The 53609-nt window shown below is 49.6% G+C and carries 68 protein-coding genes, 1 rRNA gene and 2 other annotated features; all 69 genes read right to left on the bottom strand.

Annotated elements, in window-relative coordinates:
* Window positions 1-379 precede the first annotated feature (379 nt).
* Window positions 380-1000 (bottom strand): KinB-signaling pathway activation protein, encoded by a 621-nt coding sequence (locus tag KNP83_RS14525; RefSeq protein WP_251139411.1) that lies wholly within the window; start codon window positions 998-1000, stop codon window positions 380-382.
* A gap of 34 nt (window positions 1001-1034) precedes the next feature.
* On the bottom strand, window positions 1035-2066 hold the full coding sequence (locus KNP83_RS14520; protein ID WP_021066632.1) for an Mrp/NBP35 family ATP-binding protein: 1032 nt from the start codon (window positions 2064-2066) through the stop codon (window positions 1035-1037).
* A 142-nt stretch (window positions 2067-2208) separates the two neighbouring features.
* Complete coding sequence (gene rpsI, locus KNP83_RS14515; RefSeq protein ID WP_021066631.1) at window positions 2209-2601, bottom strand: 30S ribosomal protein S9; 393 nt, start codon at window positions 2599-2601, stop codon at window positions 2209-2211.
* A 25-nt stretch (window positions 2602-2626) separates the two neighbouring features.
* The gene (gene rplM / locus KNP83_RS14510) at window positions 2627-3064 is read right to left on the bottom strand and encodes a 50S ribosomal protein L13 (protein WP_021066630.1); all 438 of its coding nucleotides are present in this window, start codon (window positions 3062-3064) and stop codon (window positions 2627-2629) included.
* A 154-nt stretch (window positions 3065-3218) separates the two neighbouring features.
* Window positions 3219-3962: a tRNA pseudouridine(38-40) synthase TruA gene (gene truA / locus KNP83_RS14505; protein ID WP_214763064.1), complete on the bottom strand. Its 744-nt coding sequence runs from the start codon at window positions 3960-3962 to the stop codon at window positions 3219-3221.
* Complete coding sequence (locus tag KNP83_RS14500; protein WP_214763063.1) at window positions 3959-4750, bottom strand: energy-coupling factor transporter transmembrane component T family protein; 792 nt, start codon at window positions 4748-4750, stop codon at window positions 3959-3961. The genes truA and KNP83_RS14500 overlap by 4 nt, the downstream gene beginning before the upstream one ends.
* Window positions 4747-5625, bottom strand: coding sequence for an energy-coupling factor transporter ATPase (locus KNP83_RS14495; RefSeq protein ID WP_214763062.1), 879 nt, complete (start codon window positions 5623-5625; stop codon window positions 4747-4749). The genes KNP83_RS14500 and KNP83_RS14495 overlap by 4 nt, the downstream gene beginning before the upstream one ends.
* The gene (locus tag KNP83_RS14490) at window positions 5601-6437 is read right to left on the bottom strand and encodes an energy-coupling factor transporter ATPase (RefSeq protein ID WP_214763061.1); all 837 of its coding nucleotides are present in this window, start codon (window positions 6435-6437) and stop codon (window positions 5601-5603) included. The genes KNP83_RS14495 and KNP83_RS14490 overlap by 25 nt, the downstream gene beginning before the upstream one ends.
* Before the next feature lie 69 nt (window positions 6438-6506).
* A complete protein-coding gene (gene rplQ / locus KNP83_RS14485) occupies window positions 6507-6860 on the bottom strand; it encodes a 50S ribosomal protein L17 (protein ID WP_012727650.1) in 354 nt (117 codons plus the stop codon).
* A 24-nt stretch (window positions 6861-6884) separates the two neighbouring features.
* Window positions 6885-7829, bottom strand: coding sequence for a DNA-directed RNA polymerase subunit alpha (locus KNP83_RS14480; protein WP_021066625.1), 945 nt, complete (start codon window positions 7827-7829; stop codon window positions 6885-6887).
* A 92-nt stretch (window positions 7830-7921) separates the two neighbouring features.
* Window positions 7922-8317: a 30S ribosomal protein S11 gene (gene rpsK / locus KNP83_RS14475; protein WP_021066624.1), complete on the bottom strand. Its 396-nt coding sequence runs from the start codon at window positions 8315-8317 to the stop codon at window positions 7922-7924.
* A 16-nt stretch (window positions 8318-8333) separates the two neighbouring features.
* Window positions 8334-8699, bottom strand: coding sequence for a 30S ribosomal protein S13 (gene rpsM / locus KNP83_RS14470; RefSeq protein ID WP_214763060.1), 366 nt, complete (start codon window positions 8697-8699; stop codon window positions 8334-8336).
* Between the two features lie 19 nt (window positions 8700-8718).
* On the bottom strand, window positions 8719-8832 hold the full coding sequence (gene rpmJ, locus KNP83_RS14465) for a 50S ribosomal protein L36 (RefSeq protein WP_003156543.1): 114 nt from the start codon (window positions 8830-8832) through the stop codon (window positions 8719-8721).
* 30 nt (window positions 8833-8862) lie between these two features.
* Window positions 8863-9081 (bottom strand): translation initiation factor IF-1, encoded by a 219-nt coding sequence (gene infA, locus KNP83_RS14460; RefSeq protein WP_021066622.1) that lies wholly within the window; start codon window positions 9079-9081, stop codon window positions 8863-8865.
* Window positions 9082-9186: 105 nt separating this feature from the next.
* Complete coding sequence (gene map, locus KNP83_RS14455) at window positions 9187-9945, bottom strand: type I methionyl aminopeptidase (protein WP_214763059.1); 759 nt, start codon at window positions 9943-9945, stop codon at window positions 9187-9189.
* Window positions 9942-10592, bottom strand: coding sequence for an adenylate kinase (locus KNP83_RS14450; RefSeq protein ID WP_029594431.1), 651 nt, complete (start codon window positions 10590-10592; stop codon window positions 9942-9944). Before KNP83_RS14450 ends, map begins: the two co-directional genes overlap by 4 nt.
* Window positions 10593-10670: 78 nt before the next feature.
* Window positions 10671-11960: a preprotein translocase subunit SecY gene (gene secY, locus KNP83_RS14445; RefSeq protein WP_021066619.1), complete on the bottom strand. Its 1290-nt coding sequence runs from the start codon at window positions 11958-11960 to the stop codon at window positions 10671-10673.
* Window positions 11960-12400 carry a 50S ribosomal protein L15 gene (rplO, locus tag KNP83_RS14440; protein WP_021066618.1) on the bottom strand — a complete coding sequence of 147 codons (441 nt, stop codon included), beginning with the start codon at window positions 12398-12400 and terminating at the stop codon, window positions 11960-11962. The genes secY and rplO overlap by 1 nt, the downstream gene beginning before the upstream one ends.
* Window positions 12401-12431: 31 nt before the next feature.
* On the bottom strand, window positions 12432-12617 hold the full coding sequence (gene rpmD, locus KNP83_RS14435; RefSeq protein WP_214709841.1) for a 50S ribosomal protein L30: 186 nt from the start codon (window positions 12615-12617) through the stop codon (window positions 12432-12434).
* 15 nt (window positions 12618-12632) lie between these two features.
* A complete protein-coding gene (gene rpsE / locus KNP83_RS14430; protein ID WP_034817136.1) occupies window positions 12633-13133 on the bottom strand; it encodes a 30S ribosomal protein S5 in 501 nt (166 codons plus the stop codon).
* Between the two features lie 20 nt (window positions 13134-13153).
* Window positions 13154-13516 carry a 50S ribosomal protein L18 gene (gene rplR / locus KNP83_RS14425; RefSeq protein WP_012727661.1) on the bottom strand — a complete coding sequence of 121 codons (363 nt, stop codon included), beginning with the start codon at window positions 13514-13516 and terminating at the stop codon, window positions 13154-13156.
* Between the two features lie 34 nt (window positions 13517-13550).
* Window positions 13551-14090: a 50S ribosomal protein L6 gene (gene rplF / locus KNP83_RS14420; RefSeq protein ID WP_021066615.1), complete on the bottom strand. Its 540-nt coding sequence runs from the start codon at window positions 14088-14090 to the stop codon at window positions 13551-13553.
* Window positions 14091-14123: 33 nt separating this feature from the next.
* Entirely contained in the window at window positions 14124-14522 is a 399-nt protein-coding gene (gene rpsH / locus KNP83_RS14415; RefSeq protein ID WP_021066614.1) for a 30S ribosomal protein S8, read from the bottom strand.
* A 31-nt stretch (window positions 14523-14553) separates the two neighbouring features.
* Window positions 14554-14823 (bottom strand): 30S ribosomal protein S14, encoded by a 270-nt coding sequence (rpsN, locus tag KNP83_RS14410; protein WP_021066613.1) that lies wholly within the window; start codon window positions 14821-14823, stop codon window positions 14554-14556.
* A 20-nt stretch (window positions 14824-14843) separates the two neighbouring features.
* Window positions 14844-15383 carry a 50S ribosomal protein L5 gene (gene rplE / locus KNP83_RS14405; protein ID WP_016508927.1) on the bottom strand — a complete coding sequence of 180 codons (540 nt, stop codon included), beginning with the start codon at window positions 15381-15383 and terminating at the stop codon, window positions 14844-14846.
* A gap of 32 nt (window positions 15384-15415) precedes the next feature.
* Window positions 15416-15724: a 50S ribosomal protein L24 gene (gene rplX, locus KNP83_RS14400; protein WP_021066612.1), complete on the bottom strand. Its 309-nt coding sequence runs from the start codon at window positions 15722-15724 to the stop codon at window positions 15416-15418.
* Between the two features lie 37 nt (window positions 15725-15761).
* Entirely contained in the window at window positions 15762-16130 is a 369-nt protein-coding gene (gene rplN, locus KNP83_RS14395) for a 50S ribosomal protein L14 (protein WP_012727667.1), read from the bottom strand.
* A 43-nt stretch (window positions 16131-16173) separates the two neighbouring features.
* On the bottom strand, window positions 16174-16434 hold the full coding sequence (gene rpsQ, locus KNP83_RS14390) for a 30S ribosomal protein S17 (protein WP_021066611.1): 261 nt from the start codon (window positions 16432-16434) through the stop codon (window positions 16174-16176).
* Between the two features lie 33 nt (window positions 16435-16467).
* Entirely contained in the window at window positions 16468-16671 is a 204-nt protein-coding gene (gene rpmC, locus KNP83_RS14385; RefSeq protein ID WP_012727669.1) for a 50S ribosomal protein L29, read from the bottom strand.
* A complete protein-coding gene (gene rplP / locus KNP83_RS14380; RefSeq protein WP_016508922.1) occupies window positions 16658-17095 on the bottom strand; it encodes a 50S ribosomal protein L16 in 438 nt (145 codons plus the stop codon). The genes rpmC and rplP overlap by 14 nt, the downstream gene beginning before the upstream one ends.
* 32 nt (window positions 17096-17127) lie before the next feature.
* Window positions 17128-17787: a 30S ribosomal protein S3 gene (gene rpsC / locus KNP83_RS14375; protein WP_021066610.1), complete on the bottom strand. Its 660-nt coding sequence runs from the start codon at window positions 17785-17787 to the stop codon at window positions 17128-17130.
* 13 nt (window positions 17788-17800) lie between these two features.
* Window positions 17801-18133, bottom strand: a complete 333-nt coding sequence (gene rplV / locus KNP83_RS14370) for a 50S ribosomal protein L22 (protein WP_021066609.1) — start codon at window positions 18131-18133, stop codon at window positions 17801-17803.
* A gap of 20 nt (window positions 18134-18153) precedes the next feature.
* On the bottom strand, window positions 18154-18429 hold the full coding sequence (rpsS, locus tag KNP83_RS14365) for a 30S ribosomal protein S19 (RefSeq protein ID WP_012727673.1): 276 nt from the start codon (window positions 18427-18429) through the stop codon (window positions 18154-18156).
* Window positions 18430-18495: 66 nt separating this feature from the next.
* Entirely contained in the window at window positions 18496-19326 is an 831-nt protein-coding gene (gene rplB / locus KNP83_RS14360; RefSeq protein ID WP_214763058.1) for a 50S ribosomal protein L2, read from the bottom strand.
* Window positions 19327-19360: 34 nt separating this feature from the next.
* On the bottom strand, window positions 19361-19642 hold the full coding sequence (gene rplW / locus KNP83_RS14355) for a 50S ribosomal protein L23 (protein ID WP_034781704.1): 282 nt from the start codon (window positions 19640-19642) through the stop codon (window positions 19361-19363).
* Window positions 19642-20265 (bottom strand): 50S ribosomal protein L4, encoded by a 624-nt coding sequence (gene rplD, locus KNP83_RS14350; RefSeq protein ID WP_214763057.1) that lies wholly within the window; start codon window positions 20263-20265, stop codon window positions 19642-19644. The genes rplW and rplD overlap by 1 nt, the downstream gene beginning before the upstream one ends.
* Window positions 20266-20293: 28 nt before the next feature.
* Complete coding sequence (gene rplC / locus KNP83_RS14345; RefSeq protein ID WP_214763056.1) at window positions 20294-20920, bottom strand: 50S ribosomal protein L3; 627 nt, start codon at window positions 20918-20920, stop codon at window positions 20294-20296.
* Between the two features lie 61 nt (window positions 20921-20981).
* Window positions 20982-21290 (bottom strand): 30S ribosomal protein S10, encoded by a 309-nt coding sequence (gene rpsJ / locus KNP83_RS14340; RefSeq protein WP_021066604.1) that lies wholly within the window; start codon window positions 21288-21290, stop codon window positions 20982-20984.
* Window positions 21291-21668: 378 nt separating this feature from the next.
* Complete coding sequence (locus KNP83_RS14335) at window positions 21669-22178, bottom strand: hypothetical protein (RefSeq protein ID WP_214763055.1); 510 nt, start codon at window positions 22176-22178, stop codon at window positions 21669-21671.
* Between the two features lie 110 nt (window positions 22179-22288).
* Window positions 22289-23476 (bottom strand): elongation factor Tu, encoded by a 1188-nt coding sequence (gene tuf, locus KNP83_RS14330; RefSeq protein WP_214763054.1) that lies wholly within the window; start codon window positions 23474-23476, stop codon window positions 22289-22291.
* Window positions 23477-23590: 114 nt separating this feature from the next.
* Window positions 23591-25669, bottom strand: coding sequence for an elongation factor G (fusA, locus tag KNP83_RS14325; RefSeq protein WP_214763053.1), 2079 nt, complete (start codon window positions 25667-25669; stop codon window positions 23591-23593).
* 116 nt (window positions 25670-25785) lie between these two features.
* Window positions 25786-26253, bottom strand: coding sequence for a 30S ribosomal protein S7 (rpsG, locus tag KNP83_RS14320; RefSeq protein WP_021066600.1), 468 nt, complete (start codon window positions 26251-26253; stop codon window positions 25786-25788).
* Between the two features lie 48 nt (window positions 26254-26301).
* Complete coding sequence (gene rpsL / locus KNP83_RS14315; RefSeq protein ID WP_214763052.1) at window positions 26302-26724, bottom strand: 30S ribosomal protein S12; 423 nt, start codon at window positions 26722-26724, stop codon at window positions 26302-26304.
* A gap of 288 nt (window positions 26725-27012) precedes the next feature.
* Window positions 27013-30612: a DNA-directed RNA polymerase subunit beta' gene (gene rpoC, locus KNP83_RS14310; RefSeq protein ID WP_214763051.1), complete on the bottom strand. Its 3600-nt coding sequence runs from the start codon at window positions 30610-30612 to the stop codon at window positions 27013-27015.
* Window positions 30613-30634: 22 nt separating this feature from the next.
* Window positions 30635-34183, bottom strand: a complete 3549-nt coding sequence (rpoB, locus tag KNP83_RS14305) for a DNA-directed RNA polymerase subunit beta (RefSeq protein ID WP_029594427.1) — start codon at window positions 34181-34183, stop codon at window positions 30635-30637.
* Between the two features lie 193 nt (window positions 34184-34376).
* Window positions 34377-34973, bottom strand: a complete 597-nt coding sequence (locus tag KNP83_RS14300; protein WP_214763050.1) for a class I SAM-dependent methyltransferase — start codon at window positions 34971-34973, stop codon at window positions 34377-34379.
* 86 nt (window positions 34974-35059) lie between these two features.
* Window positions 35060-35425 (bottom strand): 50S ribosomal protein L7/L12, encoded by a 366-nt coding sequence (rplL, locus tag KNP83_RS14295; protein ID WP_024372175.1) that lies wholly within the window; start codon window positions 35423-35425, stop codon window positions 35060-35062.
* A 59-nt stretch (window positions 35426-35484) separates the two neighbouring features.
* A complete protein-coding gene (gene rplJ, locus KNP83_RS14290; protein WP_214763049.1) occupies window positions 35485-35991 on the bottom strand; it encodes a 50S ribosomal protein L10 in 507 nt (168 codons plus the stop codon).
* 45 nt (window positions 35992-36036) lie between these two features.
* Window positions 36037-36190: a sequence feature (ribosomal protein L10 leader region), on the bottom strand.
* Between the two features lie 59 nt (window positions 36191-36249).
* A complete protein-coding gene (gene rplA / locus KNP83_RS14285) occupies window positions 36250-36936 on the bottom strand; it encodes a 50S ribosomal protein L1 (RefSeq protein WP_034781720.1) in 687 nt (228 codons plus the stop codon).
* Window positions 36937-37034: 98 nt separating this feature from the next.
* Window positions 37035-37460, bottom strand: coding sequence for a 50S ribosomal protein L11 (gene rplK, locus KNP83_RS14280; RefSeq protein WP_021066593.1), 426 nt, complete (start codon window positions 37458-37460; stop codon window positions 37035-37037).
* Window positions 37461-37607: 147 nt separating this feature from the next.
* Window positions 37608-38159 carry a transcription termination/antitermination protein NusG gene (nusG, locus tag KNP83_RS14275; protein WP_034781725.1) on the bottom strand — a complete coding sequence of 184 codons (552 nt, stop codon included), beginning with the start codon at window positions 38157-38159 and terminating at the stop codon, window positions 37608-37610.
* Between the two features lie 17 nt (window positions 38160-38176).
* Window positions 38177-38347 (bottom strand): preprotein translocase subunit SecE, encoded by a 171-nt coding sequence (secE, locus tag KNP83_RS14270; RefSeq protein WP_012727692.1) that lies wholly within the window; start codon window positions 38345-38347, stop codon window positions 38177-38179.
* 34 nt (window positions 38348-38381) lie between these two features.
* A complete protein-coding gene (gene rpmG / locus KNP83_RS14265) occupies window positions 38382-38528 on the bottom strand; it encodes a 50S ribosomal protein L33 (protein WP_214763048.1) in 147 nt (48 codons plus the stop codon).
* A 127-nt stretch (window positions 38529-38655) separates the two neighbouring features.
* On the bottom strand, window positions 38656-39297 hold the full coding sequence (gene sigH, locus KNP83_RS14260; RefSeq protein WP_021066589.1) for an RNA polymerase sporulation sigma factor SigH: 642 nt from the start codon (window positions 39295-39297) through the stop codon (window positions 38656-38658).
* Between the two features lie 220 nt (window positions 39298-39517).
* Entirely contained in the window at window positions 39518-40045 is a 528-nt protein-coding gene (locus KNP83_RS14255) for an NYN domain-containing protein (RefSeq protein ID WP_214720357.1), read from the bottom strand.
* Window positions 40042-40791 (bottom strand): 23S rRNA (guanosine(2251)-2'-O)-methyltransferase RlmB, encoded by a 750-nt coding sequence (gene rlmB / locus KNP83_RS14250; protein WP_029594424.1) that lies wholly within the window; start codon window positions 40789-40791, stop codon window positions 40042-40044. The genes KNP83_RS14255 and rlmB overlap by 4 nt, the downstream gene beginning before the upstream one ends.
* A gap of 127 nt (window positions 40792-40918) precedes the next feature.
* Entirely contained in the window at window positions 40919-41326 is a 408-nt protein-coding gene (locus KNP83_RS14245; protein ID WP_214763047.1) for a Mini-ribonuclease 3, read from the bottom strand.
* Window positions 41323-42720 carry a cysteine--tRNA ligase gene (cysS, locus tag KNP83_RS14240; RefSeq protein WP_214763046.1) on the bottom strand — a complete coding sequence of 466 codons (1398 nt, stop codon included), beginning with the start codon at window positions 42718-42720 and terminating at the stop codon, window positions 41323-41325. Before cysS ends, KNP83_RS14245 begins: the two co-directional genes overlap by 4 nt.
* Complete coding sequence (gene cysE / locus KNP83_RS14235) at window positions 42689-43378, bottom strand: serine O-acetyltransferase (RefSeq protein WP_128124041.1); 690 nt, start codon at window positions 43376-43378, stop codon at window positions 42689-42691. The genes cysS and cysE overlap by 32 nt, the downstream gene beginning before the upstream one ends.
* Window positions 43379-43427: 49 nt before the next feature.
* Window positions 43428-43631 (bottom strand) — a binding site (T-box leader).
* Window positions 43628-45085: a glutamate--tRNA ligase gene (gene gltX, locus KNP83_RS14230; protein WP_214763066.1), complete on the bottom strand. Its 1458-nt coding sequence runs from the start codon at window positions 45083-45085 to the stop codon at window positions 43628-43630. Its footprint overlaps the feature before it by 4 nt.
* Window positions 45086-45130: 45 nt before the next feature.
* Window positions 45131-45604, bottom strand: a complete 474-nt coding sequence (gene ispF / locus KNP83_RS14225; RefSeq protein WP_128124043.1) for a 2-C-methyl-D-erythritol 2,4-cyclodiphosphate synthase — start codon at window positions 45602-45604, stop codon at window positions 45131-45133.
* Window positions 45601-46281 (bottom strand): 2-C-methyl-D-erythritol 4-phosphate cytidylyltransferase, encoded by a 681-nt coding sequence (ispD, locus tag KNP83_RS14220; RefSeq protein WP_214763045.1) that lies wholly within the window; start codon window positions 46279-46281, stop codon window positions 45601-45603. Before ispD ends, ispF begins: the two co-directional genes overlap by 4 nt.
* Window positions 46282-46339: 58 nt before the next feature.
* Window positions 46340-47404, bottom strand: coding sequence for a PIN/TRAM domain-containing protein (locus tag KNP83_RS14215; protein ID WP_214763044.1), 1065 nt, complete (start codon window positions 47402-47404; stop codon window positions 46340-46342).
* 115 nt (window positions 47405-47519) lie between these two features.
* Window positions 47520-48896, bottom strand: a complete 1377-nt coding sequence (radA, locus tag KNP83_RS14210; RefSeq protein WP_021066579.1) for a DNA repair protein RadA — start codon at window positions 48894-48896, stop codon at window positions 47520-47522.
* A 54-nt stretch (window positions 48897-48950) separates the two neighbouring features.
* Entirely contained in the window at window positions 48951-51386 is a 2436-nt protein-coding gene (gene clpC / locus KNP83_RS14205) for an ATP-dependent protease ATP-binding subunit ClpC (RefSeq protein WP_214763043.1), read from the bottom strand.
* 24 nt (window positions 51387-51410) lie between these two features.
* Window positions 51411-52454 (bottom strand): protein arginine kinase, encoded by a 1044-nt coding sequence (locus KNP83_RS14200; RefSeq protein WP_214763042.1) that lies wholly within the window; start codon window positions 52452-52454, stop codon window positions 51411-51413.
* On the bottom strand, window positions 52454-52609 hold the full coding sequence (locus KNP83_RS15140; RefSeq protein WP_251139409.1) for a UvrB/UvrC motif-containing protein: 156 nt from the start codon (window positions 52607-52609) through the stop codon (window positions 52454-52456). The genes KNP83_RS14200 and KNP83_RS15140 overlap by 1 nt, the downstream gene beginning before the upstream one ends.
* Window positions 52610-52907: 298 nt before the next feature.
* Window positions 52908-53375: a CtsR family transcriptional regulator gene (locus KNP83_RS14190; RefSeq protein ID WP_214763040.1), complete on the bottom strand. Its 468-nt coding sequence runs from the start codon at window positions 53373-53375 to the stop codon at window positions 52908-52910.
* Between the two features lie 147 nt (window positions 53376-53522).
* A 5S ribosomal RNA gene (gene rrf, locus KNP83_RS14185) occupies window positions 53523-53609 on the bottom strand; the annotation flags it as partial.

Genomic DNA, 53609 nt, shown 5'->3' with positions numbered 1-53609 from the left:
TCGTCCTGAGCCAGGATCAAACTCTCCAAAGAATTTGATATAGCTCTTGAAAATGACGAAGCTTGCGCTTCATTCAAAAATTGTAAAACATTTTTGCCTCATCGTTCAGTTTTCAAAGACCAAATGTTGTCGTGTTAGCGACTTTTTAATAATAGCGATTTGACTATTTAAAGTCAACCGTTTTTTATTATTTTTTAAATTCGCTTTCTGTTGTTCGTGTGTGAACAGCAGCGACGTTTATTAATATATCAGCGCCCCCCTTTTTCGTCAACTGTTTTTCTAAAAAAACTTTATAATTTATTTCACGCTCTTTACCGCACGAGAGAACGTCTCAAACAAACAAGCCCAGACCATGGTCTGGGCTTGTGCTAATTCGCTGTCACGATGATTTAGATGACACACGTTTCTTCGTTTTGACCTTGCCCGCCGTCGACGGTTTAACGTTTTCTGCTTGAGCAGGCGCTTGGAAGCGGTGCAGCATCAAGACTTGATACGCGTTGGCAAACACAAGCGTCGCTAAAGCCGGCCACAAGAGGGCAATTTCATCCGTCGCCTGAAGAGCTGGAATCCATTCGATTAATGTGATGACGATCATCAAGAAGAGCGTCGGGATGAACGCACTCGCGTTCGTCTGTTTCGCCTTACTCGTCGCAATCACCCAAGATACCAGCACCAAGACGACCATCTCCCCGATATAACGCCACATATGATCGTTGCCGAACGCGAGCATGCGAAGATATACCGCATCAAACAATGCGAAGGCAATCAATAGCACTTGCACGCGATTCCATAACCTTGGTCCTCGGAACAAGTCCAAGCCGACCCGGTGGACAATCAAGTACGCAAAGAACCCCATCATGCTAATCCCCGTCCACGTACTCGAGTAGCTAAGCGCCGTGACGATGGCTTCCCAAGATTGACTCACTAAATAGCCTGGATTGGCCAGTAAGTTCATGACAAACCCAAACAACGTCCCGAAGACGAGCGTCGTCCAAAACAACCTTAAAAATCCTTGTACCTTCATTTGTGAACCATTACCCTTCTATCTGTTGAATGACCGCTTGTGCCAATCCATCGTATGTTTTCTCAAACGGATGCCCGTCCCGATAAACCGACGGGGCAAAATCTTCTTCGTTTTCGTATGGCTGACCGAGCGGGATTTGCGCGAGCAACTTGCTCTTCAGTGCCTCAGACAACTTTTCGCCTCCACCGTAACCGAAGACATACTCTTTCTCTCCCGTTACTTTACTTTCGAAGTACGCCATGTTCTCAATGATGCCGAGCACTTTATGGTTCGTCTTAATCGCCATTGCCCCAGCCCGTGCGGCAACGAACGCGGCCGTTGCGTGCGGTGTTGTGACAATCAACTCTTGGCACGCCGGGAGCATTGAATGGATATCGAGGGCGACATCACCTGTTCCTGGCGGTAAATCGAGGAGCAAGTAATCCAAGTCGCCCCACTCGACATCATTGAAGAAGTTATTGAGCATCTTCCCGAGCATCGGTCCACGCCAGATGACCGGCGCGTTATCTTCGACGAAGAAGCCCATCGAGATGACTTTTACACCGAACCGCTCGACCGGAATGATTTTCTCTCCGCGCACGACTGGACGCTCTTCAATGCCAAGCATATCGGGCACACTGAATCCGTAGATATCCGCATCAATCAATCCGACCTTCTTCCCAGCCCGTGCGAGCGCGACGGCCAAGTTGACCGATACCGTCGATTTCCCGACGCCACCTTTTCCTGACGCAATCGCGATAAACGTCGTGCCTGCGTTCTCACGAAGAATCGCTGGTTTCGTCGCTTCTTTCAAGCTCTCGTCATTGAGCGCCTCGAAACGAAGGCCGACCGTCTTGAAGCCTTTCCCTTTCAATAGCGTGACGATCTCTTGTTGAAGTTGGAGCTGTTCCCCGCTCCCGGTCTGACCGAGCGCGACTTTCACACTGACATAATCTTCTTTAATGCGAATATCCTTCACGCCAGCTGTATCTCCAAGCGTACGGTTGATTGTTGGATCGATCAACCCCGCCAATTCTTCACGAACTTGTTCTACTGTAAGCATGTGGTTTCCCCCTAATTTCTGTCTCGCTAACAGTATATCAAAAAAAGCGTTTTCTTGAGGGAACGGAATGCAACAATTTCATGCGCAACAAAAAAACTCTCCGCCCCAATGGACAGAGAGTTTGAACCAAATTGTTCGAAGATTAACGCTTCGAGAATTGTGGTGCGCGACGTGCAGCTTTAAGACCGTATTTTTTACGTTCTTTCATGCGAGCGTCACGAGTCAAGAAGCCTTTTTCTTTGAGGCTTGGACGGAATTCTGGGTCCGCTTGAAGAAGCGCACGTGATACGCCGTGGCGAATCGCTCCAGCTTGTCCTGTGAATCCACCACCGTTAACGTTAACGATTACATCGTATTTACCTTCTGTTTCAGTCAATACGAGTGGTGATTTTGCCATCATGATCAAAGTCTCATGACCGAAGTATTCTGAAATATCACGGCCATTTACAACAACTTTGCCGTCACCTGCAACGAGGTGAACGCGAGCCACCGAGTGTTTGCGGCGGCCTGTTCCGTAGTAACGTACATCTGCCATCGTTTAGTTCCTCCCTGTGTCCCGATTAACCGCGAAGTTCGTAAACTTCTGGTTTTTGTGCTGCGTGGTTGTGCTCAGCTCCAGCGTAAACGTGGAGTTTGTTGAATGATTGACGACCAAGTGATCCTTTTGGAAGCATCCCTTTGATTGCGAGTTCAAGCATACGCTCTGGACGTTTTGCGAGAAGCTCTTTTGCAGTTTGTGATTTCAAACCGCCTGGATGACCTGAATGACGGTAGTAAATCTTGTCGTTCAATTTGTTACCAGTCAAGTGGATTTTCTCAGCGTTGATGATGATGACGTGGTCTCCGCAATCAACGTGTGGTGTGAAAGTCGGCTTGTGCTTACCGCGAAGAAGTGATGCTACTTCACTAGTCAAACGACCAAGTGTTTTGCCTTCTGCGTCGATAAGGAGCCATTTGCGTTCTACTTCAGATGCTTTTGCCATGAATGTCGTGCGCATGTGGAATACCTCCTAAAATGTCTGTTTACTTAGTTTTTGTAGTACTTGGTTGATGCTTTATCATAATCCTAGTTTACGGGGCTAAGATTGTGGTTCATCTCTCAATGTGAAAATGAAATGCCAATGAATATAATACGATTTTATAGGGGGAATGTCAATCTACTTTTTCATAATTCACATTCCATAAATATAGACCGTGCGGTGGGGCCGTAATCCCAGCGCTACGCCGGTCTTTCGAAGCCAACATTCGACTCACATCGGCCGGCTCATATTTCCCTCGTCCTACTTCAAGCAACGTGCCCACCATAATCCGAACTTGGTTATAGAGAAAGCCGGATCCGACGAATCGGAAGTACATCTCATCACCTGCTTCGACGAGCTCCGCTTCATAGATGGTCCGGATACGGTCCTCCACTTCCGCCTTCGTCACCGAGAAGGACGTGAAGTCGTGAGTCCCGACCAACAGACGCAACGCCTGGCGCATCCGCTCATGATCGAGCGTATACGTCACCGTCACGGCATGATGGCGTCGGAACGGGTCAGCGTTGGAACGGAAGAAATAGCGATATTCTTTCCGTTTCGCCCCATACCGTGCATGAAACGACGCATCGGCTTCTTCGGCCGCTCGGACGTGGATATCATCCGGTAACATCGCATTTAATGCTTTGACGAACCGATCGGCCGGCATCGAGAGGTGTGTATCGAAGTGCAAGACCTGTCCTCTCGCGTGGACCCGGGCATCCGTACGACCAGAGGCCACGACTTTCACGGCTCGGCTATGCATCCGTGTCAAGACGGCCTCCACTTCAGCTTGTATCGTATTCCCATTCGGTTGTACCTGATAGCCCGCATAGTTCGTCCCGTCATACGCTACCGTCAGTTTGATTCGCTTCATCATCCAATCCCTCGCAATCCGATTAGAATGAGCGTCACGATGACAAAGACGAGGAGCAACGCCGTATCACGACGGTGCCACGTCATCTCACGCAATCGCGTCCGCCCTTCACCCCCACGGTACCCTCGAGCTTCCATCGCCGTAGCGAGGTCCTCAGCGCGTTTAAACGCAGATACGAATAAAGGGATCATGAGCGGGACGACTGCTTTGAGGCGATCCTTGATCGGACCGCTCTTCAAATCGACTCCTCGTGCCTGTTGTGCCTTCATGATGCGATCGGTCTCGTCAGCCAATGTCGGTAAAAACCGGAGCGAGATAGACAACATAAGCGCAATCTCATGCGCCGGCACTTTAAAACGTTCGAGCGGGCGCAGTCCGGCCTCAATCGAGTCGGTCAGTTCCATTGGTGTCGTCGTCAGCGTCACGAGCGTCGTCAGCATGACGAGATAGAAGAACCGGAGCGAGACGATTAAGCCCATGCGGACACCTTCCGAATAGATTGCGAACGGTCCGAAGGAAATCAACTCGGTTCCCTCGCGATTAAAGAACAACTGCAGCAACAGCGTAAAGATGATGAGGAATAGAATCATCTTCAGTCCGTTCCATAAGTACCGCCACGACAGTTGCGACAATCTCACGGCAAACAACGTGAAGCCGAGCAAGAATACGTTCGTCCATAAGTTATCCGCCAAAAAGACGATGGGAATGAAAGCGAGGATAAACAGCGTCTTGGCTCGCGCATCGAGTGTGTGGAGCCAAGAGTGTCCGGGAATGTACTGTCCGATAATCAAGTCGCTCTCCCCCTTCCTAGCTCGAGCGCAATCCAATCCGCTAATTCGTTCTCGGTTCGAAGCGACGGTGTGGCAACCCCAAACACAGGGGCGAGTTCATTGGCGAAACGAAGCACGTGCGGGATCTCGAGCTGGAGCGCCTCGACGAGTGCCTCGTCTTTGAATAAGTCGAACGGATCGCCATCAAAGGCGACCTCGCCTTGTGCCATGACGACGACACGTTCCGCATAGGCCAACACGTCATCCATATCGTGCGAGACGAGAATGAGCGTCAAATCAAGTTCTTGTTTTAATCGTTTGAATAACGCAAGCATCTCGCGACGACCGAGCGGATCGAGCCCTGCTGTCGGTTCATCCACGACGAGAACGTCCGGACGGCTGGCGAGTACTCCGGCGATGGCGACACGGCGCATCTGTCCGCCTGATAGATCGAACGGCGAACGGCTCCATAGCGCTTCATCGAGCCCGACAAGGCGCAAGGCAACGTGGGCCCGTTCTTTCGCTTCGTCTTCAGACGCCCCGAAGTTACGTGGACCGAACATGACGTCGCGTTCGACCGTCTCTTCAAATAATTGATGTTCCGGATATTGAAAGACGAGCCCAACGCGGCGCCGAAGCGGGAGTAAGCTTTGTTTTTTATCGCGACGCTTCGTAATCGCACGGACTTCGATATCATCGACGACGACACGACCTTTCGTCGGCCGCAACAGGCCGTTCATATGTTGAACGAGCGTTGATTTCCCAGAGCCGGTATGGCCAAGAAACGCAACAAGCGCCCCCGACGGAATCATGACATTCACATCGCGCAGCGCGGTTCGTTCAAACGGAGTATTCAATTGATATTGGTAAGTCACTTCTTCAATGCTAATCGGCATAGATGGTTCACCAACTCCGAATGTTGTAGCATCAGACGATCGAGTGGTATGCCCCGTTCCTTCAGTTCGAGTTGCATCCGGACAATAAACGGTACATCGAGCTGAATGGCTCGTAACGCCTCCGGATTTTGAAACACGTCTTCGGGTGTGCCGGTCATCGCAATCTTGCCTTTCGACAATGCAATGATACGGTCGGCAAACAACACTTCGTCGAGCTCGTGGGTAATGGCGACAACGGTCATCCCTTCTGAGACGAGCTGTTGTACCGTTTCAATCACCTCTTGCCGCCCAATCGGGTCAAGCATCGAGGTAGCTTCATCGAGCACGAGGACATGCGGGCGCATTGCGAGAGCCGAAGCAATCGCAACACGCTGCTTTTGTCCACCGGATAACTGATGCGGTTCACGGTCCGCTAGTTCCGATAATCCAACGCGCGCTAGACTGTCATCAATTCGACGAACCATTTCTTGACGTGGAAGTCCCATGTTTTCGAGAGAGAATGCCACATCATCGCGCACGGTCGCCCCGACAAACTGGTTGTCGGGATTTTGGAAGACGACACCGATCCGTTTCCGAACGTCCCACACGTCTGTGGCGTCCGTTGGATCGAGTGCCTCAACCCGGACTTCTCCTTCCTGAGGAAGCAAAAGCCCATTCCACAACTTTGTCAAAGTCGACTTGCCAGAACCGTTATGGCCAACGATTGCGAGCCATTCCCCTTTGTATACGTCGAGTGACAACCCATTGAGGGCTGGCTCGGTCTGTCCCGGGTAACGAAACACGATATCGCGTACCATAATTTGAGATTCCATCTGACGACTCCTTTCCGATGTGGAAACAGGGCAATACGTCACCGCATGCCCTGTTGACTGCCTAATGAATTAGACGAGTTCGATGATTACGACTTCCGCACCGTCACCGCGGCGTGGGCCGACTTTCATGATGCGTGTGTATCCACCTTGACGTTCAGCGTAGCGTGGTGCCACGTCTTCGAACAATTTTTGGATTGCGTCTTTTTCTCCAGCGTTCTCTTTGCGAACGAATGAAGCTACTTGACGACGGGCATGAAGATCGCCACGTTTCCCAAGAGTGATCAATTTTTCAACGACTGGGCGAAGTTCTTTCGCTTTTTGTTCAGTTGTTTGAATGCGCTCGTTGATAATAAGGTCAGTTGCAAGATCACGTAAAAGTGCCTTACGTTGCGAGCTTGTACGGCCGAGTTTCGAATAAGCCATTACATTTCCCTCCTTCGTTTGAACTTAGTCTTCTTTACGCAAGCCCAAACCGAGTTCGTCCAACTTGAGTTGAACTTCTTCGAGTGATTTACGTCCGAGGTTACGAACTTTCATCATCTCTTCCTCAGATTTGTTTGCGAGTTCTTGAACCGTGTTGATGCCAGCGCGCTTCAAGCAGTTGTACGAACGAACTGAGAGATCGAGTTCTTCAATCGTCATTTCGAGTACTTTTTCTTTTTGGTCTTCTTCTTTCTCGACCATAATTTCTGCATTGAGAGCTTCGTCAGTCAAGCCAACAAAGATGTTCAAGTGTTCTGTCAAAATTTTCGCCCCGAGCGATACCGCTTCTTCCGGACGGATTGAACCATCTGTCCACACGTCTAATAGAAGCTTATCGAAGCTAGCATCTTGACCGACACGTGTTTTATCTACTTCGTAGTTCACGCGTTGAATCGGTGTGTAGATCGAATCGATTGGAATTACGCCAATCGGCATATCATCACGTTTGTTATCTTCTGCCTGGACGTAACCACGGCCACGGCGAGCAGTCAAACGCATGCGAAGCGTCGCATTGTCAGCGAGAGTCGCGATGTGGAGCTCAGGATTCAAGATTTCAACGTCGCTATCATGGGTAATGTCTGCCGCAGTGACAGCACCGGCACTTGAAACATTAATCTCAAGCGTTTTCTCTTCGTCCGAGTACACTTTGAGAGCCAACTTCTTGAGGTTTAATACGATTTGCGTGACGTCTTCGACGACTCCATCAATCGTAGAGAACTCATGAAGTACGCCATCGATTTGAACCGCTGTTACCGCTGCACCAGGGAGCGATGACAAAAGAATCCGACGTAGTGAGTTGCCGAGAGTCGTGCCATATCCACGTTCAAGCGGTTCCACCACGAATTTACCAAACGTAGCATCCTCGCTGATTTCGACCGTTTCGATCTTTGGTTTTTCAATCTCGATCATCTGAACCCCTCCTTGAGTGTATCCTGCCATGCAGCGCGAGCTGCATTGTATATGCTGTTTGTGCTAGGTAAGCCCTTCACACGCACAAGCGATTATACGCGGCGACGTTTTGGAGGGCGGCAACCGTTGTGCGGAACTGGTGTTACGTCACGGATTGCAGTTACTTCAAGACCAGTAGCTTGGAGGGCACGGATAGCCGCTTCACGTCCAGCACCAGGACCTTTAACGTTAACTTCTACTGTACGCATACCGTTGTCCATTGCAACTTTCGCTGCAGTTTCAGCAGCCAATTGTGCTGCGAACGGAGTCGATTTACGTGATCCTTTAAATCCAAGGTTACCAGAAGTAGCCCATGAGATCGCGTTACCTTGCGTGTCAGTAATTGTAATGATTGTGTTGTTGAAAGTAGAACGGATGTGTACCACACCGACTTCAACATGTTTTTTGACTTTACGTTTTGAACGTACATTTTGCTTACGTTTCGCCATTGTTCAATTCCCTCCTTTACTTCTTCTTGTTCGCTACTGTACGGCGTGGGCCTTTACGAGTACGCGAGTTGTTCTTCGTGTTTTGTCCGCGAACAGGGAGACTACGACGGTGACGAACACCGCGATAAGCGCCGATCTCGATCAAACGTTTGATGTTGAGTGAAACTTCACGACGAAGGTCACCTTCAACTTTAATTCCGTCAATTGCTTCACGGATACGGTTGATTTCGTCTTCTGTCAAATCACGTGTGCGTGTTTCTTCAGATACGTTTGCAGTCTTCAAAATTTCTTGTGCTCTTGTTTTACCAATACCAAAGATGTATGTGAGCGAAATAACGATACGTTTTTCGCGTGGAATATCTACACCAGCAATACGTGCCATGTGTGCACCTCCTCTTAGATTAACCTTGTTTTTGTTTGTGTTTCGGGTTTTCGCAAATTACCATTACTTTACCCTTACGACGAATAACTTTACATTTTTCGCAGATCGGTTTTACCGACGGTCTTACTTTCATGATTATACCCTCCTCCTGGAAAAATCGGAGTTACTTGTAACGGTACGTAATCCGCCCGCGAGTCAAGTCGTACGGAGACAACTCGACAGTTACGCGGTCACCTGGAAGGATTCGAATATAGTGCATCCGAATTTTCCCTGAGACGTGCGCGAGCACCGTGTGGCCGTTTTCTAACTCCACTTTAAACATTGCGTTTGGAAGTGGTTCGACAACAGTGCCTTCCACTTCAATGACATCTTGTTTCGCCATCATTTATTCCCCTTTCTATATGAAGATATTTAGGAGCACAGACGATCTATCGCATTGTACTGTGAGAGAAGGATCCGTTACGGATCAGCACGAAGCAATAGAGCCTCATTCACCGGAATCGAGTTTCGTTAAAATCTCGTATCCATCGTCTGTGATGGCGATGGTGTGCTCAAAGTGGGCGCACATGCTACCGTCCACTGTCACAACTGTCCAGTTGTCAGCCAGTGTTCGAACATAGCGTTGACCAGCGTTCACCATTGGTTCAATGGCTAACGTCATTCCAGTCTTCAGGCGCGGCCCTTTCCCCGGTGGACCATAGTGCGGAATTTGCGGTTCTTCATGCAAATTTTGTCCGACACCATGACCGACGTATTCGCGGACGACAGAGAAATCATGAGATTCCACATACGCTTGAATCGCATGCGAAATGTCTGTCAGACGCTGCCCAGCCTTAGCGTGCTCCAATCCTTTATACAGACTTTCTTCAGTTACGTCAAGTAACTGCTGTGTCTCTGCTGAGATTGTTCCCACTGGATACGTCCAAGCGGAATCTCCATGGTATCCGTTATAGTAGGCACCGATGTCGATTGAGATGATATCTCCATCGTTCAATACCCGCTTTCCGGGAATCCCATGAACAAGCTCTTCGTTCACTGAAGCACAAACGCTACCGGTAAACCCGTTGTAGCCTTTGAACGACGGTGTCGCACCTTGGCTGCGAATGTATTCTTCCGCGATCCGGTCGAGTTCAAGCGTCGTAATACCTGGTTTGATATGCTCTTGGAGCACCTGGTGTGTTCGAGCAACAATTTGCCCAGCCTCACGCATAATCGCTATTTCACGAGGCGTCTTCGTGATGATCATTCAGTACCACCGAGTAACGCTTTGACATCGGCGTATACGACATCGATTGGACGATCTCCATCCAATGTACGAAGATACCCTTTTTCAGCGTAAAAGTCAATGAGTGGTTTCGATTGCTCGATGTTGACGTCAAGGCGACGGCGGACCGTTTCCTCTTTATCGTCTTCACGTTGCATGAGAGCCGACCCATCCACATCACAGATGCCTTCCACTTTAGGTGGGTTGAAGATCACGTGATATGTCGCACCACACGTCGGGCAGATCCAACGACCTGTCAAACGCGGGACGAGAATTTCCGCATCCACATCGATATTCACGACATGGTCAATCTGTTTTCCCAAATCTTTAAGCAAACTTTCGAGTGCCTCTGCTTGAGCAACAGTACGCGGGAATCCATCGAGCAGGAAGCCGTTTTTCGTATCATCTTGACTCAAGCGTTCGCGTACGATTCCGATTGTTACCTCATCCGGTACGAGTTCGCCTTTATCCATGAACGATTTTGCTTCTTTGCCGAGTGGCGTTCCGCCTTTGATTGCCGCACGAAACATGTCGCCTGTCGAAATGTGTGGGATTTGGTACTCTTCGACGATTTTAGCCGCTTGAGTCCCTTTCCCTGCACCCGGTAAGCCCATGAGTACTAGATTCATCTCAGTTAGCCTCCAGTTTTGATTTTCACAACACGTCGTAAACACGACAGGAAGGAAGGGTGTACCCTTCCTTCCGCTTTAACGGATAAAGCCTTTGTAGTGTCGTTTTACGAGTTGACTTTCGATTTGTTTCATCGTTTCGAGGGCTACCCCGATCACGATCAACAAGCTCGTTCCTCCGATTTGCACCGAAGTTGGGAGACCGGCAAGCTTAATGAAGATTGTCGGCATGATCGCGACGAGCGATAGGAAAATCGCTCCGAAGAATGTCAAACGATAGAGCAACTTCGTGATGTACTGTTCTGTTTGCGCCCCAGGACGAATCCCAGGAATATAGCCACCTTGCTTCTGCAGGTTTTCTGCCATCTGTTCAGGGTTGACCTGAATGAATGTATAGAAGTAAGCGAACGCGATGATGAGCGCTACGTAGATCGACATTCCGATTGGAGCTGTCGTATCGAAGTAAGTCTGCAACTTCTGCGTCGTTTCCGGAGAAGCAATGAAGCTTGCAACAGTTGGTGGTGTCACCATGAAGGAAATCGCGAAGATAACCGGGATGACACCGGCAGCGTTTAGTTTGATTGGCAAGTGCGTCGACTGACCGCCCACTGGGGTACGGTTCGCCGTGCGTTTTGCGTATTGAATCGGAATTTTGCGAGCAGCCTGTTGAACATAAATGATCCCCATGGTCACCGCAAGGATAACGAGCAATAGCACAACCAAGTAAACGATGTTAATGAATAACGCATCTCCAGCATTTTGGAGCTTCGTTTCATAAATCTGCGTGAAGATTCTTGGGAACCCAGCGACGATACCGGCGAAGATAATGATGGAAATACCATTCCCAACACCTTTCTCCGTCGTCATCTCACCAAGGAACATCAAGAACGCCGTACCGGCAGTCAGTACGATCGCGATCACGAAATAGGTTGCCGTGCCCCACGTCTCGTTGACGAGACCTGGATAGAGGCGGTTAAATCCAAACGACAATGATGTCGCTTGAATAAACCCTAAGATGATCGTCCCATAGCGCGTGACCGTCGCTAGCTTTTTACGTCCAGACTCACCTTGTTTTGCCCATTCGGCAAACTTCGGAACGACGTCCATTTGTAAGAGCTGCACAACGATCGATGCCGTAATATACGGCATGATCCCCATTGCGAACAGGGAGAAGTTCTGTAAAGCATTTCCTCCAAACAAGTTCAAGAAGTCGAGAAGACCTCCTGAGTCAAAACGCAACACATCCGTATTCACCATCGGCACCGGGATATGGGCCCCGATGCGGAAAATGATGATGATTGCGAGTGTGAAGAGAATACGCTGTCGAATATCTTTCACGCGCCACATATTGGAGATCGTCTGAAACATCAGATCACCTCAACTGAACCGCCAGCTGCTTCGATCGCTTCTTTCGCTGCACCCGAGAATTTGTTGGCTTTAACAGTCAATTTTGTTTCAAGCTTGCCGTTAGCAAGTACTTTGATTCCGTCTTTAGCAGAGCTGACAACACCAGTCTCGATTAAGAGTTCTGGAGTAACTTCAGTACCTGCTTCGAAACGGTTAAGCGTGTCTAGGGAAACAACTGCATACTCTTTACGAGTAGGGTTGTTGAAACCGCGTTTTGGAAGACGACGGTAAAGTGGGTTTTGCCCACCTTCAAATCCTGGACGAACGCCACCGCCCGAACGAGCTTTTTGACCTTTATGTCCACGGCCAGAAGTTTTACCGTTACCAGTCGCCATACCGCGACCGACACGGTTGCGTTCGTGACGCGAACCTGGAGTTGGCTTCAATTCATGGAGTTTCATAGTGGCACCTCCTTATTTAATAAAATCTGGATTATTCGTTGATTTCGTTTACAGTCACAAGGTGCGACACCTTTTTGATCATACCACGCATCGCTACGTTGTCAGGGACAACGACAGTCTGATGCATTTTACGAAGACCGAGTGTACGTACTGTTACACGCTGATCCTCAGGACGACCAATGATGCTGCGTGTGAGGGTGATTGCGAGTTTCGCCATGTCTAATTCCCTCCCTTATTTAAGAAGTTCTTCTACGCTTTTACCGCGTAGTTTAGCAACTTCCTCTGCTTTTTTAAGCTCTGTCAAGCCTTGTACCGTCGCACGGACGATGTTGATTGGTGTGTTAGATCCAAGCGATTTCGAAAGGATGTCACCTACACCTGCAAGTTCGAGCACTGCACGAACTGGTCCACCTGCGATAACCCCAGTACCTTCAGAAGCTGGTTTCATGAATACACGACCTGCTCCGAATACTCCTGTGATTTCGTGTGGAATTGTTGTACCGACCATCGGTACTTGAACCATGTTTTTCTTAGCGGCTTCAATAGCCTTGCGGATCGCTTCTGGCACCTCTTGTGCCTTACCTGTACCGAAACCGACGTGACCATTCTTGTCACCTACGACGACGAGAGCGGCGAAACGGAAGCGACGGCCACCTTTCACGACTTTCGCGACGCGGTTTACGGTAACAACGCGTTCTTCGAGTTGTTCCATGTTAACGTCTAACTGGCGCATCGAGTGTCCCCTCCTTTTTGTTAGAATTTAAGACCTGCTTCACGAGCTGCTTCAGCAACAGCTTTGACGCGGCCATGATAGAGGTATCCACCACGGTCGAACACAACAGTGTCGATACCTTTCTCGAGTGCACGTTCAGCTGCAAGTTTACCAACAGCTTTCGCTGCTTCAACGTTGCCGCCGTTTGTAAGATCGAGAGCTTTATCTTTCGAAGATGCTGACACAAGCGTTGTTTGTGCTGCATCATCGATGAGTTGAACGTAGATGTGCTTGCTCGAGCGGAATACGTTCAAACGTGGACGAGCTGCTGTCCCCGTGATCGTACGACGTACACGAGCATGACGTTTCTTACGAACTGCATTTTTGTCTGCTTTTGTGATCATTTATGCCACTCCTTTCCGTTCATTTCGTGACGAATTACTTACCAGTCTTACCTTCTTTACGGCGAATACGTTCATCAGAGTAACGAACACCTTTACCTTTGTAAGGTTCTGGAGCACGGTACGAGCGGATTTGAGCTGCAACGTGACCGACGCGCTCTTTGTTAATCCCTTTAACGATGATTTGCGTGTTTGAAGGAACTTCGATCTCGATACCTTCTTCAGCAACGTACTCGATTGGGTGCGAGTAACCGAGGCTGAGGACGAGTTTGTTACCTTGCTTAGCTGCACGGTAACCAACCCCTGAGATCTCAAGTGTTTTCTGGAATCCGTTAGACACACCTTCCACCATGTTAGCGATAAGGGCACGTGTCGTACCGTGGATCGTACGGTTCTCTTTCGAGTCATCCGGACGAACAACAGTCAATTCGTTTTCTTCAACTTTGATTTCCAAGGCTGGGTTAGCTGAAAGCGAAAGTTCACCTTTAGCACCTTTTACTGTGACCGTGTTGTCTTCTGCAACCGATACAGTAACGCCAGCTGGAATCGTAACTGGTTTTTTACCAATACGTGACATTGATTACACCTCCGTTCTTGTTAGAAAAGTGACTTACCAGATGTAGGCGAGCACTTCGCCGCCGACTTGTTGTTGGCGAGCTTCTTTATCAGTCATAAGACCTTTTGATGTCGAAAGAACTGCGATACCGAGTCCTCCGAGTACTTTTGGTACTTCATCTGCTTTTGCGTATACACGAAGACCTGGTTTCGAAATGCGTTTGAGACCAGTGATAACACGTTCGTTGCTTGCTCCGTACTTAAGGAACAAACGAAGTGTACCTTGCTTAGCGTCCTCGATATATTCAACATCGCGAATGAAACCTTCACGCTTGAGGATCTCTGCAACCTCACGTTTGATATTAGAAGCTGGAAGCTCTAATTTTTCATGGCGAACCATGTTAGCGTTACGGATACGTGTAAGCATATCTGCAATTGGGTCTGTCATTACCATGCGATGTACCTCCTTTCACACTGTTAGTGGATTACCAACTTGCTTTTTTAACACCAGGGATTTGACCTTTGTATGCAAGATCACGGAACTTGATACGGCTGATCCCGAATTTACCCATGTAACCATGTGGACGACCTGTGATGCGGCAACGGTTATGAAGACGCACAGGTGAAGAGTTACGTGGCAATTTGCTGAGTCCGATGTAGTCGCCTTCAGCTTTCAATTGTGCACGTTTCTCAGCGTACTGGGCAACGAGTTTCTCGCGTTTTTGTTCGCGATTCACCATTGACTTTTTAGCCATGTTGTCGACCTCCCTTTAGATTATTTTTGGAATGGCATTCCGAGAAGTGTGAGCAATTCACGAGCTTCTTCGTCTGTGTTCGCTGTTGTAACAACAACGATGTCCATACCGCGTACTTTTGTTACTTTATCGTAATCGATCTCAGGGAAAATAAGTTGCTCTTTCACACCAAGCGTGTAGTTACCGCGTCCGTCGAATGCTTTCTTCGATACACCGCGGAAGTCACGTACACGTGGAAGTGAAACAGTTACCAATTTGTCGAGGAAATCGTACATACGCTCGCCACGAAGAGTAACCTTCGCACCGATTGGCATGCCTTCACGAAGTTTGAAACCAGCGATTGATTTCTTAGCCTTCGTTACGAGTGGTTTTTGACCAGAAAGAATTGATAATTCTTCCACTGCCATGTCAAGCGCCTTCGAGTTCGAAACAGCGTCACCTACACCCATGTTGATGACGATCTTGTCGACCTGTGGGACTTGCATAACTGAGTCATAGTTGAATTTATCCATCATCGCTTTCACGATGTCGCTTTTATACTTCTCTTGCAAACGGTTCATAGTCGAATGGACCTCCTTTCGTCACGTTCTTCTTATTTATCGAGTACTTCGCCCGATTTCGCGACACGAACTTTTTTACCATCGACTACTTTGAAACCAACGCGAGTTGGTTTGCCCGTTTTAGGGTCGAGTGGCATGACGTTCGAGACGTGAATTGGTGCTTCGATTTCAAGGATACCGCCTTGTGGATTCGCTTGTGATGGTTTCGAGTGTTTTTTAATCACGTTGATACCTTCTACGACTACGCGGTTCTTGCTTGGCATAGCTTTGAGGATAACCCCTTGCTTGCCTTTATCTTTACCAGACATTACCTGGACTGTATCGCCTTTTTTAACATGCATCGTTTTGCGCACCTCCTTATAGGATTGAAATTGGAAATTAAAGTACTTCCGGTGCCAACGAAACGATCTTCATGAATTCTTTTTCACGAAGTTCACGTGCAACTGGCCCGAAGATCCGAGTGCCGCGTGGGCTCTTGTCATCTTTGATGATGACTGCTGCGTTCTCATCGAAACGGATGTACGAACCATCTTTACGACGAGCGCCGCGTTTTGTACGAACGACAACTGCTCTGACAACGTCACCTTTTTTAACAACGCCACCTGGTGTTGCTTGTTTTACCGTTGCGACGATAATGTCACCGATGTTGGCAGTCTTACGACCTGAACCACCGAGGACTTTAATTGTCAACAGTTCACGCGCGCCAGAGTTGTCTGCTACTTTCAAGCGAGATTCTTGTTGAATCATGCGAGTGTACCTCCCTCCGGATGTTTATAGATCCGAACTGTTATTAGATGATTACTGACTCTTCTACCACTGTTACGAGACGGAAACGTTTGTCTTTAGAAAGCGGACGTGTTTCCGCGATGCGTACGACATCGCCGATTTTAGCGACATTGTTCTCATCGTGCGCTTTAAATTTCTTCGTGTAGTTTACACGTTTGCCATAAAGCTTATGACGTACTTTTGTTTCAACTGCAACGACGATCGTTTTGTCCATTTTGTCAGACACGACGCGTCCAGTGAGTACTTTACGCTTATTGCGTTCCATGAGTGTTACCTCCTCTTAAAGAATCCGATTAGATTAGCCGTTGTTGATGCCGAGTTCGCGTTCACGAAGAATCGTTTTAGCACGCGCAATCGACTTGCGTACTTCACGGATACGAGCAGGATTCTCAAGCTGACCTGTAGCCAATTGGAAACGAAGGTTAAAGAGTTCTTCCTTCCACTCGCCTACTTTACCGTTGAGCTCTTCAGTTGTTGATTGACGGAGATCAGTTGCTTTCATTCGTATCACCACCATTTTCTTCACGTTTCACGAACTTACATTTAACTGGAAGTTTGTGTGCAGCAAGACGAAGCGCCTCACGTGCTACTTCCTCAGATACACCCGCGATTTCAAACATAACTTTGCCAGGCTTAACTACAGCTACCCAGCCTTCTGGAGCACCTTTACCCGAACCCATTCGGACTTCGAGAGGCTTTTTCGTGTATGGTTTGTGTGGGAAGATCTTGATCCACACTTTACCACCACGTTTCATATAACGTGTCATTGCGATACGTGCTGATTCGATTTGACGGTTTGTGATCCAGCTCGCTTCGAGCGATTGGAGACCGAATTCACCGAAATGTACTGTTGTGCCGCGTTTTGCATTTCCGCGCATTTTACCACGGTGTACACGACGATATTTCACGCGTTTAGGTAACAACATAGTGTGTTGCCTCCTTCCTGAAAGAGTGTTTATTATTCAGCGTTTTTAGCTGTGTTGTTTTTTGTTGGAAGAACTTCACCATGGTACAACCAGACTTTAATTCCGATTTTACCGTAAGTTGTGTCTGCTTCAGCTGTTCCGTAGTCGATGTCGGCACGGAGTGTGTGAAGTGGAACTGTTCCTTCCGAGTACTTCTCTGAACGAGCGATATCAGCGCCACCAAGACGACCAGAAACTTCTGTTTTGATCCCTTTGATGCCAGTGCGCATCGAACGTTGGATTGATTGTTTCATTGCACGACGGAATGACACACGGCCTTCCAATTGACGAGCGATGTTTTCAGCAACAAGTTTAGCGACAGCGTCCGCGTTTTTCACTTCAACAACGTTGATGTGAACACGTTTGCCTTCAGCAAGCTTGATGATGTTTTTACGGAGTGATTCGATTTCCGAACCACCTTTACCGATAACCATACCTGGTTTCGCAGTGTGAAGTGAAATGTTTACGCGATTTGCAGCGCGTTCGATTTCTACTTTAGAAACACTAGCATCCTTCATTTTGTTTTCGATGTATTCACGAATAACGAAGTCTTCATGAAGGAGATCTGCGTAGTCTTTCTCAGCGTACCAACGCGAATCCCAGTCTTTGATAATACCAACGCGAAGACCGTGCGGATTTACCTTTTGACCCACTACATATCCCTCCTTATTTCTCAGTTACCACGATGTGGATGTGGCTTGTGCGTTTGTTAATGCGGCTTGCGCGACCCATCGCACGTGGGCGGAAGCGTTTGAGTGTTGGACCTTCGTTGACGAAGATTTCCGACACCACAAGGTTCTCAATATTCATATCGTAGTTGTGCTCTGCGTTTGCAATCGCTGACTTCAATACTTTCTCAACGATTGGCGACGCTGCCTTGTTCGTGTGAGCAAGGACAGAGAGCGCTTCGCCGACTTGTTTCCCGCGAATTAAGTCTACAACGAGACGTGCTTTGCGAGGAGCAAGACGGACCATATTAGCTGATGCTTTAGCTTGCATGGATTTGACCTCCCCTCAAATTACCGTTTCGTTTTCTTGTCTGATCCGTGACCTTTGTACGTGCGTGTTGGAGCGAATTCACCAAGTTTGTGACCGACCATGTCTTCTGTCACGAATACTGGTACGTGTTTACGACCATCGTGTACACCGAACGTGTGACCCATGAATTCTGGGAAGATTGTCGAGCGACGTGACCAAGTTTTGATGACTTGCTTCTCACCAGATTCGTTAAGTTTGTCAACTTTAGCGAGCAAATGGTGATCTGCGAATGGACCTTTTTTCAAGCTGCGACCCATGATAGAACCTCCCTTTGGAATGATTCGGGAACGGCCCTTTCGAACCGCCCGAGAATCATGTAGTAATTATTTCTTACGGCGACGAAGGATGTACATGTCGCTCGATTTGTTTTTCTTACGTGTTTTAAGACCAAGAGCTGGTTTACCCCAAGGAGTAAGTGGGCCCGAACGACCGATTGGCGCACGACCTTCACCACCACCGTGTGGGTGATCCACCGGGTTCATTACAGAACCACGTACTGTTGGGCGTTTGCCTAACCAACGTGAACGTCCTGCTTTACCGATGTTTACGAGTTCGTGTTCTTCGTTACCAACTGAACCGACTGTCGCGCGGCAAGTGCCGAGGAACAAGCGTGATTCACCTGATTGAAGACGAACGATGACGTACTTGCCGTCACGTCCTTGGATTTGTGCCGATGCACCAGCCGCACGAACAAGCTGACCGCCCTTACCAGGCTTAAGCTCGATATTGTGGATAGTAGTACCGACAGGGATGTTCATAAGTGGAAGAGCGTTCCCCACTTTGATATCCGCTTCTGGGCCAGACATGATTTCCATGCCTACTTTGATGCCCTTAGGAGCGAGGATGTAACGTTTCTCACCATCTGCATAGTTGATGAGGGCGATGTTCGCTGAACGGTTTGGATCGTATTCGATCGTAGCAACGCGTCCGACGATGCCATCTTTGTTACGTTTGAAATCGATGATACGGTATTTACGTTTGTGTCCGCCACCTTGGTGACGTACAGTCAAACGACCTTGGTTGTTACGACCGCCTTTTTTCGAAAGCTTTTCAGTTAACGATTTTTCAGGACGATTCGTTGTGATCTCTGCAAAGTCGAGAGATGTCATGTTACGGCGACCGTTAGTGGTCGGCTTAAACTTTTTAATTGCCATCGAGGATTCCCTCCTTTTCTTCTAAGGTAGTAACTTAACCGAGGAAGTCGATTGTGTTGCCTTCAGCAAGGGTTACGATCGCTTTTTTACGACGAGCTGTGTAACCAGAGTGACGACCGACACGTTTCGCTTTCGGTTTCATGTTCATTGTGTTTACCGAAGCAACTTTCACATTGAAGATTGTTTCGATAGCGTACTTCACTTGCGATTTAGTCGCTTTAACGTCGATCTCGAAAACGTATTTGTTAGCTTCCATGAGGCTAACAGAACGCTCAGTGATGATAGGACGTTTGATGATATCGTATGCTTGAGCCATTATGCAAGCACCTCCTCTACCTTCGCAACCGCATCTTTAGTGAAGATGACTTTGTCGTTAGCAACGAGGTCAAGAACGTTAACGCCTGCTGCCTCGATCACAGTCACTCCTGGGATGTTACGAGCTGCGAGAGCGATAGTCTCATTGTAGTCCGCTGTGACTACAAGAGCCTTACGTTCTACTGACAAGCTGTTCAATACAGCTGTCATGTCTTTTGTTTTTGGTGCATCGAAAGCAAGGCCTTCGAGGACGATCATCTCGTTGTTTTTCACTTTCGACGAGAGCGCCGAGAGAAGTGCTAAACGACGAACTTTCTTAGGAAGCTTGTAAGAGTATGAACGTGGTGTTGGACCGAAGACTGTACCACCACCAACCCATTGTGGTGAGCGGATAGAACCTTGGCGCGCACGACCAGTTCCCTTTTGTTTCCATGGTTTACGGCCGCCACCGCGTACTTCCGAGCGACCTTTCGTATCGTGAGTACCTTGACGGCGTGATGCTTGTTGCATAACGATCGCGTCATAAAGTACTGAGTCGTTTGGCTCGATACCGAAGATGGCTTCTGCCAATTCGATTTCGCCAACTTGTGAACCTGTTTGGTTAAGCAAAGCTACTTTAGGCATTCGTAATTCCTCCTTTCCGTGCAGTTAATTAGTTACCCTTTACGGCTGTTTTGATGATGACGTTCGACTTGCGAGCGCCCGGGATTGCGCCTTTAACGAGTACAAGGCCGCGTTCCACGTCAACTTTGACAACTTCAAGGTTTTGAATCGTTTTACGCTCGCCACCCATTTGACCAGGAAGAAGCTTCCCTTTAAATACGCGGTTAGGAGCTACAGGACCCATCGAACCAGGACGACGGTGGTAGCGCGAACCGTGAGCCATTGGTCCACGTGATTGTCCGTGACGCTTGATCGCACCTTGGAATCCTTTACCTTTCGATGTACCTGTTACGTCTACTAATTCACCTGCAGCGAAAATGTCCGCCTTGATCTCTTGACCGATTTCGTATCCTTCTACTGAAGTACGAATCTCTTTGATGAAGCGCTTAGGTGTCGCACTTGCTTTCGCAGCGTGACCTTTTGATGGTTTGTTTTGACGTGATTCTTTGATGTCGCCGAAACCGAGTTGAACTGCTTCGTAACCGTCTGTTTCAACTGTTTTAAGTTGAAGAACGACGTTTCCTTCGACAGCAACTACTGTTACTGGTACGACTTCGCCTGCTTCGTTGAAGATTTGAGTCATACCAAGTTTTGTTCCTAAGATTCCTTTAGCCATGAGATACACCTCCTGTTTAATAATTATTGTCTCTTCTGGCTAGTATCTACTATATGAAGAATTAAAGTTTGATTTCGATGTCAACACCTGATGGTAATTCGAGACGCATAAGCGCATCAACCGTTTTTGGTGTTGGGTTAACGATGTCGATCAAGCGTTTGTGTGTACGCATTTCGAACTGTTCACGAGCATCTTTGTACTTGTGAACGGCACGAAGGATCGTGTAGATCGATTTGTCAGTTGGAAGCGGGATTGGTCCCGAAACCTTTGCACCCGAACGCTTCGCAGTATCAACGATTTTCTCAGCTGATTGATCGAGTACGCGATGGTCGTATGCTTTTAAACGAATACGGATTTTTTCATTTGCCATGTAAGTTTCCCTCCTTTGTCGCCTATTTTTAAAAATAGACAGTTCTCCGCGGAAATTTCCACACCGGCCATGGCAAAGCTGCCTGGCGTGTCATAACCTCCCGCTTCATCGCAGCGTGCTTGTGTCAGCAGAGGCATCCGATCATTGCAAATCAACGATTGGACCCGTTTTCTGCTGTAAAGTCTCTCACCACTCGCACAAACACTTAATCATTATATCGAATCTACATATGAAATGCAAGATTTGATTTTTAAATCGTGCCGGATGTCTGATGAGTTGTTCAACGTTCACTAATGTAACAAGATTTGAACCCTTTTGCAAGCTCTTTTCCTTCTTTTGTTGAACTATTTCATTCAAGAATCGCCGTGCCAACTCGACCTAGCGTTTCATATACATTCCAAAGCGTTCCGTGACGGCTTCAACAACCGAGGCTGGGGCTCGTTTAAGGCAAGTTTGGACGACTTTTTCATCGAGATCATGCGTCTCAAAATATTCGGCCAGTCGATGAAGCTTGTCTTCCCGACCGATGACCGTATAGAGCACGATCCACTCTTCGAGTCGCATCCAACTGCCGATCGGTTCAATGTAGGGATGCGTATAAATCCCATCCGTGCATTTCATCCGGAAACTGGCCATCACATCGATGTCGCCCCCTTCAAACGTATACTCACTAAAGTACGTCGTCATGTAGTCGGCATGTGGTGCCGTTTCGACTTTGTCGCCGACCCGGCTCAACACTTGATCCAATCGTTCGAATTGATCCGGCTCCACGAATACATCCAAGTCATTCGTCGTCTCGATGAGTCCATGATGCTTCAGTAACGTCGACCCACCGAACCGGCAGGCAATCCCGTTCAAGCGGCATAACGTCTCGACTTGCTTTTCCATCCTCGTCACCCCTTCCCTATAACATATGTCCCATCTTACCACGTCTCGCGATAAAACAAAAAAGCAGCCCGCAAAATGCGGACTGCTTGAAAGGTCAGTGAATCAATCGATTACTCGATGATTTCAGTTACTGAACCAGCGCCTACTGTACGGCCACCCTCACGGATTGAGAAACGTGTTCCGTCTTCGATCGCGATTGTAGAAATCAATTCGATCGTCAACTCGATGTTGTCTCCTGGCATTACCATTTCAGTACCTTCTGGAAGGTGAACGATACCTGTTACGTCAGTTGTACGGAAGTAGAACTGCGGACGGTAGTTCGCGAAGAATGGCGTGTGACGGCCACCCTCGTCTTTAGAAAGAACGTAGATTGAAGCTTTGAACTTCGAGTGCGGCGTGATTGAACCTGGCTTAGCAAGTACTTGTCCACGCTCGATGTCTTCACGTGATACACCACGGAGAAGAGCACCGATGTTGTCGCCAGCTTCAGCGTAGTCGAGAAGCTTACGGAACATCTCTACACCAGTACATACAGTTTTCTTAGTTTCTTCTGTAAGACCAACGATTTCAACTTCGTCGTTGACGCGGAGAACACCACGCTCAACACGACCAGTCGCTACAGTACCGCGACCAGTGATTGAGAATACGTCCTCAACTGGCATCATGAATTCTTTGTCCGTGTCACGAACTGGCTCAGGGATGTACTCATCAACAGCGTTCATGAGTTCCATGATTTTTTCTTCCCACTGAGCTTCGCCGTTAAGCGCGCCAAGTGCAGAACCTTTGATTACAGGGAGGTCGTCGCCTGGGAAGTCGTACTCAGAAAGAAGTTCACGGATTTCCATTTCAACGAGCTCGAGGAGTTCTTCGTCATCAACCATGTCAACTTTGTTCATGAATACGACGATGAAAGGAACACCTACTTGACGTGAAAGAAGGATGTGCTCACGTGTTTGTGGCATTGGGCCATCAGTTGCCGAAACAACGAGGATCGCGCCGTCCATTTGTGCAGCACCAGTGATCATGTTTTTAACATAGTCAGCGTGACCTGGGCAGTCAACGTGTGCATAGTGGCGTTTGTCTGTTTCGTACTCGATGTGAGCTGTTGCGATTGTGATACCGCGCTCACGCTCTTCAGGAGCACCATCGATTGCGTCAAACTTTGTAGCTGTTTTCCCTTGTGCTTTTGAAAGTACAGCTGAGATCGCTGCAGTCAAAGTTGTTTTACCGTGGTCGACGTGGCCGATTGTACCAACGTTAACGTGCGGTTTAGAACGGTCGAATTTTTCTTTACCCATTCTAGATTCCTCCTCTATTAGACAATTAGTTTTTATTTAACTAGGAAGACGTAGGCTACTTTTAACATACGTCCTCCTTAGCTTACAACAATCAATTAAGCGTTACAACCGTTATTAGCCGTTCGCTTTTTTGATGATTTCTTCTGCGATTGACTTCGGTACTTCTTCGTAGTGATCGAAGTGCATCGAGTACGTTCCGCGTCCTTGCGTACGTGAACGAAGCGATGTCGCATATCCAAACATTTCTGAAAGTGGAACCATTGCTTTAACGACTTGAGCGTTACCGCGCGCTTCCATACCTTCTACGCGTCCACGGCGTGACGTGACGTCACCCATGATGTCTCCCAAGTATTCTTCTGGGATGACAACTTCAACACGCATCATTGGCTCAAGGATAACAGCTTTCGCTTGATCCTTAAGTTGTTTAACCGCCATCGAAGCAGCAACTTTAAACGCCATCTCGTTCGAGTCGACATCGTGGTACGATCCGAAGACGAGGGCAGCTTTAACGTCAACTACTGGGTAACCAGCAAGGATACCGTTTTCGAGAGCTTCTTCAATCCCGTTCTGAACAGCTGGGACGTATTCACGTGGTACAACACCACCGACGATTTTGTTCTCGAATGCGAATCCAGCGCCTTCTTCGTTCGGCTCGAATTCTACGACAACGTGACCGTACTGACCGCGTCCACCTGATTGACGCACGAATTTCGAATCGATCTTCGCAGCGCCACGGATTGTCTCACGGTAAGCAACTTGTGGTGCACCAACGTTAGCTTCTACTTTGAATTCGCGACGCATACGGTCAACGAGGATATCAAGGTGAAGCTCACCCATACCAGAGATGATCGTTTGACCAGTCTCTTGGTTTGTTTCAGTGCGGAAAGTTGGATCCTCTTCTGCGAGTTTCGCGAGGGCTTGACCCATCTTGTCTTGGTCAGCTTTCGATTTAGGCTCGATTGCGACCGAGATAACTGGTTCTGGGAATGTCATTGACTCGAGAACGACGTTGTCTTTCTCTGAGCAAAGCGTATCACCAGTCGTAGTATCTTTAAGACCAACGGCAGCGGCGATGTCACCAGCGTATACCATTGGGATTTCTTCACGGCTGTTCGCGTGCATTTGAAGGATACGACCGAGACGCTCACGCTTCCCTTTAGTCGAGTTCTTCACGTACGAACCAGCTTGTGCTGTACCAGAGTACACGCGGAAGAACGTCAATTTACCGACGTAAGGATCCGTCATGACTTTGAACGCAAGTGCCGAGAACGGAGCGTCGTCAGAAGGCTCACGCGTGATTTCTTCCTCTGTGTCGAGGTTAACCCCTTTGATTGACTCAACGTCAACTGGTGACGGGAGGTAATCAACAACAGCGTCCAACATCAATTGAACACCTTTGTTTTTGAAGGCAGAACCAACGAGTACAGGGTAGAATTCTACGCTGAGTGTTGCTTTACGAATACCAGCTTTGAGTTCTTCGATTGAGATCTCTTCGCCTTCGAGGTATTTCATCATCAACTCTTCGTTGTAGTCCGCGACCGCTTCGATCAATTGACCGCGAAGTTCTTCAGCTTGGTCAGCCATGTCAGCTGGGAAGCCATCGATTACTTCGATGTCAGTACCGAGGTCATTCGAGTACATGTACGTCTTCATTTCGACGAGGTCGACGATTCCTTTGAATTCGTCTTCCGCACCGATTGGAAGTTGGATTGGGTGTGCATTTGCTTGAAGACGCTCGTGAAGTGTTTTCACCGAGTACAAGAAGTCCGCACCAATCTTATCCATCTTGTTGACGAATACGACACGTGGAACACCGTAAGTCGTCGCTTGACGCCATACAGTTTCTGTTTGTGGTTCAACACCTGACTGTGCGTCAAGTACTGCAACTGCGCCATCAAGTACACGGAGTGAACGTTCAACTTCAACTGTGAAGTCTACGTGTCCAGGTGTATCGATGATGTTTACACGGTGGCCATTCCACTGTGCAGTTGTCGCAGCAGAAGTGATCGTGATTCCACGCTCTTGCTCCTGCTCCATCCAGTCCATTTGTGAAGCTCCTTCATGAGTTTCACCAATTTTGTGGATACGACCTGTGTAATAAAGAATACGTTCAGTTGTTGTCGTTTTACCGGCATCGATGTGAGCCATGATCCCGATATTACGAGTATTCTTTAGGGAGAATTCTCTTGCCATACTGGGTATTCTCCTTCCGCATGTGTTTTTCGTGTGCTGGCACACGATATGATTATACCCGAAAGCCACTCCATTAAGCCACCGCTTGGTGACGTGGAGTGGTCTTTACGTTTAACTTACCAACGATAGTGAGCAAACGCTTTGTTCGCTTCTGCCATCTTATGCATGTCTTCGCGTTTCTTAACAGATGCACCAGTGTTGTTGGCTGCATCCATGATTTCGTTCGCGATACGTTGCTCCATCGTCTTCTCGTTGCGGAGACGAGCGTAGTTCACGAGGTAACGAAGACCAAGTGTTGTACGGCGCTCTGGACGAACTTCAACAGGAACTTGGTAGTTAGCTCCACCTACACGGCGTGCTTTAACTTCAAGTACAGGCATGATGTTGTTCATTGCTTCTTCGAACACTTCCATAGGCTCTTTGCCTGAGCGTTCAGCGATGAGGCCAAATGCGTTGTAAATGATAGTTTGAGCTGTACCTTTTTTACCGTCTAACATGACACGGTTAATGAGGCGAGTTACCAATTTCGAGTTGTAGATCGGATCTGCGATAACGTCACGACGTTCTGCACGGTTTTTACGCATCCGAGTACCCTCCTTTCAAAATTTCAGTAGTTTTTAGTTTCGCGAGAATTACTTCTTCGCAGCTTTCGGACGTTTCGTACCGTATTTAGAACGGCCTTGCATACGTCCGTCCACACCTGCAGTGTCAAGCGCACCGCGAACGATGTGGTAACGTACCCCTGGTAAGTCTTTTACACGTCCTCCACGGATAAGAACAACGCTGTGCTCTTGAAGGTTGTGGCCAATACCTGGAATGTACGCAGTCACTTCGATTTGGTTAGTCAAACGAACACGAGCATACTTACGTAACGCCGAGTTCGGTTTCTTCGGAGTCATTGTACCAACACGTGTACAAACACCACGTTTTTGTGGCGAGCTCACGTTTGTTTGTGACTTGACGAAACTGTTGTAACCTTTGTTAAGTGCTGGAGAGTCAGATTTAACGACTTTCGATTTACGTCCTTTACGGACTAACTGGTTAATAGTAGGCATCTTTGAAGATCCTCCCTTCCTGAATGTTGCTATTTTCTAGACCCACCGACCCGGGTGGTTCATTTAAGGTCATAACGAAACGCTTTTACGAGGCGTAGGCATTCCATGACCTCGCAAAAACGTGAGTTATACCTTGAAAGTGGCAATAATAGCAGCCAAACCTTTCCGAAGAAAGATCGGGTGACGTCGCAGTAGCTTGCCGACTGCTGGACATCGTTGTCAACGACAACAACCGATTGGCGGCACTAAATCATAGTAGCACCGCCAACGAATGCTGTCAAGACGTTTTTATTCGACTGTCGTGTCTTCGAGGACGGCTTTCGACTCTTCTTCTTTGAGCTCGACATCGCGGTAAACCGGCATCCCAGTACCAGCTGGAACGAGTTTCCCGATGATGACGTTCTCTTTGAGTCCGAGGAGATAGTCGCGCTTGCCTTTGATGGCAGCATCTGTCAACACACGCGTCGTTTCTTGGAACGAAGCGGCCGAGAGGAACGAATCTGTCTCAAGCGACGCTTTCGTGATTCCAAGAAGGACCGGTTTCGCTGTTGCCGGGCTCTTGCCTTCGCGGAGGGCATCTTTACATGCTTCCTTGAAGACGCTGATATCGACGAGCGAACCAGGGAGGAGCGGCGTGTCACCTGACTCGATGACTTTGACGCGGCGAAGCATTTGGCGAACCATGACTTCGACGTGTTTGTCGCCGATCTCTACTCCTTGCATCCGGTATACTTTTTGTACTTCTTGGAGCAGGTAGTTTTGAACGCCAGAGACACCACGGACGGCGAGCAATTCTTTCGGATCGATCGAACCTTCCGTGAAGACTTCTCCGGCTTCTACTGTATCCCCGATTTGAACACGGAGGCGTGCTCCGAACGGAATCGTGTACGTGCGTGTCTCACTGAGTCCTTCGACGGTGAGTTCACGCTTGTCACGCGATTCCGTGAAGTCGATGACCGTACCCGGGATTTCCGAGATGACCGCTTGCCCTTTCGGGTTACGTGCCTCGAATACCTCTTGGATACGCGGAAGACCTTGTGTGATGTCATCTCCGGCTACCCCACCAGTGTGGAAGGTACGCATCGTAAGCTGCGTTCCTGGCTCACCGATCGATTGCGCGGCGATGATTCCGACAGCTTCGCCGACTTCAACGTTCGAGCCAGTCGCCAAGTTGCGGCCGTAACATTTCTTACATACGCCGTGTGACGTGTTACATGTAAAGGCTGTACGGATTTCAACTCGTTCGATGCCAGCGTCGACGATGTCGCGAGCGAGGTCTTCTGTGATCAATTGGTTCTTCTCGACCATGACTTCACCCGTTTCTGGATGGGCCACTGTCTCGAACGCTGTACGGCCGACGAGGCGGTCATACAAGTTTTCGATTTCTTCCGTGCCTTCGCGGAGGGCGGCGACGCGAATACCGCGGTCCGTTCCACAATCTTCTTCACGGATGATGACATCTTGGGCTACGTCTACGAGACGACGCGTCAAGTAACCTGAGTCAGCCGTTTTAAGGGCTGTATCGGCAAGACCTTTACGCGCACCGTGTGTCGAGATGAAGTACTCTTGTACCGTCAGACCTTCACGGAATGAAGATTTGATCGGAAGTTCGATGATGCGACCAGATGGAGCGGCCATCAAACCACGCATCCCTGCGAGCTGCGTGAAGTTGGACGCGTTACCACGGGCACCTGAGTCAGACATCATGAAGATCGGGTTCAAGCGATTGAGGGATTTCATCAATCTTGATTGAATCTCGTCCTTCGCTTCGTTCCAAGAGCGTACTACGCGCTCGTAACGCTCATCTTCAGTGATGAGACCGCGACGGAATGACTTCATGATTTGGTCGACTTGGGTTTGCGCTTCATCAAGGATCTCTTGTTTGTCCGGAAGAACGATGATATCCGCGATACCAACCGTCACACCGGCTTTCGTCGAGTGCTTGAAGCCGAGATCTTTCATTCGGTCAAGCATGCGGCTTGTTTCAGTCGTTTCGAACTTCTGGAACACTTCCGCGATGACTTTTCCAAGGAATCCTTTTTTGAACGGCTCGACGAGTGGACGTGAGGCGATTTCTTCCGCCACGTTGGCACCCTTGTCGATGAAGTACTTGTCAGGCGTTGCTTCCTGCAAGTTTTCCATCGTCGGCTCGTTCAAGTATGGGAACGTGTTCGGCAAAATTTCGTTAAAGATCATCTTACCGACCGTTGTGATCAACAATTTCTCGTTTTGCTCATCTGTGAACGTCGGGTTGTTGAGCGTACGCGCCGGAAGGGCCACACGTGTATGCAAGTGGACATAGCCATTTTGATACGCGATGAGCGCTTCGTTGACGTTCGACAACACTTTCCCTTGTCCGATGGCATCGTCGCGTTCAAGCGAGATGTAGTAGTTACCGAGGACCATATCCTGCGATGGGGTAACGACTGGTTTTCCATCTTTCGGGTTCAAGATGTTCTGTGCAGCGAGCATGAGAAGGCGTGCTTCGGCTTGCGCCTCGGCAGAAAGTGGTACGTGGACCGCCATTTGGTCACCATCGAAGTCGGCGTTATAAGCCGTACAAACGAGTGGGTGAAGGCGAATCGCGCGACCTTCGACGAGAATCGGTTCGAAAGCTTGAATCCCTAGGCGGTGAAGCGTTGGGGCACGGTTCAAGAGAACCGGATGCTCACGAATGACTTCTTCGAGGACGCCCCAGATTTCTGGTTGCATCTTCTCAATCTTACGTTTGGCGTTCTTGATGTTCGACGCGATGCCGCGACCGACAAGTTCTTTCATCACGAACGGTTTGAAGAGTTCAAGGGCCATCTCTTTCGGGAGACCACATTGGTACATCTTCAAGTTTGGACCAACGACGATAACCGAACGTCCTGAATAGTCGACCCGCTTACCGAGAAGGTTTTGACGGAAACGACCTTGTTTCCCTTTCAACATGTGTGAAAGTGATTTAAGGGGACGGTTACCTGGTCCTGTGACCGGACGACCACGACGACCGTTGTCGATGAGGGCGTCAACCGCTTCTTGAAGCATACGCTTCTCGTTTTGCACGATGATGTTCGGCGCGCCGAGATCGAGCAAACGTTTGAGACGGTTGTTCCGGTTGATGACTCGACGATACAAATCGTTCAAGTCAGATGTCGCAAAGCGTCCACCGTCGAGCTGCACCATCGGGCGAAGCTCTGGCGGAATGACAGGAAGTACTTCAAGAATCATCCAATCTGGATCATTGCCTGATGTGAAGAACGCATCGAGCACTTCAAGACGTTTAATCGCACGTGTACGACGTTGGCCTTGAACCGTCTTCAATTCTTCGCGGAGTTCTCCGACTTCCTTCTCGAGTTGAACGTCTTGAAGGAGTGTGCGGATCGCTTCTGCACCCATGTCTGCTCTGAAGTCGCTGCCGTATTTTTCACGGTAGAGACGGTATTCTTTTTCCGAGAGAAGTTGTTTTTTCTCAAGCGGAGTGTCACCTGGCTCCGTCACGACGTACGACGCGAAGTAGATTACTTCTTCGAGCGCACGTGGTGACATATCGAGAACAAGCCCCATTCGGCTTGGAATCCCTTTGAAGTACCAGATGTGCGAAACTGGTGCCGCGAGCTCGATATGGCCCATACGCTCGCGACGCACTTTCGCTTTCGTCACTTCAACGCCACAACGGTCACAAATGACTCCTTTATAACGGATCCGTTTGTATTTCCCGCAGTAACATTCCCAGTCTTTCGTAGGACCGAAGATTCGTTCACAGAACAATCCGTCCTTCTCTGGTTTAAGTGTACGATAGTTGATCGTTTCCGGCTTTTTGACTTCCCCGTAAGACCACGAACGGATCTTCTCAGGTGAAGCCAAGCCGATTTTCATATATTCAAATCGATTAACATCTACCAAGGGGCCGACCTCCCTTTTCGCCTTATTCCTCTTCCGTAACAGTCGGTTGAACGACTTGTTCTAACGCCGATGTTGCGTTCGGGATGTTGTCGTCATCTTCATCTTTCATTTCAACTTCTTCATCATCCGCAGACATCATCTTGACTTCCATACCGAGCGCTTGAAGCTCTTTGATCAAGACGCGGAATGATTCAGGAACGCCCGCTTTCGGAACGCTCTCGCCTTTCACGATGGCCTCGTATGCTTTCACACGACCAACCGTGTCATCCGACTTGATTGTAAGGATCTCTTGGAGCGTGTAGGCTGCGCCGTACGCTTCAAGGGCCCATACTTCCATCTCACCGAAGCGCTGTCCACCGAACTGTGCTTTACCACCGAGCGGTTGTTGCGTGACGAGCGAGTATGGTCCTGTCGAACGAGCGTGAAGTTTGTCATCAACCATGTGCGCGAGTTTGATCATATACATGACACCGACCGAGACGCGGTTATCGAACGCTTCACCAGTACGACCGTCATAGAGACGAGTCTTGGCATCTTTGTCCATACCAGCTTCTTCAATCGTTGCCCATACATCTTCCTCACGCGCACCATCGAATACAGGTGTCGCCACTTTGATGCCGAGCTTTTTAGCCGCCATTCCAAGGTGGAGTTCGAGTACCTGACCGATGTTCATCCGTGATGGTACACCTAGTGGGTTAAGCATGATGTCAATCGGTGTGCCGTCCGGCATGTATGGCATGTCTTCTTCAGGGAGAATGCGCGAGATAACACCTTTGTTACCGTGACGTCCCGCCATCTTATCCCCTTCGTGAATCTTACGTTTTTGAACGATGTAGACACGAACCATTTGGTTCACACCTGGTGAGAGTTCGTCACCGTTTTCACGATCGAACACTTTGACGTCCAAGATGATGCCGTCGCCGCCGTTTGGTACACGGAGTGACGTATCACGGACTTCACGTGCCTTCTCACCGAAGATCGCGTGCAAGAGACGCTCTTCCGCCGTCAATTCCGTCACACCTTTAGGCGTAACTTTACCGACGAGGATATCGCCATCCTTGACTTCCGCACCGATGCGGATGATCCCACGGTCGTCCAAGTTGCGAAGTGCGTCATCACCGACGTTTGGAATATCACGTGTGATTTCCTCAGGTCCGAGTTTCGTGTCGCGTGACTCTGATTCGTACTCTTCGATATGAATCGACGTGTACACATCATCTTTCACGAGGCGTTCACTCATGATGATCGCATCCTCATAGTTGTAACCGTCCCATGTCATGAAGGCGACGACGACGTTACGGCCGAGCGCGAGCTCACCCATATCCATCGACGGACCGTCAGCAAGGATTTCTCCTTTTTCGACACGATCGCCAGCAGCGATGATCGGCTTCTGGTTGTAACATGTCCCTTGGTTCGAACGGACATACTTTTGAAGTTTGTAGCGGTCAAGGTCACCTGATACCTCAGAACCGTTCACGTCAGACGTGCGGCGGACCAAGATTTCACGCGCTGTGACACGCTCGACGACACCTGGGAATTTTGCGATAATCGCGGCCCCAGAGTCTTTCGCTGACACGTACTCCATCCCAGTACCGATAATCGGTGAATCTGGTTGAAGAAGCGGTACAGCTTGACGTTGCATGTTCGCTCCCATGAGGGCACGGTTCGAGTCATCGTTCTCAAGGAACGGGATACATGCTGTTGCGGCAGAAACAACCTGTTTCGGCGAAACGTCCATGTAATCGACTCGGTTCGGCTCAACTGACAAGTTTTGTCCGCGGAAACGGCAAAGGACTTGTTCGTTGGCGAATCCGCCTTCTTCTGTGAGCGGCATGTTCGCCTGGGCGACGACGTAGAGATCTTCTTCATCCGCCGTCATATATTGAATCTCGCTCGTGACGAGACCTGTTTCTGGGTCGACTCGACGGTACGGAGCTTCGATGAAGCCGTACTCGTTTACTTTCGCATAAGACGAAAGCGAGTTGATGAGACCGATGTTTGGTCCCTCTGGCGTTTCAATTGGACACATCCGACCGTAGTGCGAATAGTGAACGTCTCGAACTTCGAAACCGGCACGCTCACGTGTCAAACCACCCGGTCCAAGTGCAGAGAGACGACGCTTGTGCGTGAGCTCTGCGAGCGGGTTTGTTTGGTCCATGAACTGTGACAATTGCGAACTACCGAAGAACTCTTTCAGCGACGCGATAACCGGGCGAATGTTGATTAACGCCTGTGGTGTGATCGCATTTTGATCTTGAATCGACATCCGTTCTTTAACGACACGTTCCATACGAGAAAGCCCGATCCGGAATTGGTTTTGGAGAAGTTCTCCGACTGAACGAAGACGACGGTTTCCTAAGTGGTCGATGTCATCTGTTGTTCCGACTTCGTGTAGTAAGTTAAAGAAGTAGTTGATCGATGCGATGATATCAGCCGGCGTGATGTGCTTCACGCTACGGTCGATATTACCGTTACCGATAATGTTCAAGATACGCTCTCCATCTGGGTCATCTGGTGAGATTACTTTGATCGATTGAAGACCGAACGGTTCACCTTCAGCGACGCCGCCTGTCGGCTCAGCATCCATATAACCGAGGCCATTCTCCAAGTGTGGAAGAACACGGTCAAGGTTGCGACGATCGAGGACAGTTCCAGCTTCGGCGATAACTTCGCCTGTTTCCGGATCAACGAGCGTCTCGGCCAATTTTTGACCGAAGAGACGGTTTTTAAGATGAAGTTTTTTGTTCATCTTATAGCGACCGACGTTTGCAAGGTCGTAACGTTTTGGGTCGAAGAAACGAGAAACGAGAAGTGACTTTGCGTTCTCAACCGTTGGTGGTTCACCAGGGCGGAGACGCTCGTAAATTTCGATTAACGCTTTTTCTGTTGATTCTGTATTATCTTTCTCAAGGGTGTTACGAAGGTACTCGTCATCCCCGAGGAGGTCGATAATCTCTTGATCCGTACCGAAACCGAGGGCACGCAACAACACCGTTACCGGGATTTTGCGGGTACGGTCAATACGAACGTAAACGATATCTTTGGCATCTGTCTCAAGTTCGAGCCATGCACCACGGTTCGGAATGACAGTCGCTCCGAAGCCACGCTTACCGTTTTTATCGAGTTTCGCGTTGTAGTAAACGCTCGGTGAACGAACGAGCTGGGAAACGATAACGCGTTCTGCACCGTTAATGATAAACGTTCCCGATTCTGTCATGAGCGGGAAATCCCCCATGAACACTTCTTGTTCTTTGAGCTCACCTGTCTCTTTGTTTTGCAAACGTACTTTTACGCGCAATGGCGCAGAGTAAGTTACGTCTCGCTCCTTCGATTCATCGATCGAATACTTCGGCTCACTGAGCGAATAGTCGATGAACTCGAGCACGAGGTTTCCGGTGAAGTCAGAGATTGGCGAAATGTCCGTAAACATCTCTTTCAATCCTTCACGCAAGAACCACTCGTAAGAAGCAGTTTGAATTTCAATCAAATTCGGAAGCTCTAATACCTCACTGATACGGGCAAAGCTTCTTCTCTGACGGTGACGACCGTACTGAACAAGTTGACCAGTCAACTGATTCACCTCTCAGACCCCCAATTCTCTATCGAATTTTTCGGGCGTAATAATCGAACATTGTCATTGAATGTCGCCTCTTTTCCGCGTCTAAAAAGCGGCAAACGCGGCAGTTCAAAGCGAATTCCATTCCAATGGCATTTTATAATGTTAGCATATACGTTATAGCGAGTCAACAAGACTTCACCGTTTGTCAAGAGCGAATTGCTCGGAAAATGAAATAGCCCTTTTCTTTCGCAACCGTCTCGACTTGACCGAACACTTCTTCAAGCAACTTCTTGGCAGAAGGCGCTCCTTGTTTCTTTTGAATAACGACGTAGAGCGCTCCACCTACGACCAGGTGCGTATATGCGTCGCGCAAAATCGTGTGGACCACTTGCTTCCCGGCCCGAATCGGCGGATTGGTCACGATTGCGGCGAACTGTTCATCACCGACTCCGTCATAAGCGTGGCTGAGTCGCGTCTCAATCGTCACCCCGTTTTGGGCGGCGTTTTGCTCTGACAAGGCAAGCGCTCGCTCGTTCACGTCGACGAGGAGTGCTCCACGCCCAGAGGCGTCGGCAAGCGAGATCCCCATCGGACCGTAGCCGCAGCCCACATCTAAAATGCGTCCTTCAACATCTGGCACTTCAAATGATTCGATTAAGAGACGTGACCCAAAATCGACCGATCCTTTCGAGAACACGCCGCGGTCCGAGGTGAAGCGATATGTCTTCCCTCGCAACTCAAACGTCCATGTCTCAGGGGCACTTTTCGAACTAGGGTCGTTCGTATAGTAATGATCTCCCATGCATTGAACCTCCTAACCCACTCTTCAAGGAAATAAAAGAAGCTCGCCATAGCGAGCTTCTATAGGTTGTAGAAGTAAAAGTTAGATTACTTAACTTCGACAGTTGCGCCAGCTTCTTCAAGCTTAGCTTTGACTGCGTCTGCATCTTCTTTAGAAACGCCTTCTTTGACTGGAGCTGGAGTTCCGTCAACGAGTGCTTTCGCTTCTTTAAGACCGAGGCCTGTAAGTTCACGCACCGCTTTGATGACGTTGATTTTACCAGCGCCAGCGTTTGTGAGGATTACGTCGAATTCAGTTTGCTCTTCAGCTGCTGCTGCGCCTGCACCTGCAACTGCTACTGGAGCTGCTGCTGATACGCCGAATTCTTCTTCGATTGTTTTTACGAGTTCGTTAAGTTCGAGAACCGTCATTGATTTGAGGTCTTCGATGAATTGCTCTTTGTTGAAAGCCATTATGGTTTTCCTCCTTTGATGTTGTAAAGATTAGTTTTGGTTACGCTACGAGACAAAAATTAAGCAGTTTGCTCTTCTTTTTGTTCTGCGATTGCGTTTGTTGCGACTGCGAGCCCACGGATTGGAGCTTGAAGGACGCTGAGAAGCATCGAGAGAAGACCATCGCGTGATGGAAGTTCTGCAAGGGCTTTAACTTCTTCAAGTGAAGTTACTTTGCCTTCGATGATTCCGCCTTTCAATTCGAGCGCTTTGTGCTCTTTCGAGAAGTCGTTCAAGATCTTCGCTGGAGCTACAACGTCTTCGTTCGAGAACGCGATTGCTGTAGGACCTGTGAAGATTTCGTCAAGACCTTCGAAGTTCGACTGAACTGCTGCGCGGCGAAGAAGACCGTTTTTGTATACTTTGAACTCGATTCCAGCGTCACGGAGTGATTTACGGAGTGTAGTCACTTCTTCAACTGTAAGTCCACGGTAGTCAACAACGATTGTCCCAACGCTTGCTTGCATTTTCTCAGCGATTTCATCGACGAGTGCCGATTTCTGAGCTACGATTTTTTCGCTTGCCATGTGTTTGCACCTCCTAGTCAATTCTTATACCGGACGAGAGGCTGCTCTTCAAAAAGAAATCCCTCGTATGAAGACATACGAGGGCGTAATTGTTTGAAAGTAAACCTGTGACAACAGGCTCAAGTTCGAGCAAAGACACCTCGGAAGGGTTTATGGACCGATGTCCACCTTCTGTCTACGGTAATCCAACATATTCGGTTGAACGTGTATTACTTTAACAGCGGTATCACACGTTGTCAACAGTTTATTTCAAGTAGATTACTTGATGAAGTCGGCAGTCGCGACACGGATCCCAGGACCCATTGTCGAAGAAAGCGCGATGTTTTTAAGGTAAGTTCCTTTTGCAGTAGCAGGCTTCACTTTCATGAGCGTCTCGATGATTGTCTCGATGTTCTCAGAGAGTTTCGTTGCTTCAAACGATTTCTTACCAACTGGTACGTGGATGTTACCGGCCTTGTCAACGCGGTACTCTACTTTACCAGCTTTGATGTCCGCGATTGCTTTCGCAACGTCGAACGTGACTGTGCCTGTTTTCGGGTTAGGCATGAGGCCTTTAGGTCCGAGAACGCGACCAAGTTTACCAACTTCACCCATCATGTCAGGTGTCGCAACGATTACATCGAAGTCGAACCATCCTTGTTGGATTTTCGTGATGAACTCAGAGTCACCGACGTAGTCAGCGCCAGCCGCTTCAGCTTCTTTAACTTTTTCGCCTTTTGCGAAGACGAGAACTTTTTGAGTTTTACCAGTACCGTGTGGAAGTACGACGGCACCGCGGATTTGTTGGTCCGCTTTCTTCGGATCTACGCCGAGACGGACAGCAACTTCGATTGTTTCATCGAATTTAGCAGTAGCTGTTTTTTGAACGAGTTCAACGGCCTCAGCGAGTTCGTATGACTTCATGCGATCAACAAGCTTAGCTGCTTCTTGGTGTTTTTTACCCATGATTCTTTTCCTCCTTGTGGTTAGCGGAATTTCCTCCCACATAATGAAGGGATTGAAGGTGAGCATAATATTCACCGACAATCCCAGAGACTAATAAATTAGTCTTCGATTACAATACCCATACTACGCGCAGTACCTTCAACCATAAGCATCGCTGTTTCAACAGACGACGCGTTAAGGTCAGGCATTTTAAGTTCAGCGATTTCGCGAACTTTATCACGCTTAACCGTTGCTACCTTCTTACGGTTCGGTTCACCAGAACCGCTCTCGATACCAGCAGCTTTCTTCAAAAGAACTGCAGCTGGTGGAGTTTTCGTAATGAATGTAAACGAACGATCTTCGTATACCGTAATGACTACAGGAATAATCAATCCGGCTTGGTCTTGTGTACGAGCGTTGAACTCTTTACAGAATCCCATGATGTTAACACCTGCTTGACCAAGTGCTGGACCTACTGGTGGTGCTGGGTTAGCTTTACCAGCTGGGATTTGAAGTTTAACGAGTTTAGTAACTTTTTTCGCCACGAGACACACCTCCTTAAGTCTAAAATGTGGTTTCTTGGACGTTGTGCGCCCTCCCACTCAATCTATTAGGTCGAGTTTGTACCGAAATAAAGCACAACATCAAACATTTCCGATTGTACCATCCGTTTCCGAGAATGGCAAGTGGGTTTAGTTGATTTTCTGAACTTGTTCGAAATCAAGCTCAATTTTTGTTTCGCGTCCGAACATGTCGACGACGACTTTGAGTTTCTCTTTGTCGGCTTCGATTTCATCAATCGTCCCTTCAAAGTTCTCAAATGCGCCTTCTTTGACGCGGACGAGATCACCGAGCTCGTAGTTGTAACGATCTTTCTTCTCGATGAGGCCCATCTGCGACAAGACGTTCGTCACTTCATCCGGTTGAAGCGGAATCGGCTTGGCGCCGCCGCCCGTCGAACCGAGGAAGCCCGTGACGTTCGGTGTGTTCCGAACGACATACCATGAATCGTCGGTCATGACCATCTCGACGAAGACGTAGCCTGGGAAGCTCTTCACTTCTTTTTCTTTAATCTTCTTTTCGCCACTTTTGAGCGTGACTTCTTCTTGCGTCGTTTCAGTCGGAACGAGGACGCGGAAAATTTTATCTTCCATGTTCATCGAACCAATCCGACGTTCTAGGTTTTCTTTGACGTTGTTTTCAAATCCAGAGTACGTCTGGACAACAAACCATTGCTTCTCCACGGCTTTCACCTCTTTCCTTAGTTAATCAATAGGTTGACGAGATAGCTGACACCAGTATCTACGCCGAACACGAACAGGCCGATCACGACGACCGTCGCGATGACCGTGATGGTATATTTTGTGAGCTCTTTACGAGTCGGCCAACTCGTTTTCTTTAACTCTTTCCATACATCGCGCAAAAAGTTCATGGTAGCTTCCTCCTACGTTGAATGCCAATCTACGTTACTTTGATTCTCGGTGCGTCGTATGTGCGTTGCAACGCCGGCAGAACTTCTTCAGTTCGAGCCGCGTCGTCACGTCATCTTGTTTCACGGTCGAGTATCCGTTCGACCCGCAGCCCGAGCACGCGAGACTTACTTTTTTTGCCATTCATAAGCGCCCCTTTCGACGGCTCTCCATAAAAAAAGAGCGAAAAAAAAACGCCTCCTGTAAATGGCGTCTACGGACAAGGCGCTGCCTTAAAAGTATCACATAGGAGGCGTGCGGTCAATATCGGTTAGCTCGTCAGCGTTTTGACGTCGACATGCCGCTCAAACTTTTTCTTCACGCGTTGCAACGCGTTATCAATCGACTTCACATGACGGTCAAGGTCGTCTGAGATTTCTTGATACGAACGGCCGTCCAAATAAAGACGTAACACTTTTCGTTCCAAGTCACTCAGGAGCTCTTCCATCTTTTCTTCCATGAACAGTTGCTCTTCACGCGTGACGAGCAGATCTTGCGGGTCCGTCGGATGCGGCGGCAAAATCACATCAAGTAACGTCCGGTCCGACTCATCGTCAAAAATCGGCTTGTCGAGCGAGACGTACGAGTTGAGCGGAATATGTTTTTGACGTGTCGCCGTTTTAATGGCAGTGATCATTTGACGTGTGATGCACATCTCGGCAAAACTTTTGAACGAGGCGAGCCGTTCGTCTCGATAGTCGCGCACTCCTTTGTACAGACCAATCATCCCTTCTTGGACGATATCCTCATGGTCGGCACCAATCAAAAAGTAAGACCGTGCCTTCGCCCGTACAAAATATCGGTAACGTTCAATCAAAAACTCAAGAGCGTCACTATCCCCTTCGTTACGCGCAAGAAAGACGAGCTCTTCGTCAGACATGTTTTCAAACTGCTCGTATGGCCATCCGTTCATGTTTCCTACCCCCCGGCGATTGATGAACTTATGTAAGTTTGTGCTCTCATTATAGGCGTCGACTAAAACGACCGTCAAATAAAATTCTAAAAATTCCGTCAATTACAATTCGTGTAACTCATACATGTAATAGTATACAACATTTCTTTCCAAAAAAATGTCAAATTAAAAACAAAGACGAGTCCATTTCATGAACTCGTCCGTGAGTTTCGGCACCGTTTCATTTACGACGACGAATTTCTTCTAATCGGGCCCGCACGTCTGGCGTGAGGTCGATCGTTTTTCGGTTGGATCGGTCCTGCTCAAGCGCCGACCGTTCTTGGTCGATTAACTGTTGCGCCTGTTTCCAATCTTTGAGCAGTTCGGCCGCGGGCACACGAAGTGCACCTTGACCGAAGATGACCCATTGCTCGGTGAAATCGTTCGTCGCGACGAATAATGTGACGAGACGATCATCGACGAGTTCATGGGCGCGCCGCTCAATCCATTCGTCCGCGGTCTCGTTCTCTTTCGTATAGATGACCGCGATCCGACTCTGTTTCGCTTTCGACTCTCGTCCGTAGCGCATATGCGCATCGAAGACAATCGTCACTTCACGACCGGTGACCGCCTGATACTCGGCCATCGCCTCAATCAAATCGGTACGTGCCTTCTCAAAATCGATGTCGCGCAGCTTGCGAAGGTGTGGCCAAGCGCCAATGATGTTATACCCATCCACGAGGAGCAGTTCCCGTTTCTTGATACTCATGACAACGGGTTACGTGAGCGATGCACTTCATACAAGAGAAGTGCGGCCGCGACCGAGGCGTTCAGCGATGTGACATGACCGACCATCGGCATGTGGACGAGGAAGTCACATGACTCCCGCACGAGGCGGCTCATTCCTTTGCCCTCACTGCCGATGACGACGACGAGTGGCATGTTCCCATCGAGGCGGCGGTAGTCTTGACTCTCACTCGCATCCGTCCCGACGACCCATAACCCTTTTTCTTTCAACTCTTCGAGCGTCCGCGTCAAGTTCGTGACGCGCGCGACCGGGATATACTCGATTGCACCCGTCGAGGCTTTCGCCACCGTCTGCGTCAATCCGACCGAGCGGCGCTTCGGAATGATGATGCCGTGGGCGCCGACCGCATCCGCCGTCCGGAGAATCGAACCGAGGTTGTGCGGGTCTTCGAGTTCATCGAGCAAGATGAACAGCGGTGTTTCTCCTTTCGACTCAGCGAGTGCGAACATGTCTTCTACCGACTTATATTCGTAAGCGGCGACCGCGGCGACAACGCCTTGGTGATGTTCACTGCCGGCCATCTTCTCAAGTTTCGTCTTCGGAACGAATGAGATTTGAACCGACGCCTCGTTGGCCATGCCAATGATTTGGGCGAGCGGTCCTTTCTGTTGGCCTTCCATGATGAAGACCTTGTTCATGTCACGCCCGCTCCGGAGCGCTTCCATGACCGGGTTACGCCCGTATAAGAAGTCGATTCCTTCTTCCATCACATCGACTTCTTGATAATCCGGTCGTTCTAGTTTCTGACGTTGCGGACGGTCGTTCCGTTCGCCACGGGGGCGGTCATTTCGTTCGCCGCGTGGACGGTCGAATGAGCGTTGCTCCCTTGCTCCGTCATGTCGTTTCGAATGACTCGGTTTCGAGCCATGTGAACGCTTGTTCGATGAGTTCTTCAAGACGATCCCTTCTTTCCATTAGATATGTGTAACCAATCAATGCTTCGAACGCGGTCGAGTAGCGATACGTATGAACATCTGTCCGCTTCGGGATGGAACCGGATTTCGCGTTCTTTCCGCGGCGGACGACGGCCGCCTCGTCTTCACTCAAGACACCTGTCTCGAGCCAGTGGGTCACGATTCCAGCCTGGGCAGCCGCGTTCACGTAGCGAATCGCACCTCGGTGAAGATCGTTCGGCTTCGTCATCCCTTGTCCGAGCAGTCGCTTGCGTACCGCCATCTCATAGACCGCATCGCCCATATAAGCGAGGGCGAGGGCGTTCAGTTGGGGTGCCTGTTGCTTCATAGCCGCTTCCACCGCACGCCCTGAGCCGTATCTTCGAGTTGAATGTTCTGTTCTTTCAAGAGATCCCGAATTTCATCGGCACGGGCAAAGTTCCGCTCCGCACGGGCCGTATTCCGCTCTTGAATCAATTGATCGATCTCCTCGTCTAGCAACTCTTTCTCATTCGCAATCGTCAATCCGAGCACGCCTGTCAACTCATCGAATAAGGCGATCACGTGTTCCAACGTCGCTTTCGAGACGTGATCCGCTTTCGCATAGATGTTCGCTTCACGGGCCAAGTCAAATAAGACCGTCACCGCGTTCGCCGTGTTGATATCATCATCCATCGCTTCGATGAACGTCGTTTTGATTGTCGCGAGCTTGCGTTCCATCGCCTCGCTCGGCTCTTCAAGGCCGGCTGTGACCGATAAGCGGTACTCGACGTTTTGGTACGCTTCCTTGATGCGGTCCCAACCGTTCGCCGCTTGTTCAATCAACTCACGGCTGTAGTTGATTGGGTGGCGATAATGAACCGACAGCATGAAGAAGCGGAGCACCATCGCATCGACTTCTTTCAACGCCTCATGGACGAGCAGGAAATTACCGAGCGATTTGGACATCTTCTCGTTCTCGATATTGATGAATCCGTTATGGAGCCAATAGTTGGCGAACTTCGTATGGTTGCACGCCTCCGACTGGGCAATCTCGTTCTCGTGGTGCGGGAACTTGAGGTCATGCCCCCCAGCGTGAATATCAATCGTTGCACCAAGGTGTTTTTTCGCCATCGCCGAGCACTCGATGTGCCAGCCCGGACGACCTTGTCCCCATGGACTTTCCCATGCCGGCTCACCTGGTTTCGCGGCTTTCCATAAGACGAAATCGAGCGGGTCTTCTTTCTTTTCCCCGACGTCGACGCGTGAACCTGCGCGCAAGTCTTCAATCGACTGCTGGCTCAGTTTTCCGTACGTCTCAAACTTACGTGTCCGGAAATAGACGTCCCCGCCTGCTTCATACGCAAAGTCTTGCGTCTCGAGTTCACGGATGAATGTGATAATCTCTTCCATCGTGTCCGTGACACGCGGGTGGACGTCCGCTGGCAACACGTTCAAGGCACCCGTGTCGGCCAAATAGGCATCGATATACCGATTCGTCAACGTGCCGACATCTTCTCCGAGCTCGTTGGCGGTCCGGATGATTTTATCGTCGACATCTGTGAAGTTGAGGACGTATTTGACGTCATAGCCCCGGTACGTCAAGTAGCGGCGGACCGTATCAAAGGCGATTGCAGGACGAGCGTTGCCGACGTGAATGTAATTGTAGACGGTCGGTCCACAAACATACATCGACACTTTCCCTGGTACGATTGGCACGAACGGTTCTTTCTTATTCGTGAGGCTGTTGTAAAACTGAATCATGTGTGTTCTCCTCCATCCGTTTCTCTAATGAAGCAAGTTTGTCTTCTAACTGAGCGACAGCACGTTCCAGCCGCTCTTGGCACTCGCGGTCCGGGTCAGGGAAGCGATGATCAAGATCGTGTGGTTTGACCCGCTCGCCGTTTCGGATGACGACCCGGCCTGGAATCCCGACGACGGTCGAGTCGGACGGGACGTCTTTTAAGACGACGGAACTCGCCCCGATTTTGGCACAATCACCGATCGTAATATTACCGAGCACTTTCGCACCGGCTGAAATCAGCACGTCGTTCCCAATCGTCGGGTGACGTTTCCCTTTCTCTTTTCCCGTTCCACCGAGCGTCACGCCCTGATAAATGGTGACGTCATTGCCGATAATCGCGGTCTCACCGATGACAATCCCAAACCCATGGTCGATGAACAGCCGTTCGCCAATGACTGCCCCCGGGTGAATTTCCACCCCAGTTAACCAACGACTCGTCTGCGCAATCAACTTGGCTAACAGTTTCGCATTACGTTTCCATAGGCCATGCGCGAGTCGATGCGCCCAAAGCGCATGCAATCCTGGATACGTTAAGACAACTTCCGCCTTTGAGCGAGCAGCCGGGTCAAGTTCGAGCACATTTTGAATGTCGGCCCGTACACTTTTCCAAAATCCCATAATTGTTCTCCTTTTCCATATCAAAAACAAAAACGCCCCTGTGCCAAGGCACAGAGACGCCGTAAGCGCGGTTCCACTCTGTTTGGGAAAGTTCCCCTCTCATGTCTCGTTAACGCCGAGTCGCGGTCCCGACTACGTATCGCCGGAACGGCTCCGAGGTGCACTTCGACGGGGGACGCTTCTAGAACTTCCAGCCTAGGTTCTAGTCTCTGTTAAGTGTCATACCGCTTACTTTCCTCATCGTTGCCTTTAAGCTAATAATGTTGTGAGGCGTGCCAAGACACGCTCTTTGCCAATCAGTGAAATGGCGTTCGGAAGCTCAGGTCCGTGCGTCTGCCCGGTCGTCGCGACCCGGATCGGCATGAACAAGTTCTTTCCTTTTTGGCCAGTCGCTTTTTGTGTCGCTTTCGTCGCTGCTTTGACGGCTTCCGGTGTGAAGTCTTCAATCGCTTCAAGTTGCGCCTTGAATTCGGCGAGGACAGCCGGTACCGTTTCGCCAGCGAGGACCGCATTGGCCTCTTCGTCGTATTCGACCTCATCTTTAAAGAACAGGTCCGTCAACGTCACGATTTCAGCACCGTGTGTCATTTGTTCTTTATAGAGGGCGATCAACGCTGTCGCCCAATCGGCTTGTTCCATCGACAAGGCGTTCGGTAAACGTCCTGCTTCTTGTAAGAATGGTAAACTGAGTGCCACCACTTCGTCAAGCGAAGCCTGTTTCATATAGACGCTGTTGATCCAAGCAAGCTTCTGTTGGTCAAAGACAGCCGGACTCTTCGACAGACGACCCGCATCAAACATCTCGATGAGCTCGTCTTTCGTGAAGATTTCCTCTTCTCCGACCGGCGACCAGCCGAGGAGCGAGATGAAGTTAAAGAGTGCCCCCGGAAGGTATCCGAGATCAGCGTATTGCTCGATGAACTGAATAATCGACTCATCACGCTTTGATAACTTCTTATGGCTCTCGTTATAAATCAACGTCATATGACCGAACGCTGGGTAGTCCCAACCGAGTGCGTCATAGACCATCATCTGTTTCGGTGTGTTGGCGATATGGTCGTCCCCGCGCAACACGTGGCTGATTTTCATCAAGTGATCGTCGACGACGACCGCGAAGTTATACGTCGGGATGCCGTCCTGTTTGACGATGACCCAGTCGCCGAAGTCTTTCGACTCGAACGAGACGTCTCCTTTGACGACATCAGTCCACTTGTATGTGACCGATTCTGGTACACGAATTCGAATCGACGGTTTACGCCCTTCGGCTTCGAACGCAGCCCGCTCTTCGTCGCTCAAGTTACGGTGGGCACCCGAATACCGTGGTGCTTCACCACGCGCGATTTGAGCCTCACGCTCCGCCTCGAGTTCTTCCGACGTCATGTAGCACTTATACGCGAGTCCATTGTCCATCAACTCGTTCACGTATTTATTGTACAAGTCGAGTCGTTCCATTTGGAAGTAAGGACCGTAGTCGCCGCCGCGGCCTGGACCTTCATCCCAATCGATGCCGAGCCATTCCAAGTACTTCATTTGACTTTCTACACCGTTCTCCACGTTCCGTTTTTGGTCCGTGTCCTCGATTCGGAGAATCATCTTCCCGCCGGCATGGCGAGCATACAAATAGTTAAATAGCGCGGTCCGGGCGTTCCCGATATGAAGGTGACCCGTCGGACTCGGCGCATAGCGTACGCGCACTTCACTCATAATATTTCCACCTTTCTTCTCTTCTGCCCAAATAGTATACCACTTTTGTCAAGTGCGGTTGAGCAGGATGACCGCCTGGGCGGCAATTCCTTCTTCACGTCCGGTGAAGCCTAGTTTTTCAGTCGTCGTCGCTTTGACGTTCACTTGGCTGATGTCCGCCTCGAGCAACTCGGCGATCACCGCTCGCATGTCATCGATATATGTCCGCAGTTTCGGTCGCTCCGCCATCACGGTCGCATCGACGTTGCCGAGCACGTACCCTTCCGCTTTGACGAGCTGCCAAACTTGTTGCAACAACACTTTCGAGTCCGCGTCTTTAAACTCCGGGTCCGTATCCGGGAAATGCTTGCCGATATCCCCTGCCGCAATCGCTCCGAGCGCTGCGTCGGCAATCGTATGCAATAAGACGTCCGCATCCGAGTGGCCAAGCAAGCCGCGGTCGTGTGGAATCTCGATTCCTCCTAAAATGAGCGGCCGCCCTTCGGCGAACGCATGTACATCAAATCCTTGTCCGATTCTCATCGATAGTCCTCCTTCGTTAAAATCGCTTCACCAAATAATAAGTCTTCCGGGGTCGTCATTTTAATGTTGTGATAATCCCCCGGGATGATCGTTACTTGTTGGCCGGTCCATTCGAATAGACTGGCATCGTCCGTCCCGATAAAACGGGCGGCTTCTGCCCGCTCATGGGCGGCTTGGATGGCGCTTGCCGGGAACGCTTGAGGCGTCTGTGCCAACCATAGCGCCTCGCGCGGCACCGTCTGCGTGATGTGTCCGTCCGTGACTTGCTTCACCGTATCTTTGACCGGAACGGCGAGAATCGCCCCTTCCGTCTTGGCCGCTTCGGCGATGGCATGGAGTTGGTCGAGGCGCACGAATGGTCGTGCCCCATCATGAATCAAAACGACGTCTTCGGGATCCACGACTTGTAGCCCGGCTCGAACGCTCTGTTGTCGTTCTTCCCCACCCGCCACATATGTAATCGGGGTCGTGACATGACGCAACTGATGCTCGAACCAACCTTGTTCCTCGGGACGCACCGCGAGCACGATGCGCGAGCACCATGCATCTCTTGCGAACGCTGCCACGGTCCAGACGATAATCGGCTTTCCTTGCAGCGTCAGCATCAACTTATTCTCATCGGCTCCCATCCGCTTTCCTTTTCCTGCGGCCGGAATGACAACCGTATAGCGTACCATCCCATTCACCCCTTTTCGCGAAAAAAGAGAGCGCCGATGCGTCTCTTTTTCCACTTATTTATTCAGGACGAGCAAAAATCATGCGGCCAGCCGACGTCTGAAGCACGCTCGTGACGACGACGGGTAACGTCTTCGAAATCAGCTTACGCCCACCTTCAACGACGACCATCGTGCCATCTTCGAGATAGGCGACACCTTGATTTTGTTCTTTTCCTTCTTTGATGACCGTCACGACCATCTCTTCTCCTGGAATGACGATCTGTTTGACCGAGTTGGCCAAGTCGTTAATGTTCAGTACCGGGACGTTCCGAACTTCACACACTTTGTTCAAGTTGTAGTCGTTCGTGACGACGATGCCTTTTTTCAATTCGGCCAACTTAATCAATTTGATATCCACTTCGGCGACGTCTTCAAAGTCCCCATCATAGATCTCCACTTCGATCCGATCGTTGTCTTGTAACTCTTTTAAAATATCAAGACCACGACGGCCCCGGTTACGCTTCAACGTATCCGACGAGTCCGCAATATATTGGAGCTCACCGATGACGAACTGCGGGACGATCAGTGTCCCTTCGATGAAACCGGTCTTCGAGATATCGGCGATTCGACCATCGATGATGACGCTCGTATCCAAAATTTTATCGTTAGAGCGGCGCAATGGTTCCGCGACCGGCTTCTCTCGTTCACTTTTGACGAACAGTTTAATCCATTCATTCCGCTTCCGGTAACCGACGGCAAAACCGAAGTAACCGAACAGAGCGGTCACAAAAATCGGTACAATCTTGCTGAGCAAGAAGATATTCGTCACTTCTAACGAGACGCTAATCAAAAAGGCGATCAACAAACCAATAATCAATCCGATCGAGCCAAACAAAATATCGCCGACCGGCAAACGGACGAGCCGTTCTTCGATAAAACGGATAAATTTAACGACCCCATCGGTCAAGAACAAACTAAGAATGAAGAAGATAAGTCCACCAATCAAACTAGCAACGTAAGGAATCGTCAACCAAGCCGGTACGTTCACACCGAGGTCACCTAATAGCAACATCGCTTCGATAATCCCGAACCAACCAACGACGAGTCCGATCAATATAAATCCGATTCGCACAGCAATCTTCACTCATTCCACCTCCTTTATTATGAATTTAAATTTCAAGAAATTAACACTTTCATTGTAACACGGTTCTTTTGAAAGCGTTCGTTACAAAGCGTTAAAAACTGCCGGAAGCGCCCCGTCAGAATGGGATGGCGAGTTGGAGCGCTTCATCGACAGTGCTGACACCGACGACATCGATGCCAGGCGGGGCCGTCCAGCCCCCGAGGTTGTTTTTCGGAATGATGGCCCGCGTGAAACCGAGCTTGGCCGCTTCGGCGACACGTTGCTCAATCCGTGACACACGCCGGACCTCACCCGTCAATCCGACTTCACCGATACAGACATCCGTCGGTCGGGTCGGACGGTCACGGAAACTTGACGCGATCGAAATACAGATGGCCAAGTCGATGGCCGGTTCGTCCAATTTGACTCCCCCAGCCGCTTTCAAATAAGCGTCTTGCGTTTGCAGCAACAGACCCGATCGCTTCTCGAGTACGGCCATAAGAAGTGCGACCCGGTTCTGGTCAATCCCGGTCGCCATCCGGCGCGGATTCCCGAATGAGGTCGGCGAGATGAGCGCCTGTAACTCGACGAGCACGGTCCGCGTCCCTTCCATCGATGCGACGACGGTGGAGCCCGAGACGCCAGCGGTCCGTTCTTCCAAGAAGATTTCAGACGGATTGAGCACTTCCTCGAGCCCGCCTTCTTTCATTTCAAAGATACCGATCTCATTCGTCGACCCGAACCGGTTTTTCACGGCCCGTAAAATCCGGAACGTATGGTGACGTTCCCCTTCGAAGTAAAGGACGGCATCCACCATGTGCTCGAGCAGACGAGGACCGGCAATCGAGCCTTGTTTCGTCACGTGACCGACGATAAAGACGGCCACGCCTCGAGTTTTGGCAATTTTCATGAGCGCCGCCGTACATTCTCGTACTTGGGCAACACTCCCCGGCGCTGATTGAATTTCGTCCATATAGACGGTTTGAATCGAGTCGATGATGACGAATCCTGGTTCTTCTTCATCGATGACCCGTTCAATCATCAACATGTCCGTCTCAGCGAGGACATATAAGTCTTCGGTCGGCAGGCCGAGCCGTTCGGCCCGCAGTTTCGTCTGCTTGAGCGATTCTTCCCCTGAAATATAGAGCACTTTCCGTCCACTATGAGCCAAATGGGCGCTCACTTGGAGTAGAATCGTCGACTTCCCGATTCCCGGGTCTCCGCCGACGAGAACGAGCGAGCCTGGAACGATTCCGCCTCCTAGCACGCGGTCGAACTCTTGACTGTTCGTATGCACGCGCGTCTCTTCTTGCGACACGACGTCCGACAGACGTTCTGGTTTTAATTGACGTGATGAGCTATGGACGAACGCGGCTCCCCGCTTCGCTTTTTTCTCTTCGACAAACTCTTCAACGAGCGTGTTCCACTCGTTACAACCTGGACAACGTCCCATCCATTTTGCGGATTCGTATCCGCATGACTGACATACGTACTTCGTTTTAATTTTTGCCATGATGTTCCTTTCCGTCTAAAAAAGCCCCCTCACACGAGAGAGGGAGCCTTGTAGTTACTGAACGACACCTTCATTACGGACGACGAATTCGCCGTCTTGTACATCGAGCGCCACTTTGCTGCCTTTTGTGATGTTGCCGCTGAGCATCGCCTCTGAGAGTCGGTCCTCAACCTCACGCTGGAGCGCACGGCGGAGTGGACGAGCCCCGTATTCCGGGTCGTACCCGACTTCGGCGATTTTCTCGAGCGCCGATTCCGTCAAGCTGAAATCGATCCCTTGTTCCCCAAGACGTTTTGTAAGTGTCTCGGCCATAAGTTTGACGATTTCTTGGATGTGTTCTTTTTGGAGTGAGTGGAAGACCGTGATCTCGTCAATCCGGTTCAAGAACTCGGGACGGAACGCTTTCTTCAACTCTTCCATGACTTTATCTTTCATTTCTGTATACTCACGCTTCACGTCATCTTCAACGGTGAACCCGACGTACTTGTTCCGTTTGAGTGCTGCCGCACCGACGTTTGACGTCATGATGATGACCGTGTTCCGGAAGTCGACCGTACGCCCTTTCGAGTCGGTCAAGCGACCGTCATCGAGCACTTGGAGCAAGATGTTGAACACTTCAGGGTGCGCCTTTTCAATCTCATCAAGCAAGATGACCGAATACGGCTTGCGGCGAACCTTCTCTGTCAATTGACCGCCTTCTTCGTAACCGACGTAACCTGGAGGCGATCCAACTAGACGACTCGTCGCGTGTTTTTCCATATACTCCGACATATCGATACGGATGATGGCGTCCTCGTCACCGAACAATGCTTCGGCGACGGCACGAGCCAACTCGGTTTTCCCGACCCCTGTTGGTCCAAGGAAGACGAACGAGCCAATCGGACGTTTCGGATCTTTCAACCCGGCACGGGCCCGGCGAATCGCCCGCGAAATCGATTTGACGGCCTCATCTTGACCGATGACACGGCCGTGAAGAATCGATTCGAGTTTGAGGAGACGGTCTGTCTCTTCCTCGGCAATTTTTGTTACCGGGACACCCGTCCAGTTCGCGACGACTTGTGCGATGTCTTCTTTCGTCACTTCAAGCTTTTCGTTCCCTTGCTTGTTCTGCCATTCTGACTTGAGCTGCTCGAGTTCATCACGAAGTTTCTGTTCCGTATCACGTAGTGAGGCAGCCTTCTCGAACTCTTGGCTCTGTACCGCCGAATCTTTTTCTTTACGAATCGACTCAAGACGAGCCTCGAGCTCTTTCAAGTTCGGCGGCGCCGTGAACGAGCGAAGTCTTACTTTCGAAGCAGCCTCATCGACAAGGTCAATCGCTTTATCTGGAAGGAAACGATCCGAGATGTAACGATCGGAGAGAACGACGGCTTCATGAATCGCTTCATCTGTGATCGTCACGCGGTGGTGTGCCTCATAGCGATCGCGTAACCCGAGGAGAATTTGTTCTGCCTCGTCCGTCGTCGGTTCATTCACTTGAATCGGTTGGAAGCGGCGTTCGAGCGCGGCATCTTTCTCGATATATTTGCGGTACTCGTCGAGTGTCGTCGCTCCGATACATTGAAGTTCGCCACGGGCGAGTGACGGTTTCAAGATATTCGACGCATCGATGGCGCCTTCAGCACCCCCAGCACCGATTAACGTATGCAACTCGTCAATGAAGAGAATGACGTTCCCGGCTTGGCGAATCTCATCCATTACTTTTTTCAAACGATCTTCGAACTCACCGCGGTACTTCGTCCCGGCGACGAGCGTACCCATATCGAGCACCATCACGCGCTTGTTCCGAAGTGTCTCCGGTACCTCATTGTTGATGATCTGTTGGGCGAGGCCTTCGACGACTGCTGTTTTCCCGACTCCTGGTTCCCCGATGAGGACCGGGTTGTTTTTCGTCCGGCGTGACAACACTTCGATGACACGTTGGATTTCGCCTGAGCGACCGATGACCGGATCAAGACGGGATTCTCGCGCCTGCTGCGTCAAGTCACGAGCCAAACCGTCAAGCGTCGGTGTAGCGGCACTTGTACCTGGTTGTGACGCGTTCGCTGACGACTCTGTGTTACCTAAGAGCTGGAGTACTTGTTGACGTGCTTTCGTCAAGCTGATGCCAAGGTTGTTCAAGACTCGGGCCGCCACCCCTTCACCTTCACGAATGACGCCGAGGAGAATGTGTTCAGTCCCGACGTAAGAGTGACCAAGTTTCCGCGCTTCATCCATCGACAGTTCAATCACTTTTTTCGCACGTGGCGTATAGTGAATCGTTGATCCGTTTTCTGAACCTCGTCCGATGAGCGCCTCCACTTCTTGCTGGATCTTTTCCGACGTAAGTCCGAGAGCGAATAACGCCTTAGCGGCAATCCCTTCTCCCTCACGGACAAGTCCGAGTAAAATGTGCTCCGTACCGATATTATGATGGCCAAGCCGTACTGCTTCCTCTTGTGCTAAAGCTAATACGCGCTGAGCTCGTTCTGTAAATCGACCAAACATCATTGACAAAACCTCCTTAAAGTTGGATCAAACTAACCCATGATCTAACGTTCGACGAACGAGCGTCGCACGTTCGCGATCTCGTTCTTTCGTAGATAATGTTTTCCCGAAATGCTTTTGTAGGAAACCTGATTGAAGCCGAACAATCAATTCGTGAAACTGAGGTGGGCTCCAATCTGATAAAATACCGAGGTCGCTCGCCAAGTGAAGATCGGATAGGCGTTCGATAGCCTCTGTTGACGATAGCAGTTTTGCATATCGTAAGATCCCATATGAGCGATAAAACTGATCTTCTAGCTCATCCTGATTGCGAGCCAACAGCTCTTCCCGAGCTTGTCGCTCTGCCTGAATGACTTGTTCCGTAATCTCCATGAAGTCGGTTAATAGTTGGGCTTCATGACTCCCCAATGTGCGCTGGTTCGATAATTGGAACAGTCGTCCCGCCGCATCACTTCCTTCTCCGTAACGTCCTCGAATCGTATACCCGAGCTTACGAAGTTCTTTTAGAATAGGAGTTATCCGTCCGGTCAGGGTCAATCCTGGCAGATGAAGCATCACGGAGGCTCTTAGCCCCGTGCCGATATTACTCGGACACGTTGTCAAGTAACCGAGCTGTTCATCAAACGCATAAGGAAGTGACTCCCCACAAAGGGTATCGACACGTTTAGCCAGTTCGAAAGCTTCTTCTACCTGATAGCCTGGGAGTAGCGTTTGAATTCGTAAATGATCTTCTTCATTGATGAGCACACTGATGGTCTCATCTTCGCTTAAAAAGACGGCGCTTTGTTCTTTCCCGGCAATCGTCGGGCTAATCAAATGCTTTTCCACAAGCGCTTGTCGGGTCACCTGATCATAAGCACCCATATGCAAATACTCAAAGCCCTGCAATCCTCCAAGTGACGTTTCAATCCGTTCACAAAGTTGATGCTGTCCTTCTTCCGATAACACAGGAGAAAAAACGGTATCTTTTAAATTACGCGCCAGACGAATGCGAGTCGAGATGACCAAATCATCTAACTTGGCTCGCTCTCTCATTTTAGGGCCAAGTGGATGTTTAAGATAAGATTCCATCACGCCTCACCTCGTCCCTTCAATTGATTAATCTCTTTTTTCAGCCTGGCCGCGCGTTCATAATCTTCTTGTTCGACGGCTCGTTCCAACTCCCCTGCTAACTTTGCAAGTCGCTCTTCGATTCGCTCGTCGGGAGTCCGTAAGGCGTCTGGCATCGAACCTACATGTTCATCATGACCCTGTTGATACTGACGGGTAATCTTTATCAATTCTTCGCGAAAGACGGTATAACAAGTCGTACAGCCCGCTTTTCGAAGATGAACTAACTCAGTTTGTGTCAATTGACAGCCCGGGCACCGTTTCACTGCTGGCACGTAACCTGCCATCAGTTCGACTGTACATTGACGACAAAGTCGTCTCGTTACCGGTATCCCGTTTTCGATTACTTGAATTTCATTGATGGCAGGTCGCCGTTTGCATCGTTCGCATAACATCTCTTTATGCCTCCGTCGGTCAATGGTAACTAAGTAACTTCATTAATGCGAGTAACTGTTGTCTTCGAATCAAGTGACGATCGTCAGCGTGCAGCCCGAGCGCTTCATCAGATAATAAATGATAGAGCAACCGCACTTCTCGCTCACTCAACATCCCTTCTTCAAATAAGCGAATCAAGATGTTCTCGACAAGTTGTTCGGAAAGACGCGGATGATCCTGTAAAATATCCATCAAGCTGGCCAACACGTCTTGTTTCTCATGTAAAATCACGCGACGAATGCGAATGTAGCCTCCGCCTCCACGCTTACTTTCGACAAGGTAGCCCTTCTCGACCGTAAAGCGCGTATTGATGACGTAGTTGATTTGAGACGGAACACATTCGAAACGTTTGGCAATATCTTGCCGTTTAATCTCGATTGCTTCGGCCTGGCTCTCCTTCAGCACTTGCTTCAAATACTGTTCGATTACATCCGATATGTTTCTCATCTCCACCACCCTCTGACCATCTTTGACTTTTGACTATATTCTATCATTGATTCAAAAAAAGGCAAACGAAAAGCGATGTCGCAACTGCGACACCGCTTCAAACAGAAAAAAGACGACCGAGCGGATGCTCGATCGTCTTTCGCGTTGGCCTGGCAACGTCCTATCCTCACAGGGGGAGACCCCCAACTACTTTCGGCGCTGAAGCGCTTAACTTCCGTGTTCGGCATGGGAACG

Source organism: Exiguobacterium sp. s146, from assembly GCF_018618415.1.
Classification (GTDB): domain Bacteria; phylum Bacillota; class Bacilli; order Exiguobacteriales; family Exiguobacteriaceae; genus Exiguobacterium.
Note: the sequence above shows the minus strand (reverse complement) of the source record. Positions and strands in the feature narration are given on the sequence as shown.

Coding starts and splice junctions, on each gene's coding strand:
- rpmD (WP_214709841.1), bottom strand. CDS start 12,617: ATGGCGAAACTCGCAATCACCCTCACACGCAGCATCATTGGTCGTCCT.
- cysS (WP_214763046.1), bottom strand. CDS start 42,720: ATGATTCAGTTTTACAACAGCCTCACGAATAAGAAAGAACCGTTCGTG.
- rplD (WP_214763057.1), bottom strand. CDS start 20,265: ATGCCTAAAGTAGCTTTGCTTAACCAAACAGGTTCACAAGTTGGCGAA.
- KNP83_RS14490 (WP_214763061.1), bottom strand. CDS start 6,437: ATGGAATCTCAAATTATGGTACGCGATATCGTGTTTCGTTACCCGGGA.
- rplN (WP_012727667.1), bottom strand. CDS start 16,130: ATGATTCAACAAGAATCTCGCTTGAAAGTAGCAGACAACTCTGGCGCG.
- rplM (WP_021066630.1), bottom strand. CDS start 3,064: ATGCGCACGACATTCATGGCAAAAGCATCTGAAGTAGAACGCAAATGG.
- ispF (WP_128124043.1), bottom strand. CDS start 45,604: ATGAGAATCGGACAAGGATTTGATGTACATGCGTTCGCCGAAGGGCGG.
- rpsI (WP_021066631.1), bottom strand. CDS start 2,601: ATGGCAGATGTACGTTACTACGGAACAGGCCGCCGCAAACACTCGGTG.
- rpsS (WP_012727673.1), bottom strand. CDS start 18,429: ATGGGTCGCAGCTTGAAAAAAGGTCCATTCGCAGATCACCATTTGCTC.
- infA (WP_021066622.1), bottom strand. CDS start 9,081: ATGGCGAAACAAGATGTCATTGAAGTGGAAGGCACTGTTGTCGAACCA.
- rpsL (WP_214763052.1), bottom strand. CDS start 26,724: ATGCCTACTATTAACCAGTTAGTCCGTAAAGGACGTAAATCGAAAGTC.
- rpsM (WP_214763060.1), bottom strand. CDS start 8,699: ATGGCACGTATTGCTGGTGTAGATATTCCACGCGAAAAACGTATCGTT.
- rplV (WP_021066609.1), bottom strand. CDS start 18,133: ATGCAAGCTAAAGCATCAGCTAATATGGTCCGTCTTGCTCCTCGCAAA.
- KNP83_RS15140 (WP_251139409.1), bottom strand. CDS start 52,609: ATGCCAGACGCCTTACGGACTCCCGACGAGCGAATCGAAGAGCGACTT.
- rpsK (WP_021066624.1), bottom strand. CDS start 8,317: ATGGCGAAACGTAAGCAAAATGTACGTTCAAAACGTAAAGTCAAAAAA.
- KNP83_RS14190 (WP_214763040.1), bottom strand. CDS start 53,375: ATGAGAAACATATCGGATGTAATCGAACAGTATTTGAAGCAAGTGCTG.
- KNP83_RS14255 (WP_214720357.1), bottom strand. CDS start 40,045: ATGAGTATCAAGAAACGGGAACTGCTCCTCGTGGATGGGTATAACATC.
- KNP83_RS14495 (WP_214763062.1), bottom strand. CDS start 5,625: ATGCCGATTAGCATTGAAGAAGTGACTTACCAATATCAATTGAATACT.
- rplF (WP_021066615.1), bottom strand. CDS start 14,090: ATGTCACGTATTGGTAAAAAACCAGTTACGATTCCAGCTGGCGTTACT.
- KNP83_RS14335 (WP_214763055.1), bottom strand. CDS start 22,178: ATGGAAAAGCAAGTCGAGACGTTATGCCGCTTGAACGGGATTGCCTGC.
- rpsH (WP_021066614.1), bottom strand. CDS start 14,522: ATGGTAATGACAGACCCAATTGCAGATATGCTTACACGTATCCGTAAC.
- KNP83_RS14520 (WP_021066632.1), bottom strand. CDS start 2,066: ATGCTTACAGTAGAACAAGTTCGTGAAGAATTGGCGGGGTTGATCGAT.
- rplA (WP_034781720.1), bottom strand. CDS start 36,936: ATGGGTAAAAAACACCAAGAAGCAGCTAAGCTTGTTGATCGCATGAAG.
- tuf (WP_214763054.1), bottom strand. CDS start 23,476: ATGGGTAAAGAAAAATTCGACCGTTCTAAACCGCACGTTAACGTTGGT.
- sigH (WP_021066589.1), bottom strand. CDS start 39,297: ATGAACGGATGGCCATACGAGCAGTTTGAAAACATGTCTGACGAAGAG.
- rpsE (WP_034817136.1), bottom strand. CDS start 13,133: ATGCGCCAGTTAGACGTTAACATGGAACAACTCGAAGAACGCGTTGTT.
- rpmG (WP_214763048.1), bottom strand. CDS start 38,528: ATGGCAAAAAAAGTAAGTCTCGCGTGCTCGGGCTGCGGGTCGAACGGA.
- rpsQ (WP_021066611.1), bottom strand. CDS start 16,434: ATGGAACGCAATAAGCGTAAAGTACTCACTGGACGCGTCGTGTCTGAC.
- secE (WP_012727692.1), bottom strand. CDS start 38,347: ATGAACTTTTTGCGCGATGTATGGAAAGAGTTAAAGAAAACGAGTTGG.
- rpmC (WP_012727669.1), bottom strand. CDS start 16,671: ATGAAAGCAACTGATCTCCGTCAATCAACAACTGAAGAGCTCAACGGT.
- rplR (WP_012727661.1), bottom strand. CDS start 13,516: ATGATCACAAAAGCAGACAAAAATGCAGTTCGTAAGAAACGTCATGCT.
- ispD (WP_214763045.1), bottom strand. CDS start 46,281: ATGGTACGCTATACGGTTGTCATTCCGGCCGCAGGAAAAGGAAAGCGG.
- KNP83_RS14450 (WP_029594431.1), bottom strand. CDS start 10,592: ATGAATCTAGTACTCATGGGCTTACCGGGTGCAGGGAAAGGGACTCAA.
- rpsN (WP_021066613.1), bottom strand. CDS start 14,823: ATGGCTAAAAAGTCAATGGTGAATCGCGAACAAAAACGCGAGAAACTC.
- clpC (WP_214763043.1), bottom strand. CDS start 51,386: ATGATGTTTGGTCGATTTACAGAACGAGCTCAGCGCGTATTAGCTTTA.
- KNP83_RS14200 (WP_214763042.1), bottom strand. CDS start 52,454: ATGGAATCTTATCTTAAACATCCACTTGGCCCTAAAATGAGAGAGCGA.
- rplO (WP_021066618.1), bottom strand. CDS start 12,400: ATGAAACTCCATGAATTGAAGCCAACTCCAGGTTCGCGTCACGAACGC.
- map (WP_214763059.1), bottom strand. CDS start 9,945: ATGATCATCACGAAGACGCCTCGTGAAATAGCGATTATGCGTGAGGCT.
- radA (WP_021066579.1), bottom strand. CDS start 48,896: ATGGCAAAAATTAAAACGAAGTACGTATGTCAGTCATGCGGATACGAA.
- rpsJ (WP_021066604.1), bottom strand. CDS start 21,290: ATGGCAAATGAAAAAATCCGTATTCGTTTAAAAGCATACGACCATCGC.
- rplP (WP_016508922.1), bottom strand. CDS start 17,095: ATGTTGTTACCTAAACGCGTGAAATATCGTCGTGTACACCGTGGTAAA.
- rplX (WP_021066612.1), bottom strand. CDS start 15,724: ATGCATGTTAAAAAAGGCGATACAGTCCAGGTAATGTCTGGTAAAGAT.
- rpsG (WP_021066600.1), bottom strand. CDS start 26,253: ATGCGTAAAAACCGTGCAGAACGTCGTGACGTTATCGCAGATCCGATC.
- rplQ (WP_012727650.1), bottom strand. CDS start 6,860: ATGGCTTATTCGAAACTCGGCCGTACAAGCTCGCAACGTAAGGCACTT.
- rpmJ (WP_003156543.1), bottom strand. CDS start 8,832: ATGAAAGTAAGACCGTCGGTAAAACCGATCTGCGAAAAATGTAAAGTT.
- rplJ (WP_214763049.1), bottom strand. CDS start 35,991: ATGGCAAGCGAAAAAATCGTAGCTCAGAAATCGGCACTCGTCGATGAA.
- KNP83_RS14480 (WP_021066625.1), bottom strand. CDS start 7,829: ATGATCGAGATTGAAAAACCAAAGATCGAAACGGTCGAAATCAGCGAG.
- KNP83_RS14245 (WP_214763047.1), bottom strand. CDS start 41,326: ATGAAGCAACAGGCACCCCAACTGAACGCCCTCGCCCTCGCTTATATG.
- rplW (WP_034781704.1), bottom strand. CDS start 19,642: ATGGCTCAAGCATACGATATCATCAAACGTCCTATCATCACTGAGCGT.
- rplL (WP_024372175.1), bottom strand. CDS start 35,425: ATGGCTTTCAACAAAGAGCAATTCATCGAAGACCTCAAATCAATGACG.
- truA (WP_214763064.1), bottom strand. CDS start 3,962: ATGATGAAGCGAATCAAACTGACGGTAGCGTATGACGGGACGAACTAT.
- rlmB (WP_029594424.1), bottom strand. CDS start 40,791: ATGGAAGAAGGAATCGACTTCTTATACGGGCGTAACCCGGTCATGGAA.
- secY (WP_021066619.1), bottom strand. CDS start 11,960: ATGTTTCAGACGATCTCCAATATGTGGCGCGTGAAAGATATTCGACAG.
- fusA (WP_214763053.1), bottom strand. CDS start 25,669: ATGGCAAGAGAATTCTCCCTAAAGAATACTCGTAATATCGGGATCATG.
- cysE (WP_128124041.1), bottom strand. CDS start 43,378: ATGGGATTTTGGAAAAGTGTACGGGCCGACATTCAAAATGTGCTCGAA.
- rplC (WP_214763056.1), bottom strand. CDS start 20,920: ATGGCTAAAGGAATCTTAGGAACAAAACTTGGTATGACTCAAATCTTC.
- KNP83_RS14300 (WP_214763050.1), bottom strand. CDS start 34,973: ATGGGAGATCATTACTATACGAACGACCCTAGTTCGAAAAGTGCCCCT.
- rplB (WP_214763058.1), bottom strand. CDS start 19,326: ATGGCAATTAAAAAGTTTAAGCCGACCACTAACGGTCGCCGTAACATG.
- rplE (WP_016508927.1), bottom strand. CDS start 15,383: ATGAACCGTTTGCAAGAGAAGTATAAAAGCGACATCGTGAAAGCGATG.